Origin of the sequence: Streptomyces sp. 796.1 (genome assembly GCF_047525675.1) — a bacterium.
Lineage (GTDB): Bacteria > Actinomycetota > Actinomycetes > Streptomycetales > Streptomycetaceae > Streptomyces.
Window position 1 is genome coordinate 1 of sequence record NZ_JBLIWA010000038.1, and the last position, 57671, is coordinate 57671.

At 72.6% G+C, this 57671-nt stretch carries 39 protein-coding genes and 1 tRNA gene (1 of these 40 running past the window's edge); 24 read left to right on the forward strand and 16 right to left on the reverse strand.

What is annotated here, in order from left to right:
* Positions 1 to 89: 89 nt before the first annotated feature.
* Together ACMA1D_RS23510 and ACMA1D_RS23515 are read left to right on the forward strand one after the other, a co-directional pair.
* A complete protein-coding gene (locus tag ACMA1D_RS23510) occupies positions 90 to 788 on the forward strand; it encodes a DegT/DnrJ/EryC1/StrS family aminotransferase (protein WP_414725995.1) in 699 nt (232 codons plus the stop codon).
* Between the two features lie 92 nt (positions 789 to 880).
* Positions 881 to 956 (forward strand) — tRNA-Thr (locus tag ACMA1D_RS23515).
* 113 nt (positions 957 to 1069) lie between these two features.
* Here the strand turns inward: ACMA1D_RS23515 and ACMA1D_RS23520 are convergent.
* Entirely contained in the window at positions 1070 to 3706 is a 2637-nt protein-coding gene (locus ACMA1D_RS23520) for a SpoIIE family protein phosphatase (protein ID WP_414726071.1), read from the reverse strand.
* Between the two features lie 250 nt (positions 3707 to 3956).
* On the opposite strand from ACMA1D_RS23520, the gene ACMA1D_RS23525 reads away from it, so the two are divergent.
* The 9 genes from ACMA1D_RS23525 (at position 3957) to ACMA1D_RS23565 (ending at position 19512) form a co-directional block, all read left to right on the forward strand.
* The gene (locus ACMA1D_RS23525; RefSeq protein WP_414725996.1) at positions 3957 to 9512 is read left to right on the forward strand and encodes a HAMP domain-containing protein; all 5556 of its coding nucleotides are present in this window, start codon (positions 3957 to 3959) and stop codon (positions 9510 to 9512) included.
* Positions 9513 to 9797: 285 nt separating this feature from the next.
* A complete protein-coding gene (locus ACMA1D_RS23530; RefSeq protein ID WP_414725997.1) occupies positions 9798 to 10475 on the forward strand; it encodes a two-component system response regulator in 678 nt (225 codons plus the stop codon).
* Between the two features lie 506 nt (positions 10476 to 10981).
* Positions 10982 to 13798, forward strand: a complete 2817-nt coding sequence (locus ACMA1D_RS23535; protein ID WP_414725998.1) for a DNA translocase FtsK — start codon at positions 10982 to 10984, stop codon at positions 13796 to 13798.
* A 186-nt stretch (positions 13799 to 13984) separates the two neighbouring features.
* Positions 13985 to 14791, forward strand: a complete 807-nt coding sequence (locus ACMA1D_RS23540; protein ID WP_414726072.1) for a helix-turn-helix domain-containing protein — start codon at positions 13985 to 13987, stop codon at positions 14789 to 14791.
* A 123-nt stretch (positions 14792 to 14914) separates the two neighbouring features.
* Positions 14915 to 16414, forward strand: coding sequence for a 30S ribosomal protein S12 methylthiotransferase RimO (gene rimO, locus ACMA1D_RS23545; protein ID WP_414725999.1), 1500 nt, complete (start codon positions 14915 to 14917; stop codon positions 16412 to 16414).
* A complete protein-coding gene (gene pgsA, locus ACMA1D_RS23550) occupies positions 16411 to 17082 on the forward strand; it encodes a CDP-diacylglycerol--glycerol-3-phosphate 3-phosphatidyltransferase (RefSeq protein WP_414726000.1) in 672 nt (223 codons plus the stop codon). The genes rimO and pgsA overlap by 4 nt, the downstream gene beginning before the upstream one ends.
* A gap of 475 nt (positions 17083 to 17557) precedes the next feature.
* A complete protein-coding gene (locus tag ACMA1D_RS23555; RefSeq protein ID WP_414726073.1) occupies positions 17558 to 18076 on the forward strand; it encodes a CinA family protein in 519 nt (172 codons plus the stop codon).
* 109 nt (positions 18077 to 18185) lie between these two features.
* Positions 18186 to 18569 carry a helix-turn-helix domain-containing protein gene (locus ACMA1D_RS23560; RefSeq protein ID WP_414726001.1) on the forward strand — a complete coding sequence of 128 codons (384 nt, stop codon included), beginning with the start codon at positions 18186 to 18188 and terminating at the stop codon, positions 18567 to 18569.
* Positions 18570 to 19041: 472 nt separating this feature from the next.
* Entirely contained in the window at positions 19042 to 19512 is a 471-nt protein-coding gene (locus tag ACMA1D_RS23565; protein ID WP_414726002.1) for a Dps family protein, read from the forward strand.
* A 1416-nt stretch (positions 19513 to 20928) separates the two neighbouring features.
* Here the strand turns inward: ACMA1D_RS23565 and ACMA1D_RS23570 are convergent.
* Both ACMA1D_RS23570 and ACMA1D_RS23575 read right to left on the reverse strand, forming a co-directional pair.
* A complete protein-coding gene (locus tag ACMA1D_RS23570; RefSeq protein WP_414726003.1) occupies positions 20929 to 21801 on the reverse strand; it encodes a DNA-formamidopyrimidine glycosylase family protein in 873 nt (290 codons plus the stop codon).
* Positions 21802 to 22339: 538 nt separating this feature from the next.
* Positions 22340 to 27361 carry a DEAD/DEAH box helicase gene (locus tag ACMA1D_RS23575; RefSeq protein WP_414726004.1) on the reverse strand — a complete coding sequence of 1674 codons (5022 nt, stop codon included), beginning with the start codon at positions 27359 to 27361 and terminating at the stop codon, positions 22340 to 22342.
* Between the two features lie 118 nt (positions 27362 to 27479).
* Between ACMA1D_RS23575 and ACMA1D_RS23580 the strand changes: the two genes are divergently transcribed.
* The 3 genes from ACMA1D_RS23580 to ACMA1D_RS23590 all read left to right on the forward strand — a co-directional run bounded on the left by ACMA1D_RS23580 (position 27480) and on the right by ACMA1D_RS23590 (position 29904).
* The gene (locus ACMA1D_RS23580) at positions 27480 to 28316 is read left to right on the forward strand and encodes an AraC family transcriptional regulator (protein ID WP_414726005.1); all 837 of its coding nucleotides are present in this window, start codon (positions 27480 to 27482) and stop codon (positions 28314 to 28316) included.
* A gap of 503 nt (positions 28317 to 28819) precedes the next feature.
* Entirely contained in the window at positions 28820 to 29599 is a 780-nt protein-coding gene (locus tag ACMA1D_RS23585) for an AzlC family ABC transporter permease (RefSeq protein WP_414726006.1), read from the forward strand.
* Positions 29596 to 29904 (forward strand): AzlD domain-containing protein, encoded by a 309-nt coding sequence (locus ACMA1D_RS23590; protein WP_414726007.1) that lies wholly within the window; start codon positions 29596 to 29598, stop codon positions 29902 to 29904. The genes ACMA1D_RS23585 and ACMA1D_RS23590 overlap by 4 nt, the downstream gene beginning before the upstream one ends.
* Positions 29905 to 30267: 363 nt before the next feature.
* On the opposite strand, the gene ACMA1D_RS23595 is transcribed toward ACMA1D_RS23590, so the two are convergent.
* Positions 30268 to 31212 carry a hypothetical protein gene (locus ACMA1D_RS23595; protein ID WP_414726008.1) on the reverse strand — a complete coding sequence of 315 codons (945 nt, stop codon included), beginning with the start codon at positions 31210 to 31212 and terminating at the stop codon, positions 30268 to 30270.
* An 80-nt stretch (positions 31213 to 31292) separates the two neighbouring features.
* On the opposite strand from ACMA1D_RS23595, the gene ACMA1D_RS23600 reads away from it, so the two are divergent.
* Together ACMA1D_RS23600 and ACMA1D_RS23605 are read left to right on the forward strand one after the other, a co-directional pair.
* Complete coding sequence (locus ACMA1D_RS23600; RefSeq protein ID WP_349997514.1) at positions 31293 to 31487, forward strand: DUF3046 domain-containing protein; 195 nt, start codon at positions 31293 to 31295, stop codon at positions 31485 to 31487.
* A gap of 274 nt (positions 31488 to 31761) precedes the next feature.
* Positions 31762 to 33189 carry an AI-2E family transporter gene (locus ACMA1D_RS23605; RefSeq protein ID WP_414726074.1) on the forward strand — a complete coding sequence of 476 codons (1428 nt, stop codon included), beginning with the start codon at positions 31762 to 31764 and terminating at the stop codon, positions 33187 to 33189.
* Positions 33190 to 33287: 98 nt separating this feature from the next.
* Here ACMA1D_RS23605 and ACMA1D_RS23610 read toward each other — a convergent pair whose 3' ends face one another.
* Positions 33288 to 33878, reverse strand: a complete 591-nt coding sequence (locus ACMA1D_RS23610; protein WP_414726009.1) for a cupin domain-containing protein — start codon at positions 33876 to 33878, stop codon at positions 33288 to 33290.
* A gap of 118 nt (positions 33879 to 33996) precedes the next feature.
* Between ACMA1D_RS23610 and ACMA1D_RS23615 the strand changes: the two genes are divergently transcribed.
* From ACMA1D_RS23615 to recX, 4 genes are all read left to right on the forward strand, one after another.
* Positions 33997 to 34833 (forward strand): EamA family transporter, encoded by an 837-nt coding sequence (locus ACMA1D_RS23615; protein ID WP_414726010.1) that lies wholly within the window; start codon positions 33997 to 33999, stop codon positions 34831 to 34833.
* 308 nt (positions 34834 to 35141) lie between these two features.
* A complete protein-coding gene (locus ACMA1D_RS23620; RefSeq protein WP_414726011.1) occupies positions 35142 to 35849 on the forward strand; it encodes a B3/4 domain-containing protein in 708 nt (235 codons plus the stop codon).
* A gap of 336 nt (positions 35850 to 36185) precedes the next feature.
* On the forward strand, positions 36186 to 37328 hold the full coding sequence (gene recA / locus ACMA1D_RS23625) for a recombinase RecA (RefSeq protein WP_414726075.1): 1143 nt from the start codon (positions 36186 to 36188) through the stop codon (positions 37326 to 37328).
* A 3-nt stretch (positions 37329 to 37331) separates the two neighbouring features.
* Positions 37332 to 37961 carry a recombination regulator RecX gene (gene recX, locus ACMA1D_RS23630; RefSeq protein WP_414726012.1) on the forward strand — a complete coding sequence of 210 codons (630 nt, stop codon included), beginning with the start codon at positions 37332 to 37334 and terminating at the stop codon, positions 37959 to 37961.
* A gap of 149 nt (positions 37962 to 38110) precedes the next feature.
* On the opposite strand, the gene ACMA1D_RS23635 is transcribed toward recX, so the two are convergent.
* From ACMA1D_RS23635 to ACMA1D_RS23670, 8 genes are all read right to left on the reverse strand, one after another.
* Positions 38111 to 38542 (reverse strand): rhodanese-like domain-containing protein, encoded by a 432-nt coding sequence (locus tag ACMA1D_RS23635; RefSeq protein WP_414726013.1) that lies wholly within the window; start codon positions 38540 to 38542, stop codon positions 38111 to 38113.
* On the reverse strand, positions 38539 to 39093 hold the full coding sequence (locus ACMA1D_RS23640) for a cysteine dioxygenase (protein WP_414726076.1): 555 nt from the start codon (positions 39091 to 39093) through the stop codon (positions 38539 to 38541). The genes ACMA1D_RS23635 and ACMA1D_RS23640 overlap by 4 nt, the downstream gene beginning before the upstream one ends.
* 169 nt (positions 39094 to 39262) lie before the next feature.
* On the reverse strand, positions 39263 to 39349 hold the full coding sequence (locus ACMA1D_RS23645; protein WP_349997305.1) for a putative leader peptide: 87 nt from the start codon (positions 39347 to 39349) through the stop codon (positions 39263 to 39265).
* A 483-nt stretch (positions 39350 to 39832) separates the two neighbouring features.
* Entirely contained in the window at positions 39833 to 41596 is a 1764-nt protein-coding gene (locus tag ACMA1D_RS23650; RefSeq protein WP_414726014.1) for an FAD-dependent monooxygenase, read from the reverse strand.
* A gap of 585 nt (positions 41597 to 42181) precedes the next feature.
* Entirely contained in the window at positions 42182 to 43090 is a 909-nt protein-coding gene (locus ACMA1D_RS23655; protein ID WP_414726015.1) for an amino acid ABC transporter permease, read from the reverse strand.
* Complete coding sequence (locus ACMA1D_RS23660; RefSeq protein WP_414726016.1) at positions 43087 to 43737, reverse strand: amino acid ABC transporter permease; 651 nt, start codon at positions 43735 to 43737, stop codon at positions 43087 to 43089. The genes ACMA1D_RS23655 and ACMA1D_RS23660 overlap by 4 nt, the downstream gene beginning before the upstream one ends.
* A gap of 120 nt (positions 43738 to 43857) precedes the next feature.
* Positions 43858 to 44754 (reverse strand): glutamate ABC transporter substrate-binding protein, encoded by an 897-nt coding sequence (locus tag ACMA1D_RS23665; protein WP_414726017.1) that lies wholly within the window; start codon positions 44752 to 44754, stop codon positions 43858 to 43860.
* Between the two features lie 35 nt (positions 44755 to 44789).
* Complete coding sequence (locus ACMA1D_RS23670; protein ID WP_414726018.1) at positions 44790 to 45566, reverse strand: amino acid ABC transporter ATP-binding protein; 777 nt, start codon at positions 45564 to 45566, stop codon at positions 44790 to 44792.
* A 754-nt stretch (positions 45567 to 46320) separates the two neighbouring features.
* On the opposite strand from ACMA1D_RS23670, the gene ACMA1D_RS23675 reads away from it, so the two are divergent.
* Positions 46321 to 47025, forward strand: coding sequence for a response regulator transcription factor (locus tag ACMA1D_RS23675; protein WP_414726019.1), 705 nt, complete (start codon positions 46321 to 46323; stop codon positions 47023 to 47025).
* Between the two features lie 24 nt (positions 47026 to 47049).
* A complete protein-coding gene (locus ACMA1D_RS23680; protein WP_414726020.1) occupies positions 47050 to 48468 on the forward strand; it encodes an ATP-binding protein in 1419 nt (472 codons plus the stop codon).
* Positions 48469 to 48968: 500 nt separating this feature from the next.
* On the opposite strand, the gene ACMA1D_RS23685 is transcribed toward ACMA1D_RS23680, so the two are convergent.
* Entirely contained in the window at positions 48969 to 49577 is a 609-nt protein-coding gene (locus ACMA1D_RS23685; protein ID WP_414726021.1) for a TetR/AcrR family transcriptional regulator, read from the reverse strand.
* Between the two features lie 101 nt (positions 49578 to 49678).
* Here ACMA1D_RS23685 and ACMA1D_RS23690 point away from each other — a divergent pair, with 101 nt between their 5' ends.
* Positions 49679 to 50452 (forward strand): SDR family NAD(P)-dependent oxidoreductase, encoded by a 774-nt coding sequence (locus ACMA1D_RS23690; protein ID WP_414726022.1) that lies wholly within the window; start codon positions 49679 to 49681, stop codon positions 50450 to 50452.
* A gap of 629 nt (positions 50453 to 51081) precedes the next feature.
* On the opposite strand, the gene ACMA1D_RS23695 is transcribed toward ACMA1D_RS23690, so the two are convergent.
* The gene (locus ACMA1D_RS23695) at positions 51082 to 54117 is read right to left on the reverse strand and encodes an alpha-mannosidase (protein WP_414726023.1); all 3036 of its coding nucleotides are present in this window, start codon (positions 54115 to 54117) and stop codon (positions 51082 to 51084) included.
* 876 nt (positions 54118 to 54993) lie between these two features.
* Between ACMA1D_RS23695 and ACMA1D_RS23700 the strand changes: the two genes are divergently transcribed.
* Entirely contained in the window at positions 54994 to 56274 is a 1281-nt protein-coding gene (locus ACMA1D_RS23700) for an ROK family protein (protein WP_414726024.1), read from the forward strand.
* 400 nt (positions 56275 to 56674) lie between these two features.
* On the opposite strand, the gene ACMA1D_RS23705 is transcribed toward ACMA1D_RS23700, so the two are convergent.
* Positions 56675 to 57671, reverse strand: partial view of a TAXI family TRAP transporter solute-binding subunit gene (locus ACMA1D_RS23705; RefSeq protein WP_414726025.1) — the 3' portion only. It continues 65 nt past the right edge of the window; 997 of the gene's 1062 nt are visible here — the last part of the coding sequence; its start codon lies off the right edge, out of view; its stop codon occupies positions 56675 to 56677.

A 57671-nucleotide genomic window follows, 5' to 3' on the forward strand; every position in this document is an offset into this window, starting at 1 on the left:
GCCTTGTTGGGACCGTGGTCCCAACAAGGCTCTTCTGCGTTGTGCTGTAGGTCACTCGGCGTTCACGTTCCCTGGGCACTATCGCTCGTATGGTGACACCAGCGGATGAGCTGCGATGTGAGCTGGCGCGGGCGGGCGTACGGTCCGGTGATGAAGTGATCGTGCCCTCGTACGACGTGTGCGAGACGGCGCACGTGGTGCTGTCGGTCGGGGCCGAGCCGGTGTTCGCCGACATAGATCCCGTCACCTTCTGTCTGTCCGCGGCCTCGGTGGAGGGCGCGATGACCGAGCGGACCGCCGCAGTGGTGGCGGTCCACACCTTTGGGCATCCTGCGGACCTGGCCGCCCTCGGCGACGTCAGCCGTAGGCACCGCGTACCGGTACTCGGACACGGCCTGGAAGCCGAGCCGACCGCGGCCATCGCGCGCCGGCGCGCACACGCGCAGTACCTCACCGCCCGGCTCAAGGGCGTCCGCACGCCCTGTGCCCAGCGGGCGGCCGAGCACGGCTACCAGAAGTACGTGGTGCGGGTGCCGGGCAACGGGCGGCCGGACCGGGACGCGTTCGCCCGGGCGCTACGGGCCCGTGGAGTGGACTGCCGGGCACCCCTGCCCACCCCCGTGCACCGCAGCGCCGCGTTCCGGCGCGAACTCTGGCTCGCCGAGACCGAGCGCGCCTGTGACGAATCGTTGGAGCTGCCGCTGGCCGCCGAGATGACCCGGCGGGAGTTGCAGCGCGTCGTGTCCGCGTGCAACGCGCTCGGTGGTCTTCTGCAACCTGCTGGGTGAGGCGACCGAACCACGTCGGTCCTGCCGCCGGTTCGGGCAGCGGAGTGGTCAAAAGCGCTCGCGAGTTCGGGTAAGATTTTTCTCGTCGCTGCGCCCCAATAGCTCAGTCGGCAGAGCGTCTCCATGGTAAGGAGAAGGTCTACGGTTCGATTCCGTATTGGGGCTCCAAAGAAAGGCCCTCGCCCTCTGGGCGGGGGCCTTTTGCATGCCCGCCGGTGATATCCCCGTGCGGTTCTCGGGGGCCGTCCGCGGCTGGCCGATCAGCCAGCCGCACTGCCCGGCTAGCCGCTGTGGCCGGCGAGTTGGGGCTCGGGGACGCGCATCGCCAAGATGGCCATGTCGTCCGATGCGGGCTCCGCGGCGAAGCGTTCCACCGCGCGCAGCACCCGGGCGGCGACCGCGCCAGCCGTGAGGCCCGTACACGTGGTCAGCACGTCGATCAGGCCGTCGTCGCCGAGCATGCGGGTGCCCTCCCGGCGCTCGGTGACGCCGTCGGTGACGCACAGCAGTACGTCGCCGGGGTCCAGGGCCACCGTCTGCTCGTACAGCTCCAGGTCGTCCATGACGCCGAGCAGCGGCTGTGGTTCGGCCGCGGCTTCCACCTGGCCGCTCTGGCGCAGTCGCAGTGGCAGCGGGTGGCCGGCGCACACGATCTTCAGGACCGCGCTGCCGTCGTCCTGCGGCCACAACTCGCCGTACAGCAGGGTCAGGAAGCGGCTGCGGGCGCCCTCGTCGAGGATGGCCGCGTTCAGCCGCTCCAGGACGGCCGGGCCGCCGAAGCCCTCGCGGGCCAGCAGCCGCAGCGCGTGGCGGGCCAGGCCGGTCACGGCTGCGGCCTCCGGGCCCGTACCGCACACGTCGCCGATCGCGAAGCCGTACGCGCCGTCGCGGATCGGGAACAGGTCGTAGAAGTCGCCGCCCACCTCGTTGCCCTCGCCGGCCGCCCGGTAGATGACCTCCACCTCCACGCCCGGCACCTCGGGCAGTTCCGGGGGCAGCAGGCTGCGCTGGAGCGACTGGCTGATGGCGGTGCGCTCGGAGTACAGGCGGGCGTTGTCCAGGGCGAGGGCGGCGCGGCGGGAGAGGTCCTCGGCGAGTTCGAGGATCTCCTGGCGGAAGTGCTCGTCGGTGGGCTTGCCGAGGGTCAGCATGCCGATCACCCGGTTGCGGGCGAGCAGCGGCAGGACGACCGTCTCGCCGCCCACGGCGGACGCGGTCGCCAGCGACGTGCCGGGGCCGGTCGCTGGCCGTACGGAGTCGCCGAGGCCCAGGCTGCGCAGCGAGGTGCGGAGCGCGGCGGCGTGGGCGGCGGCCGACGGCGCCGTCCACACCCGGGCGCCAGGCGTGGTGACCGGCTCGGGCGGCTCGACCTTCGCCAGCAGGGCCTTGAGCCCGTCGATGCGGTCCTCGTCCTCGTGCAGCACGTACGACAACTCGGGCTCGGACGCCGGGTCGGCGATGGTGTACACGGCGCACCAACTGGCCAGTGTCGGCACCGTCATCTGGGCCATCAGGGCCAGCGTCTGGTCCCGGTCCAGGGTGCCGGCGAGCAGGTCGGACGCCTCGACGAGGAAGGAGAGCGAGCCGCGGCGCAGCCGTTCCAGTTCGGTCAGCCGGGCGGACTCGACGGCCAGCGCGATGCGGTCGGCGGCGAACTGGAGCCGCAGGGCCTCCTCGTTGCTGTACCGGCCGGGGGTTTCGGCGGCGACGCCGAGCGAACCCGTCAGCCGGCCCTCGACCTTGAGCGGGACCGTGACGACCGAGCGCATACCGGTGTTGCTGAGCAGCGGCACGGCGCCCGGCACGGCGCTGAGGTCCTCGTGGACGGCGGGCATCCGCGCCGATCCGTACCGCCCCGAGCCGGCCTCGACGGGCACCCGGGCGAAGCGCTGCCTGGAGGAGGGCAGGCCGGTGGAGGCGCGGACTTCGAGTTCGGTCTCGTCGTCGGTGGCCAGCAGCAGGTAGGCGCTGTCGCCGTCGAGCATGTCCCGGGCCCGCTCGACGGTGCGCTGGAGCAGCCCGTCGAGGTCGTCGGGGGCCGGTGAGCCGATGAAGACCTCGAAGGCGTCGTTGGCCGAGCCGCGCTCGATGGCCGAGGTGCTGTCGGCGGCTGAGCTGCGCGAGGGGGTCTGGAGCACGGCGCGCTCGTGGTCGCGGACGAGCAGGCAGACGGTGGAGGGATCGCCGTCCGCGTCCCGCACCCGCAGGTGGGAGGCGTAGACGGGGATGACGCGGCCGTCGGCGCCGCGGATGCCGTACGAGCCCTCCCAACGGGAGAGCTGGAGGGCCTCGGCGATGCCGGTGCTGGTGCCCGGGGTGTGCGGCCAGGCCGCGAAGTCGGTGAGGGGCTTGCCGGTGACCTGCTCGGGGCCGAAGCCGAAGAGCTCCTGCGCGTCCTCGTTCCAGGAGCTGATGGCGCCGGGGCCGTCGATCTGGATGACCGCGACCCGCACCCGCGCGTCGGTGACCGGCAGCGCCTCGGCGGGGAGCGCGGGGCCGGCCGAGCGGGTGCCGGCGGGACGGTCGGGGAGGTCGAGCTGGAACCAGACCTGCTTGTACGTGGCGGTGTACTCCACGCCCCAGCGGGAGGCGAGGGCGGCGCATAGCAGCAGTCCCCGGCCGCCTTCGCGGTCCGGGCTGCCGAAGTGCACTCCGGCGCTTTGCAGCGGGACCTCGCGCTCGGGGTAGCGGTCGGCGACCTCCACGCGCACGCCGTCCTCGGTGCGTAGGCAGGCGACATCGGCCGCGGTGCCCGCGTGCACCACCGCGTTGGTGACGAGTTCGCTGGTCAGGACCACTGCGTCGTCGACGACGTCGGTGAAGCCCCAGCCTTGCAGCGTGTCGCGGACGAAGGCGCGGGCGGCGGCGACGGAGCGGCCGACCGGGTCGAAGGTGGCGGCTGCCCGCGCGGTGATCACAGGTCTCCTCATGCGTGTCTCGGCGATCTGCTCACCCATGTCGCAGCGCCCCTCCGATGCCTAGCCGAATGCCAGGTTACTTACCTTCGCCGAGCGCGCGGATGCCAGTCCGCTGTGAATCCACCCCGAGCGCGTCCTCGGTGGTGTGCGATGCTGCCGAACTGTTATGGCCTGGTTGGGCCATGGTGAAACACTGGGAAGGCTCAAAAGAGAGCCCGACGAGCACGGTCGACCCTGCGGGAGGCATACGGTGGAGTCTGGCGCAGCCGCGCGGGGCACGAGCACGCGCGCAAAGAGCGGACGTACCCGTACGAACGGGACGACCGAGGTGGACACGGCGGCCTTGAACCGGCTGCTGACGGCGCTGACTGCCATGCGGGACGGCAATTTCCGGAAACGCCTGACGGTCTCGGGCGAGGGCGTCATGGCGGAGATCGCCGCCGTCTTCAACGAGGTCGCCGACCGCAATGTGCAGCTCACCGGGGAGCTGGCGCGGGTGCGGCGGGTCGTCGGGCGTGAGGGGAAGCTCACGGAGCGGCTGGAGACCGGCGCCTGCGAGGGGTCCTGGGCCGCGGCGATCGACGCGTCCAACGCGCTCGTCGACGATCTCGTACGGCCGGTGTCCGAGGTCGGACGGGTCCTTTCGGCCGTTGCCGAGGGCGACCTTGAGCAGCGGATGGACCTGCGCTCGCGCGGTGCGGACGGGGCGGCGCATCCGCTGCGCGGGGAGTTCCTGAAGGTCGGGCGCACCGTCAACGGCCTGGTGGACCAGCTCTCGGCGTTCACCGACGAGGTGACGCGCGTGGCGAGCGAGGTCGGTACGGAGGGCAAGCTCGGCGGCCAGGCCAAGGTGCGGGGCATGTCGGGGTCCTGGAAGGACCTCACCGACTCGGTCAACACGATGGCGTCCCGGCTGACGGCGCAGGTGCGCGACATCGCGCTGGTGACGACCGCGGTGGCCAAGGGCGACCTGTCGCGCAAGGTCACGGTGCACGTGGCCGGCGAGATGCTGGAGCTGAAGAACACCGTCAACACGATGGTCGACCAGCTCTCCTCGTTCGCGTCCGAGGTGACGCGGGTGGCCCGGGAGGTGGGCACCGAGGGCGAGCTCGGCGGTCAGGCGCAGGTGCCGGGCGTGGCCGGAGTCTGGAAGGACCTCACCGACTCGGTCAACCTGATGGCCGGCAACCTGACCGCGCAGGTGCGCGGCATCGCCCAGGTGACGACGGCGGTCGCCAACGGTGACCTGTCGCAGAAGGTCACGGTCAGTGCGCGCGGTGAGATCGCGCAGCTCGCGGACACCATCAACACCATGACCGAGACGTTGCGCACCTTCGCGGACGAGGTCACCCGGGTGGCCAGTGAGGTCGGGGCCGAGGGGCTGCTGGGCGGTCAGGCGCAGGTGCCGGGTGCCGCGGGCACCTGGAAGGACCTGACGGATTCGGTGAACACCGCGTTCCGTAACGTCACCACGCAGGTGCGGGACATCGCGCAGGTGACGACGGCGGTGGCCAACGGCGATCTCGGGCAGAAGGTCACCGTCGACGTCTACGGCGAGATGCTGGAGCTGAAGAACACCGTCAACACCATGGTGGACCAGCTCTCCTCGTTCGGCGCCGAGGTGACGCGGGTGGCCCGGGAGGTCGGCGTCGAGGGTGAGCTCGGCGGTCAGGCGCAGGTGCCGGGTGCCGCCGGTACCTGGAAGGACCTGACCGACTCGGTCAACACCGCATTCCGCAACCTCACCGGCCAGGTGCGCAACATCGCGCAGGTGACGACGGCGGTGGCCAACGGAGACCTGTCGCAGAAGGTCACCGTCGACGTGTCCGGTGAGATGCTCCAGCTCAAGAACACCGTGAACACGATGGTCGACCAGCTCTCCTCGTTCGCGGACCAGGTCACGCGGATGGCGCGGGACGTGGGCACCGAGGGGCGGCTCGGCGGTCAGGCCCAGGTGGACGGCGTGAGCGGCACCTGGAAGGAGCTGACGGACTCCGTCAACTTCATGGCCGGGAACCTGACGTCGCAGGTGCGGCAGATCGCGCAGGTGACGACGGCGGTGGCGCGTGGTGACCTGTCGCAGAAGATCGACGTGGACGCGCGCGGGGAGATCCTGGAGCTGAAGAACACCATCAACACGATGGTCGACCAGCTCTCGGCCTTCGCCGAGCAGGTGACGCGGGTGGCCCGCGAGGTGGGTACGGACGGCCGGCTCGGCGGCCAGGCGCAGGTGCCGGGCGTCGCCGGGGTCTGGCGTGACCTGACCGACTCGGTGAACGGGATGGCGGGGAACCTGACCGCCCAGGTCCGTAACATCGCGCAGGTCGCGACGGCGGTGGCGCGCGGTGACCTGTCGCAGAAGATCGACGTGGACGCGCGGGGCGAGATCCTGGAGCTGAAGAACACCCTCAACACGATGGTGGACCAGCTCTCCTCGTTCGCGGACGAGGTGACGCGGGTGGCGCGTGAGGTGGGCACCGAGGGCATGCTCGGTGGCCAGGCCGAGGTGCAGGGCGTCTCGGGCACCTGGAAGGACCTCACCCAGTCGGTGAACTTCATGGCGAACAACCTGACCTCGCAGGTCCGCAACATCGCCGAGGTCACCACCGCGGTCGCCAAGGGCGACCTGTCCAAGAAGGTCACGGTGGACGCCAAGGGCGAGATCCTCGCGCTGGTCACCACGGTCAACACGATGGTCGACCAGTTGTCGTCCTTCGCCGAGCAGGTCACCCGCGTCGCCCGCGAGGTGGGTACGGAAGGGCAGCTCGGCGGTCAGGCCCGGGTGCCGGGGGTGACCGGCATCTGGAAGGACCTGAGCGACAACGTCAACCTGATGGCCAACAACCTGACCATCCAGGTGCGCAACATCTCCGACGTGTCGTCCGCGGTCGCCAACGGCGACTTGACCAAGAAGGTCACCGTCGAGGCGCGCGGCGAGGTCGCCCAGCTCGCCGACACGGTGAACACCATGGTCACCACGTTGTCCTCGTTCGCCGACGAGGTGACGCGCGTGGCGCGCGAGGTGGGCACCGACGGCATCCTGGGCGGGCAGGCGCGGGTGCCGGGCGTGGCGGGCACGTGGAAGGACCTCACCGACTCGGTGAACGGCATGGCCTCCAACCTGACCGGCCAGGTCCGCAACATCGCGATGGTGACCACCGCCATCGCCAAGGGCGACCTCACCAAGAAGATCGACATCGATGCGCGGGGCGAGATCCTCGCGCTGAAGACGACCATCAACACGATGGTGGACCAGCTCTCCTCGTTCGCCGAGCAGGTCACCCGGGTGGCGCGGGAGGTGGGCACCGAGGGGCAGCTCGGTGGCCAGGCGCGGGTGCGGGACGTGGCCGGCACCTGGCAGGACCTGACCGAGTCGGTGAACGAGATGGCCGGCAACCTCACCCGGCAGGTGCGCGCCATCGCCGAGGTCGCCACCGCGGTGACCCGTGGCGACCTCAACCTCAAGATCAAGGCGGATGCGGCGGGCGAGATCCTGGAGCTCCAGGACAACATCAACACGATGATCGCCAACCTGCGCGAGACGACCCTGGCCAACAAGGAGCAGGACTGGCTCAAGGGCAATCTGGCGCGCATCTCGGGGCTGATGCAGGGCCGCCGGGACCTGGAGGACGTGGCGCGGCTCATCATGAGCGAGCTGACGCCGGTGGTCGCCGCCCAGCACGGCGCGTTCTTCCTGGCCACGCCCATCGGGGACGCCATCGACACCGGCCAGGACACCGGGGACGGGTCCGGCGCCGGCGCGTACGAGCTGCGCATGATCGGTGGGTACGGCTACTCCAAGCGCGACATGCCCACCACCTTCGAGCCCGGCGACGGGCTGATCGGCACGGCCGCCGAGGAGAAGCGCACCATCTTGGTGGAGAACGTGCCGGCCGGGTACCTCAAGATCGGCTCCGGGCTCGGTGAGGCGCCGCCGGCGCAGGTCATCGTGTTGCCGGTGCTCTTCGAGGGGCAGGTGCTCGGCGTGATCGAGCTGGCGTCCTTCCAGTGCTTCACACAGATCCAGAAGGACTTCCTCAACCAGATCGCCGAGATGATCGGCACCAGCGTCAACACCATCAGCGTCAACATCAAGACCGAGGTGCTGCTCAAGCAGTCGCAGGAGCTCACCGAGCAACTGCGCGAGCGGTCGGCCGAGTTGGAGAACCGGCAGAAGGCGCTCCAGGCGTCCAACGCGGAGTTGGAGGAGAAGTCGGACCGGCTCGCCCGGCAGAACCGCGATATCGAGGTCAAGAACACCGAGATCGAGGACGCCCGCCAGGGGCTGGAGGAGCGCGCCGAGCAACTCGCGGTGTCGATGCGCTACAAGTCAGAGTTCCTGGCCAACATGTCGCACGAGCTGCGCACCCCGCTCAACTCGCTGCTGATCCTGGCCAAGTTGCTGGCCGACAACGCGGACGGGAACCTCTCGCCCAAGCAGGTGGAGTTCGCCGAGACGATCCACGGAGCCGGTTCCGACCTGCTCCAGCTCATCAACGACATCCTGGACCTCTCCAAGGTCGAGGCGGGCAAGATGGACGTCAGCCTGACCCGGATCGCGGTGGTCCAGCTCGTGGACTACGTGGAGGCCACCTTCCGGCCGCTCACCGCGGAGAAGGGGCTCGACTTCTCCGTACGGGTCTCGCCCGAGCTGCCGGCCACGTTGCACACCGATGACCAGCGGCTCCTCCAGGTGCTGCGCAACCTGCTCTCCAACGCGGTGAAGTTCACCGACGTGGGCGCGGTGGAACTGGTCATCAGGCCGGCCGAGGCCGATGTGCCCGACGCCATCAGGGAGCAGCTCCTTGAGCACGGCGGGCTGCGCGACATGGACTCCAAGATCATCGCGTTCTCGGTCACCGACACCGGCATCGGCATCGCCGCCAGCAAGATGCGAGTGATCTTCGAGGCGTTCAAGCAGGCGGACGGCACGACCAGCCGCAAGTACGGCGGCACCGGGCTCGGGCTGTCCATCAGCCGGGAGATCGCCCGGCTGCTGGGTGGTGAGATCCACGCCGACAGCCAGCCGGGCCGCGGCTCCACCTTCACCCTCTACCTCCCGCTCAGGCCCGATGACCTGCCTGCGCCCGGCTACCCGGAGTTGTCCGCGGGCGGCGCCGGCACACCGGCCATCGAGGCGGCTGCGGCGGTACGGCCGGCGGAGGCGGGTGCGGACGAGGCGGGTACGGCGCCGGCGGCGGGCGTGGAGCCGGAGTCCGCGGCCGAGCTGAGGGCGCCATCGGCCGCGCGTGCGCCGCAGCCGGGAGCGAGTGCGCCAAGTGGGGCCGGGGAACAGGACGGGGCCAAGCGGAGCGCGCCGGCGCCGCGCGAGCGCCAGCCGGCCCGGCGGGCGGCTGGCGGCCAGCCGCCGGAGCCGTGGCTGCTCGCCGGCCAGGACCTGGTGGCCGAGCCGAACGGCGCGGGCGGGTTCGACGGCGAGAAGGTGCTCATCGTCGATGACGACATCCGCAATGTGTTCGCCCTGACCAGCGTGTTGGAGCGGCACGGGCTCCAGGTGCTGTACGCCGAGAACGGACGCGAGGGGATCGAGGTCCTGGAGCAGCACGACGACGTGGTGCTGGTGCTGATGGACATCATGATGCCCGAGATGGACGGCTACGCCACGACGGCGGCGATCCGCCGGATGCCGCAGTTCGCCGGCCTGCCCATCGTGGCGCTGACCGCCAAGGCGATGAAGGGCGACCGGGAGAAGAGCATCGAGGCCGGGGCGTCCGACTACGTCACGAAGCCGGTGGACACCGATCACCTGCTGACCGTGATGCGGCACTGGATGCGCGAAGGGTGACGGAGCGTACTGGACGGGGGGCGCCGCCCGGCGGATTTGTTGACGGACCGTGGCCACATGCGTGTGGGAACGTGGCATTCGGGGAACCTTCTCGTCCTCCACTGCGTTTTCTGTTACGTGCACAGTGACATCGCGGTGACAGGGTGTGGCGAACAGCGGGGTGCGGCTACCATGACCGGCACAAGGGCGGGCGGCGTAAGGGAGTCGTCCCCCGGGGCGGCGCCCGGTGCATCCCTCACCACTTCGAGCTGGGGGGACCCCATGCCGGGGCGAGGAGGACGAGGCATGGTGCAGAAGGCCAAGATCCTCCTGGTCGATGACCGGCCGGAGAATCTGCTGGCGTTGGAGGCCATTCTCTCCGCGCTGGACCAGACGCTGGTGCGGGCATCGTCAGGGGAGGAAGCGCTCAAGGCGCTGTTGACGGACGACTTCGCGGTCATCCTGCTGGACGTGCAGATGCCCGGCATGGACGGCTTCGAGACGGCCGCGCACATCAAGCGCAGGGAGCGGACCCGGGACATCCCGATCATCTTCCTCACCGCGATCAACCACGGCCCGCACCACACCTTCCGCGGGTACGCGGCGGGCGCCGTGGACTACATCTCCAAGCCGTTCGACCCGTGGGTGCTGCGCGCCAAGGTGTCGGTCTTCGTCGAGCTGTATACGAAGAACTGCCAACTGCGGGAGCAGGCCGCGCTGCTGCGGCTCCAGTTGGACGGCGGTCAGCAGCCGGTCGCGGAGGCCAAGGAGCCCGCGGGGCTGCTCGCCGAGCTGTCCGCGCGTCTGGCGGCCGTGGAGGAGCAGGCCGAGGCGCTGTCCAAGCAGCTCGACGAGTCGTCAGACGCCGCAGCCGTGGCCACCGCCGCCCACCTGGAGCGCAAGCTCACCGGGCTGCGCAGGGCGCTGGACGCGTTGGAGCCGGGGGCGGGGAGCGGCGCGAGCCCGCTGCCGTCGGCGAACTGACCCGCCACGCACGGGGGCGCCGCCGACACCCACCCGACCGGCGCGCCCCGGGACGCCGCCAGCCACCGACCGGTGTGCGAGGCGGCCGTTCTCTTTCCGGCACTTCTTGACCGTCCGTCCCGCACTGCTCTCTGACCCCGCACTGCTCTCCGCCCCCGTACCGCGCTTCGGCCGCGCGCCACCCGTGCCGCGTGCCGGTCGACGGCTCGGCCCCCGGCCCGTGGGGTTGCTGGCTGCTCCTCAGACCGGGTGCGGTGCCCGGGCCCTGACGCTGCCTCGTGCTCCGCGCGACTGGTGCGTCCTCGCCCGGCGGGGCCGGGGCGCCCGCTGTCGCCCGCGTCCCTCTCGGCCCGGCCGGCTCCCGGAGCGCGCCGCATGCCTCGTACTCCCCGCCCCTCGCATCCCTCGTGTCCGTGGTCTCCCCGCAGCCCGGGCGGCAGCAGGTGTCCCAGGAGAAAGCCCTGGGCGTGCGTGCCCCATACGGCCGTCCCGGGTAACCTCGGCGCATGGCTTCTCGTACGTCCGGCAAGGGTTCCCCGAGCGCGGCGGGCACCTCGAAGCAGTCCGCCGGAGGAGCTGCCAAGAAGGCTGCTGCGAAACCCGCGAAGAAGACGGCTGCCAAGAAGGCGCCCGCCAAGAAGTCGGCCGCACCCGCGAAGAAGGCGCCGGCGAAGAAGGCCGCGGCCAAACCCGCACCGTCCCCCACCGGCGGTCTGCTGCGCGCGGTGCGTGCGGTGTGGCGGGGGCTGGCGCGCGGTGTGGGAGCGATGTTCCGCGGGATCGGTCGCGGGGCGCGGGGCCTGGACCCGGCGCACCGCAAGGACGGGATGGCCCTGCTGCTGTTCGGGGTCGCGCTGGTGGTCGCCGGGGGCACCTGGTCCAATCTGGACGGCCCGGTCGGCGACCTGGTCGAAATGTTGGTGACCGCGACGTTCGGCCGGCTCGACCTGGTGGTGCCGATCCTGTTCGCCATCATGGCCATGCGGCTCTTCCGCCACCCGGAGAAGCCGGAAGCCAACGGCCGCATCGTGATCGGCCTCTCCGCCCTGGTGCTCGGCGTGTTGGGGCAGGTCCACATCGCCTGCGGGGCGCCGAGCCGCGAGGAGGGCACCGAGGCGATGCAGGACGCCGGCGGGCTGATCGGCTGGGGGGCGTCCCAACCGCTGATCACCACCGTCCGTGAGCCGCTGGCCGTCGCCCTGCTCGTGCTGCTGACCATCTTCGGCCTGCTCGTGGTGACCGCGACACCGGTCAACCGGATTCCGCAGCGGGCCCGCCAACTGCTGGTCAGGCTCGGCCTCATCGACGACGGCGAGCGCGCGGAGGAGGAAGTCGGCGGCGCCTACGACGACGAGGACGAGTACGCGGAGGAGTGGCGGCAGGCACCCGCCAAGCGCTCGCGGCGCAGGGCCGGCGCCGAGGACGCCGCCGGCTCCGACCCCGAGCGGGCCGAAGAGGCCGCGCTCAGCAAGCGGCGCAGGACCCGCAAGGCCGCACCCGTCGCGGACACCGGCGCCGTGGAACTGCCGCAGAGCCGGCCGATGGACGCGGTCGACGTGGCGGCGGCAGCAGCCGCCGCACTCGACGGCGCGGTGCTGCACGGCGTGCAGCCCTCGCCGCTGGTGGCCGGGCTCAGCAGCGGCATCAGCAGCGAAACCAGCACCGCCCCCGGCGCCCGCAGCACCGCGAACGGCGCGGGCCAGCGGCCGGAGCGCCCGGGCGCCGCGGCGGGCAAGGCCGTGGAGCAGGTGCCCGACCTGACCCGGCCCACGCCCGAACCCGGCGACCTGCCCGAGCGCCCCGGCGGCCTCCAGCCGCGCGCCGAGCAACTGCAACTCGCCGGGGACATCACCTACGCGCTGCCCTCGCTCGACCTGCTGGAGCGCGGCGGACCCGGCAAGACCCGCAGCGCCGCCAACGACGCCGTGGTGGCCTCGCTGACCAACGTGTTCACCGAGTTCAAGGTGGACGCGTCGGTCACCGGCTTCACCCGCGGCCCGACGGTCACCCGCTACGAGGTCGAGCTCGGCCCGGCCGTCAAGGTCGAGCGGATCACCGCGCTGACCAAGAACATCGCCTACGCCGTCGCCAGCCCCGACGTACGGATCATCAGCCCGATCCCCGGCAAGTCAGCGGTCGGCATCGAAATCCCCAACACCGACCGCGAGATGGTCAACGTCGGCGACGTACTGCGGCTGGCCGACTCGGCGGGCGACGAACACCCGATGCTGGTGGCGCTCGGCAAGGACGTCGAGGGCGGCTACGTGATGGCCAACCTGGCGAAGATGCCGCACGTACTGGTGGCGGGCGCGACCGGCTCCGGCAAGTCCTCCTGCATCAACTGCCTGATCACCTCGATCATGATGCGGGCCACGCCGGAGGACGTACGGATGGTCCTGGTGGACCCCAAGCGCGTCGAGCTGACCGCGTACGAGGGCATCCCGCACCTGATCACGCCGATCATCACCAATCCGAAGCGGGCCGCCGAGGCGTTGCAGTGGGTCGTGCGCGAGATGGACCTGCGCTACGACGACCTGGCCGCCTACGGCTTCCGGCACATCGACGACTTCAACGCCGCGGTGCGCGCCGGCAAGGTCAACCCGCCCGACGGCAGCGAGCGCGAGCTGACGCCGTACCCGTACCTGCTGGTCATCGTGGACGAGTTGGCCGACCTGATGATGGTGGCGCCGCGCGACGTGGAGGACGCGATCGTGCGCATCACCCAACTCGCCCGGGCCGCCGGCATCCACCTGGTGCTGGCGACGCAGCGGCCGTCGGTCGACGTGGTCACCGGGCTGATCAAGGCGAACGTCCCCTCCCGGCTCGCGTTCGCCACCTCCTCGCTCGCCGACAGCCGGGTGATCCTCGACCAGCCGGGGGCGGAGAAGCTCATCGGCAAGGGTGACGGCCTCTTCCTCCCGATGGGTGCGAACAAGCCGGTCCGGATGCAGGGCGCCTTCGTCACGGAGGAGGAGGTGGGCGCCGTGGTCCAGCACTGCAAGGACCAGATGGCGCCGGTCTTCCGGGACGACGTGACGGTGGGGACGGCGAAGAAGAAGGAGATCGACGAGGACATCGGCGACGACCTCGACCTGCTGTGCCAGGCCGCGGAGCTGGTGGTCTCCACCCAGTTCGGCTCCACGTCGATGTTGCAGCGCAAGCTGCGGGTGGGCTTCGCGAAGGCGGGCCGGCTGATGGACCTGATGGAGTCCCGGAACATCGTCGGGCCCAGCGAGGGCTCCAAGGCCCGAGACGTGCTCGTCAAGCCCGATGAGCTGGATGGAGTCCTCGCCGTGATCCGTGGTGAGGAAGACTCGTCATAAGGTTACGGGCAACCGTTTCCCCGGCTGATACGTCAAGTTGAAGGGGGCACCGGATACTGCCCGCAGTCGGGTCAGGTGCGGCCATTCTGATGGCGTACAAAGTCCGGCCTCCCGCTTGCCCGACCCTTTCGTACCACCCCTAGACTGAACATCCAGCAGGTGGCTACACGCTCGAAAGGCACCCTCGTGTCCATCGGCAACTCCTCCGCAGACGACCGCCCTTCCGTCGGTCGCGTCCTCCAGCAGGCCCGGATCGGTGCCGGACTGACCGTCGACGAGGTCAGTACCGCCACCCGGGTGCGCATCCCCATCGTGCACGGCATCGAACAGGATGACTTCTCCCGCTGCGGTGGCGACGTCTACGCGAGAGGCCACATCCGTTCGCTGGCCCGCGCCGTCGGGGTCGACCCGGCACCGCTGATCGCCCAGTTCGACGAGGAGCACGGCGGTCGCCCCGAGCCGACCGGCGCCGCGCCGCTCTTCGAGGCCGAACGCATCCGCTCCGAGCCGCGCCGCCCGAACTGGACCGCCGCGATGGTGGCCGCGATCGTGGCCGTCGTCGGCTTCGTCGGCTTCACGCTGGTCTCCGGCGGGGACGGCGGCGAGGCCAGCACCGCGGCCGACAGCACCGGCACGGCCAAGCCCTCCGACACGCCGGAGAAGGGCAAGCCGAGCAAGCCCGCCGACCCCAAGCCCGACCCGACCGAGAGCGCCATCGCCGCCGCACCGGCCAACAAGGTGACGGTCAAGCTCACCGCCGCCGACCGGCAGGCGTGGATCTCGGCCAAGGACCACAACGGGCGGCTGCTGCACGTCGGCGTGCTGGAGCGCGGCGTCTCCAAGACCTTCACCGACTCCCAGCGGATCGACCTGGTGCTCGGCGACGCGGGGGCCGTCAAGCTCTTCGTGAACGGCAAGGAGGTCCGCGAGGTCGGCGAGGACGGCCAGGTGCAGCGGCTGAGCTACACCAAGGGGGACCCGGAAGCCGGCTGACCAGGGGTTCGTATCGGGCATACCCGGAATCGGGGCGGCACGACCGGGCCCCGATGACACCGGGCAGGTGCCTCGTGCGCCCTTGGCGCCGGGGCGGGCGCCGGAACGAAGTAGTCTGAGCGTATGCCCGAACGCCGTACCGTCGCTCTCGTCACTCTTGGCTGCGCCCGTAACGAGGTGGACTCGGAGGAGCTCGCAGGCCGCTTGGCGGCGGATGGCTGGGAGCTCGTCGAGGAAGCCTCCGAAGCCGACGTCGCCGTCGTCAACACCTGTGGTTTCGTCGAGGCCGCCAAGAAGGACTCCGTCGACGCCCTGCTCGAAGCCAACGACCTCAAGGACCACGGCCGCACCCAGGCCGTGGTCGCGGTCGGTTGCATGGCCGAGAGATACGGGAAAGAGCTGGCCGACGCGTTGCCGGAGGCCGACGGCGTGCTCGGGTTCGACGACTACGCCGACATCTCCGACCGGCTGCGCACCATCCTCGCCGGCGGCGTCCACGCCTCCCACACCCCTCGCGACCGGCGCAAGCTGCTGCCGATCAGCCCCGCCGAGCGGCAGGGCGCCGAGGTGGCACTGCCCGGCCACGGGGAGGCCGCGGCCGAGCCCGACGCCGGGCCGCAGGCCGACCTCGCGGACCTGCCCGCCGGCGTGGCGCCCGCGTCCGGCCCGCGGGCCCCGCTCCGGCGGCGCCTGGGCACCAGCCCGGTCGCCTCGGTGAAGCTTGCCTCCGGCTGCGACCGACGCTGCTCCTTCTGCGCCATCCCCTCCTTCCGCGGCTCCTTCATCTCCCGCCGCCCCGCCGACGTGCTGAACGAGACGCGCTGGCTCGCCGAGCAGGGCGTGAAGGAGATCATGCTGGTCTCCGAGAACAACACCTCGTACGGCAAGGACCTCGGTGACCTGCGACTCCTGGAGACGCTGCTGCCGGAGCTGGCCGGGGTGGACGGCATCGAGCGGGTGCGGGTCAGCTACCTCCAGCCCGCCGAGCTGCGGCCCGGCCTGATCGACGTGCTCACCTCGACGGACAAGGTCGCGCCCTACTTCGACCTGTCCTTCCAGCACTCGGCGCCGGACGTGCTGCGCGCCATGCGCCGGTTCGGCGACACCGACCGCTTCCTGGAGTTGCTCGGCCAGATCCGGGCCAAGGACCCGCAGGCCGGCGCGCGCTCCAACTTCATCGTGGGCTTCCCCGGCGAGAGCGAGGCCGATCTCGCGGAGCTTGAGCGCTTCATCACCGAGGCCCGGCTGGATGCGATCGGCGTCTTCGGCTACTCCGACGAGGAGGGCACCGAGGCCGCCGGTTACGCGGACAAGCTCGCCCCCGAGGTGGTCGCCGAGCGCCTGGAGCGGGTCTCCCGGCTCGCCGAGGAACTCACCGCGCAGCGCGCCGAAGAGCGTCTGGGCGAGACCGTACGGGTACTGGTGGACCGTGTGGACGAGAGCGAAGGCACGATCGGCCGGGGCGCGCACCAGGCACCGGAGACCGACGGACAGACGACGTTGCGCACCGAGCGGGAGCTGGCGCCCGGCCGTATGGTCGAGGCGAAGGTGATCGCGACGGAGGGCGTGGACCTCATCGCGGAGCCGCTGACCGAAGTGTGTCCCGAGGGGGCGGGCAGATGACCGGAGTCCCGGCCTCCGCAGCGGGAGGCGCCCGTGCGGCGAGGGTGCCCGCCGCCCGCACCGTAGGGCTGTGGAACATCGCCAACATCCTCACCATGATGCGTCTGGTGCTGGTGCCCGGCTTCGTGCTGCTGATGCTGCACGGCGACGGTTACGACCCGGCCTGGCGCTCCTTCGCATGGGCCGCGTTCTCGGTGGCGATGATCACCGACCTCTTCGACGGCCATCTGGCCCGGCGGTACGACCTGGTCACCGACTTCGGCAAGATCGCCGATCCGATAGCGGACAAGGCGATCATGGGCGCGGCGCTGATCTGCCTGTCCGTCCTCGACGACCTGCCCTGGTGGGTCACCGGGGTGATCCTGTTCCGGGAGATCGGCATCACCCTGATGCGCTTCTGGGTGATCAAGCACGGGGTCATCCCGGCCAGCCGGGGCGGCAAGATGAAGACCCTGGCCCAGGGGACCGCGGTCGGCATGTACGTCCTCGCGCTGACCGGACCGCTGGCCACGCTCCGGTTCTGGGTGATGGGGCTGGCGGTCGTACTGACCGTGGCGACCGGCCTGGACTACGTGCGGCAGGCCGTCGTCCTGCGCCGCGCGGGCCTGGCGGCGGAGCGGGCGAGCGCGGGGGAGCGGTCCGGGGCGGACCGCGAATCGGTGCGGTAGCGGGTCGCTGACCCGTGCGGTGCCGGGCCGGGGGCCGGGACCGGAGCGGTGAGCCGAACGACGGGGAGATCAAGTGACCGAGGCAACCACCTCGGCGGATGAGGGTGAGGGCGGCGCGGTGCGTCACTCCTCGGTGAACGTGGGGAATGCGGAGCGCGCGGTACGCGCGGAGAGTGCGGTGCCCGTGGGAAGTGCGGGGCAGGCGAGGAACGCTGGGCATACGGGGGTCGGGGAGCGCGTGAGAGGTGTCGGGAGTGCGACGGACTCGGTGGGCCCGGGTTCGACGGGCTCTATCCCAGCCGGTTTGGGTTCGGTAGGCCCGGCTCCGGCCGGCCCCGGTCCGGTGGGTTCGGCCGCGGTGAATTCGGATGGGGTGCGGCCTGTCCCGGTGGGGCCGGTTTCGGCCGGTTCGGAATCGGTGGGCCAGGCCCCGGCGGCGGCTCGGCCGGCGGAGGGGGCCGAAGCGGGGCCGCACCTGCCCGGGGCGGCGCTGGCGGCCGAGGTGGCCGCAGCGCTGCGGGCGCGCGGTGAGACCGTGGCGGTGGCCGAATCGCTCACCGGCGGACTGCTGTCGGCGGTGCTCACCGATGCACCCGGTGCCTCGCGCTCCTTCCGCGGTGCGATCACCGCGTACGCCACCGACGTCAAGGCCAGCGCGCTCGGCGTCGACGCGGCGCTGCTCGCCGCACGGGGCGCGGTGGACGCCCAGGTCGCGGCCCAGATGGCGAGCGGCGTACGGAGCGCACTGGGGGCCGACTGGGGGGCCGCGACCACCGGCGTCGCCGGCCCGGACCCGCAGGACGGCCAGCCGGTGGGCACCGTCCACATCGCGGTCGTGGGCCCCGCCGGTGCGCCCGTCACGGTCGAACTGGCGCTGGCCGGAAGTCGCTCAGAAATCCGCGCACGCAGCGTCACATCCGTCCTCGAACTGATGCAGAGCGAATTGATCGAGAATGCGAGGGCACAGGATACGGAACAGGGCGGGCGGATTTGATGTTTGCAGCCCTGAGTGAACACGACATCGCCCCCCGCACGGGCGGAGCCCGAGGCGGTACGGTGGGGCGAGAAGGAACGGGATATGCGGTCCGAGGAGGGAGCCAGCGATGATTCTGCTCCGTCGCCTGCTGGGTGACGTGCTGCGCCGACAGCGTCAGCGCCAGGGCCGGACGCTGCGCGAGGTCTCCTCGTCCGCCCGGGTGTCTCTGGGCTATCTCTCAGAGGTCGAGCGAGGACAGAAGGAAGCGTCCTCCGAATTGCTCTCCGCCATCTGCGATGCCTTGGACGTACGCATGTCCCAGGTGATGCGCGAGGTCAGCGACGAACTGGCACTGGCCGAGCTGGCCCAGTCCGCCGCTGCGAGCGAGCCCGTGCCGGCGCCCATGAGACCCAGGTTGAACTCCGTGTCGGTGACTTCGGTGACGTCCGTCCCCGAGGAACGAGTGACGATCAAGGCGCCCACCGAGGCCGTCAACGTGGTGGCCGCCTGACGACCCGGAACCGGTTGCGCAGCAACCACCCACCAGGCTGTGCCGTAGGCCCCGTCCGCATAGTGGACGGGGCCTACGGGTTTTTTGTGGGCGTGAGGTGGGCGGAGGCGGGTTCTGGTGAGTGGGCTGGGGTGGGTGGGGCTTACGGGGGGTTACGGGTTCGCGTTGGGGGCGGGGTGGTTTGGCGGCCGGCTCGGGGCCCGTGCGGGTCATCGCCGGGTGTTGTCTTGACGGGGCGACGGGGCGACGGGGCGACGGGGCGACGGGGCGACGGGGCGACGGGGCGGTGTGGTGGGGGTGTGTGGGGCTGGGCTGTCGGGTGGTTGCGCGCGGTGGGCGTGGGGGCGGTGGGTCTGGGTAAGCGGGTGATCTACCGAGGGGGACGGCTTGCCTTGTCGTATGCCGCGTATGTCGGGGTACACGAGGTATGGCAGGGTGAGCTAAGGGACTTATTCGACAAAAGGAGAAATTGATGTCTGCTGTCAGGAGCCCGCTGCCCGAGCCGGACCGGAAGACGGTCGGCGACGCTCTCCAGGGCGCGCTGGTGGACTTGGTGGATCTGTCCCTGGTCGCCAAGCAGGTGCACTGGAACGTGGTCGGCCCGCGGTTCCGCTCCGTCCACCTCCAGCTCGACGAGGTGGTCGACACGGCGCGCACGCACACCGACACGGTCGCCGAGCGCGCCTCCGCGATCGGGGTGAGCCCCGACGGGCGGGCCGAGACCGTCGCCAAGACGAGCGGCATCGACACCGTCAAGGACGGGTGGATCCAGGACACCGAAGCCGTACGAATCCTGGTCGATGCGCTGAACGCGGTCATCGCGCGGATGCGTGAGCGGATCGCCGCGACGGACAAGCCCGACCCGGTCTCGCAGGACCTGCTGATCGGTCTGACCGCGGACCTTGAGAAGCACGCGTGGATGTTCCAGGCGGAGGCCGGCTGACCGGTCCGGCCGGCCCGCGTGGGCCGCTGGCCCGTAGGAGCATGTGCCCGCACGGGTAGGTGATGGCGTGCCGTGCGAGGCGCGGTCGGAGCAGACCGGCGCGGCGGGGGAGACCTCGGGATCGGGGCGCCCTCAGCGCCGTCACCGACCGCCGACGCCAGGGCGTGACCCGCCCGCACGAAGCCGGCCCCTCGAACCAGGGGCCGGCTTCGGCATGTGCGGGGCCGGTGACGCGGGCGGAGGGGCGAGGAACGTGCGGGGTGGGCGAGGTGGTGGGGGATGCGTGTGGGGTGGGTCGAGGTGAGAGGGGTGGGGTGGGCTCTGGATGCGGGTGGGGCGGGGGCGGGGGAGACTGGCACCGTACGCTCCGTGCGCGACGCACGACGGAACGCGGTGGCCGGAGCCGCGAGCGAAAGGTGCCCAGCCATGTGGGACGGACCGATACGCACCGGACCAGCAAGCACCGGACCGATACGCACCGGGCTGACACGGCCAGGACGCCCCGGCCGCAGTACGCATCGGTGCCGGTGGGGAGCGGGCGCCGGGAATCCGGTTGACGGGACGGGGCCGCCGGGGCGGTCGCGTACGGGCGGGGGCGCGGGGGAGCGGCGCTTGCGCAGAGGTGGCGGAGGGCCTCATGGGCCCGGGGAGCGGGCGACGGCCGGCGGTGCCTGAGCCCGTGCGATGGGCCGTCGCGCTGCTGCTGGGCGGCGTCTGGACCGGCGCCGTGATCTGGCTGGCCGCCGGGCCGACACCGCTCGGGCCGACCGCGGGGGTCCTGGTCGCGGGCGGTTGGGGGCTCAGCCTGCTGCCGGTGCATTGCGTACCGGGCGGGCGGGACGAGGGGAACTCCCCAGCCGGCGTCGAACACGACGCCGGAGCGCGTCCGGTCCACGACACGGGAGCGCGTCCGGCTCACGGCGTCGACACACATGCGGCTTACGGGGCCGAGACGCATCCGACTTGCGGCGAGGGGGCCTACCCGTCGGAGGTGAACGGGGCGGTCAGGGGCGACGGTGACGGCGGGGAGGTCGGCCCTGCGGGCGAGTCTGACGGCGAGGCGGGTGGAGCGTGCGGGCCCTACGGCGTGTGCCGTGCGTACGGCGCGCGCGGTGCGAACGACGCGTCTGACCCGTGTGACCCGTATGACCCGGCTGAGGAGCAGCGGGGCGCAGGTACGGGGCGGCGGCGCGGTGTGAGGCTGTGGTGGGGCCCGGTGGAGCGGTGAGCTTCGGGGCGGGGTGCCGTGTCGTGCCGTGCCTGCTGTGTCGGGGCGGGGCAGGTGGTCGTGTGCCCGTCGGTGACTGGGCGGGCGGGTGGTGGTCAGGATGCCCGTGGGCGGTTGGGCGGTTGGGCGGTGGGCGGTGGTGGGGCGTGGCTGTGGGGCGGTTCCGGGGCGGCGCTGCTGTGCGCAGGTCAGGCGGCGTCTGACGGGGCGGGGCCGGGTTGGCAGCGGGGGCACCAGTACGTGAGGCGGGCCGCGGAACCGTTCGGGTCATCCGGGTCGCCCTGTTCGGCCACGCGGATGCTCGTACCGCAGCGCCGGCACGGCTGGCCGGAGCGGCCGTAGACCCACAATCGGCGGTCGGGACGGTGCTCGGCCGTGGTGATCCGGGCGGCGCGGTCCTTGTTCACCTCCAGCAACCGTTTGGCGAGCGACAGCAGCCGGTCGCTCGTGGCCGGGCCGAGGTCGGCCATCGGGAGCCAGGGGCTGACGCGGAGGAGGAAACACAGTTCTGCCTTGTACACATTGCCGATGCCGGCGAGGTTGCGCTGGTCGAGCAGGGCCTCGCCGAGGGGGCGCCGGGGCGTGGCGAGCAGCCGACGCAGGGCTTCGGCCGCGTCCCAGTCGGGGCCCAGCAGGTCCGGGCCGAGGTGGCCGACGACGGTGTGTTCGTCGGCCGTGCGCAGCAGCGCGAGTACGGGCAGCCGGTAGCCGACGGCCGTCTGGTCGGCCACCCCGAGTACCGCCCTGACCTGGTGTCCCGGGCCGCCCCGCCAGCGCTCGTCGGCGCCGTAGACGTGCCAGGCGCCGTCCATCCGCAGGTGCGAGTGCAGCGACAGGCCGCCCTCGATGCGCGCGAGGAGGTGCTTGCCCCGTGGCAGGACCTCGTGCACCCGGCGGCCGGTGAGGTCGACGTCGGGGAGTGCGGGGCGCCGGCGACCCCGTGCGTCGGGGCGCAGGCTCGCCCCGCTGGGGGCGCGGAGCTCCCAACGCGTCAGCGGCTTGCCGGCCAGCGCGGCGTGCAGACGGTGCGCGGTGCGCCAGACGGTGTCTCCCTCGGGCATGGGCCCATCATGCCGTCAGCCGTTCGCCGGGGCGTGGGGCGCCCGGAGCAAGGTGGTGACGGGGGCGGTGTCGTGGTGCGGCGGCTCGTCGCCGCCGGATGCGGACGGCCTCTTCTTCCTCCCGATTCATCCTCCCGTCCTGCTTTCCGCGCTTGTTGTCCGCATCGGGGCGGCCTCCTCGGGCGTCGACGGGGGGACGGTGTGGAGGGCGAACCCTGTGTGGGTGTGGGCGTGGGGTGCCGGGGCGCGTGGGCTGGGCCGGCGCGGCCGGGGCGGTGTGCGGTGCCGGCGTACGGAGTGGGGTCGGGCCAGGTGGTGGCGTACGGAGCAGTGGCGGGGTCGGGCTGGCGGTGGCCCGTCTGCCCGGCTGCCGCCCCGTCCACTGCCGCGCGCCTGGCCGGTGCGTGGCCGTCCGCCCGGCGCCCCGGCCGCCGCGCCAGGCCGCTGGCCGTCCGCCCGGCGCCCCGGCTGCTCGCGCCCGCGCACCGTGGCGCGGCCAAATGCCTGGCGGACCTTCCTGGCCTCCCCGGTCCGCGTCCTAGCGGGCTGCGCGGACCCTGAGCCCACGCGGTGTGGCGTGGAAGCCGGCGGCCTCCAGAACCGCGCCGAACGGGGAGGACAACGCCGCCGCCCCGTTGATCCGCTCGACCGTGAGGGTGCCGAGCGCGCCTTCCTGGGCCGCCTTGGCCAACGCCTCGAACGCGGCCACCAACCGCGGATCATCGAGGGCCGGCCGTCCCGTGGACGGCGCGGACGCCGTGGGGAACGGCGCGGACCCGATGGGTATCGCGGTGCCGGTGCGCTCGGGGGACGCCGCCAGCTCCCCGGTCGTCGCGGGCCAGACCAGCAGCGTCTTGCCGCCGCGCTCCACGTAGAGCAGCAGGTCCCCGTCGACCAGCACCACCAGCGCACCCGCCTTGCGCCCCGGTTTGTGCGTGGCGCCCGGTGGCGGCTCGGGCCAACCGAGCGCGGCGCCGTAGGCGTTCGCGGGATCGGCCGCGGCCAGCACCATCGCCCGGGCGGCAGCCGTACGGGGCCGTGCGCCGTGTCCCGCTCCGTGCTGCTGGTCGTGCCCCGTGTCGTACTCCGCAGGCGGTGTGAACGGGTCGGCGGCGGACGGGGTGGCGAAGGCGGTGCCCTGCGCGCGCTCGCGCGCCGAACCGACCGCGCGCAGCCGGTCCACGGCCCCGTCCATCGCGAACTGCGCCGCACCGAGCCCCTCCACGACATAGCCGCGTCGGGCCTGGCCGCTCTCCTCGAAGGCGGCCAACACCCGGTACGCGGCGGCGAATCCGCCCTCCACGCCCTCGGCCGCCACCGCGCCGCGCGTCACCACGCCGTGCCGGTCGAGCAGCGTGCTGGCCAGCGCATGGGCCCGGTGCGTGGGATCGGTGACGCGCGCGGGCAGCAGCGACCAGCGGCCCGCCACGGTGGGCGGGCCGCCCAGGGAGGCGGAGGGACGCGCCACCCTGCCGTATCCGCGCGGGCCGGCCAGCGCCCCGTACCTGCCGCGGGGCACGGCGCGCTTGGCCCGGTGCGCGGTCGCCCCCGCCGTACGCCCCGAACCGAGCAGGGAGCGCAGCGGGGCGAGAGTGTCGTTGGTGATCCGGCCCGACCAGGCCAGCTCCCACACCGCGTCCACGATCTCGGCCTCCGCGCCGGGGGCCGCCTCCGTGAGCCCGGCCGCCCTGACCTGGTCCGCGATCTGTCGGAAGAACAGCCCGTACCCGCCGGCGAGCGCGGCGAGCACCGCCTCGTGCACCGGGGACAGCTCCAGCGGGCGGGGCTCGGGGAGCAGCAGCGGGGCGGCGTCCGCCAGATACAGCGTCACCCAGCCGTCCTTGCCGGGCAGCGCCCCCGCCCCCGCCCACACCACCTCGCCGGACACGGTCAACTCGTCCAACAGGGCCGGGGAGTACTGCGCCACCCGGGACGGCAGCACCAGCTTCTCCAGCGCGGAGGCGGGCACCGCCGCCCCCTGCAACTGCTCGACGGCCCGCACCAGGCCGTCCACGCCGCGCAACCCGGCGCCGCCCAACTGCTGCCACTGCGGCAAGAACGCCGCGAGCGCGGCCGGCGCCACCGGCTCCACCTCCTGCCGCAGTGCGGCCAGGGAACGCCGCCGCAACCTGCGCAGCACCGCCGTGTCACACCACTCCTGGCCCACGCCCGCGGGGTGGAACTCGCCCTGGACCACCCGGTTGTCGGCGGCGAGCCGGTGCAGCGCGCCGTCGGCCACGGCCGTGCCGAGACCGAAGCGGCCGGCGGCAGCCGCCGAGGTGAATGGGCCGTGCGTGCGCGCGTACCGCGCGAGGAGGTCGCCCAGCGGATCGCGCACCGGCTCGGTGAACGCCTCCGGGACGCCGACGGGCAGCGCCGTGCCCAGCGCGTCCCGCAGTCGCCCCGCGTCCTCCACGGCGGCCCAGTGGTCCCGCCCCGCGATCCGCACCCGAATGGCGCGCCTGGCTGCCTCCAACCGGCGCGGCCACTGGGGCTCCGCGCCCCGCTCCGACAACTCCTCGTCGGTGAGCGGGCCCAGCACCCGCAGCGCGTCGGCCACCGCCTCCACGTCCTTGACGCGACGGTCGTCGGTGCGCCAGGACAGCTCGCGCTCCAGCTCGGCCAGTACCTCCGCGTCCAGCAGTTCGCGCAACTCGGCCTGGCCGAGCAGTTCGGCCAACAGGCGCGAGTCCAACGAGAGCGCGGCGGCCCGGCGCTCGGCGAGCGGGGAGTCCCCCTCGTACAGGAACTGCGCCACATAGCCGAAGAGCAGTGAGCGCGCGAACGGCGACGGCTCCGGAGTCGTCACCTCCACCAGCCGCACCCGGCGCGCCTCGATGTCGCCCATCAGCTCGGTCAGCCCCGGTACGTCGAAGACGTCCTGGAGGCACTCGCGCACGGCCTCAAGGACGATCGGGAACGAGCCGAACTCGCTCGCCACCTGGAGCAGTTGGGAGGCGCGCTGGCGCTGCTGCCACAGGGGGGTGCGCTTGCCGGGGCTGCGCCGCGGCAGCAGCAGCGCACGGGCCGCGCACTCGCGGAAGCGGGCGGCGAACAGCGCCGACCCGCCCACCTCGTCGGTGACCAACTGGGCCACGTCGCCCTGGTCGAAGGTGACGTCGGCCGCGCCCACGGGCGCCTGCTCGGCGTCGAAGGCCGTGCCGTGGTCGGGCGCGGGGCGCGCACCCGGGGCCGGTGCGCCAGTGCCCGGGTCCGCCGGCCCGGGCACGTCGAGCAGGTCGAGGCCGAGGAGGTCGGCGTCCGGCAGCCGCAGCACGATGCCGTCGTCGGCGTGCATCACCTGGGCGTCCATCCCGTACCGCTCGGACAGCCGGGCACCGAGCGCCAGCGCCCACGGGGCGTGGACCTGGGCGCCGAACGGGGAGTGCACCACCACGCGCCAGTCGCCCAACTCGTCCCGGAACCGCTCGACGACGATCGTGCGGTCATCGGGGACGTGGCCGCAGGCCGCGCGCTGCTCCGCCAGGTAGGCCAGCACGTTGTCCGCCGCCCAGCCGTCCAGGCCGGCCGCGGTCAGCCGGGCGCGCGCGGCCTCCGGCTGCTGCGCGCCCACCTCGCGCAGGAAGGCCCCCAGCGCGCGGCCCAACTCCAGCGGGCGCCCCAACTGGTCGCCCTTCCAGAACGGCAGCCGCCCCGGCACCCCGGGCGCGGGCGTCACCAGCACCCGGTCGCGCGTGATGTCCTCGATCCGCCACGAGGTGGTGCCCAAGGTGAACACGTCGCCCACCCGCGACTCGTACACCATCTCCTCGTCCAACTCGCCGACCCGGCGCCCACCGGACCGACCGCCCGCCCCACCGGAGGACTCGGAGCCGGCCAGGAACACGCCGAACAGGCCGCGGTCGGGGATCGTGCCGCCCGAGGTGACGGCCAGCCGCTGCGCCCCGGGGCGGCCGGTGACGGTGCCGGCGATCCGGTCCCACACCAGACGGGGCCGCAACTCGGCGAACGCGTCCGACGGATAGCGCCCGGCGAGCATGTCCAGCACCCCGGTGTACGCCGACTCGGGCAGCGTGGCGAACGGGGCGGCCCGACGCACCACGGCCAGCAACTCGTCCACGTCCCAGGTGTCCATCGCCGCCATGGCCACCACCTGCTGGGCCAGCACGTCCAACGGGTTGGCCGGCACGCGCAACGCCTCGATGGCGCCCGCGCGCATGCGCTCGGTGACCACCGCCGACTGGACCAGGTCGCCGCGGTACTTGGGGAAGACCACACCGGTGGAGACGGCCCCCACCTGGTGCCCGGCCCGGCCCACCCGCTGAAGGCCGGAGGCTACCGAGGGGGGCGACTCGACCTGCACCACCAGGTCGACCGCGCCCATGTCGATGCCGAGCTCCAGGCTTGAGGTCGCCACCACCGCCGGCAGCCGGCCCGCCTTCAGGTCCTCCTCGACCAGCGCCCGCTGCTCCTTGGAGACCGAGCCGTGGTGCGCCCGGGCCAGCACCGGCGGCGCGCCCTTGGCCGCCCCCGCCTCGGCCATCACCTCCGCCGGCGCGTGGTGCTCGGGGAGCGCGGCCCCGGTGGCACGTTCGTACGCGATCTCGTTGAGCCGGTTGCACAGGCGCTCGGCCAGCCGGCGGGAGTTGGCGAACACGATGGTCGAACGGTGCGCCTGCACCAGGTCGACGATCCGCTCCTCCACGTGTGGCCAGATGGACGGCCGCTCGCCCGCCTGCCCAGGCCCCTCGCTCACCGGCGACCCGCCCAACTCGCCCAGGTCCTCCACCGGGACGACCACCGACAGGTCGAACTCCTTGCCGGACGGCGGCTGGACGATCTCCACCCGCCGGCCGGGCGAGAGGTAGCGGGCCACTTCCTCCACCGGGCGCACCGTCGCGGACAGCCCGATCCGGCGGGCCGGCCTGACCCGGCCCGCGCCGGCGCCCCGCACGGCGTCGAGCCGCTCCAGGGTGAGCGCCAGATGCGCCCCGCGCTTGGTCCCGGCCACCGCGTGCACCTCGTCGAGGATCACCGTCTCGACGCCGGTCAGCGCTTCGCGCGCGGCGGAGGTCAGCATCAGGAACAGCGACTCGGGCGTGGTGATCAAGATGTCCGGCGGCCGGGTGACCAGCGCACGGCGCTCGGCCGCCGGCGTGTCCCCGGACCGGATGCCCACCCGCACCTCCGGCTCGGGCAGACCGCGCCGCACCGCCTCCTGCCGGATGCCGGTCAGCGGGCTCCGCAGGTTGCGCTCCACGTCCACGGCGAGCGCCTTCAGCGGCGACACGTACAGCACCCGGCAGCGCTTCTTCGGCTCGGCTGGCGGGGGCGTGCTGGTCAGCTCGTCGATCGCGGCGAGGAAGGCGGCGAGCGTCTTGCCGGAGCCGGTCGGGGCGACCACCAGCACGTCCGAGCCCTCGCCGATGGCGCGCCAGGCACCGGACTGAGCCGCCGTCGGCGCCGTGAACGCCCCCGTGAACCAGCCGCGGGTGGCCGCCGAGAAGCCCTCAAGGCCGGTGGCAGGGGCCGGGCTGCCGCTCGGGGGACCGCCTCCCGTCGACTGATCGCTTCGCTGGTTCGTCGCCATGCCCCCCATCGTGCACCGCACCACTGACAATGGGCCGAAGAACCAGGTCAGCGGGGATCTGGGGTGGTCTGTGCGGTGTGGTGGCCGGCAGCGCGGGGCGGGTTCGCGCGCCTTGCACAATGGGATCATGGGCGAACGGGAGCAGGCGCGGCACTGGCGATACGCGGAGTTGCCCGGCGTCGACCTGCTCCGGGCCCGCTACATCCGGCACGCCTTCCCCCAGCACACCCATGACGGCTTCGTCCTGGGCGCGATCACCGGTGGGATCGAGGAGGTCCGACTGCCCGGCGGGCTGGTGCGGGTCGGCCCCGGCGGCGTCGTCATGATCAACCCCGACGTGGCGCACACGGCGCGCGCCGGCACGCCCGAGGGCTGGGCGTACCACGTGCTCTACGCGGACGCCGCCATGGTGGCCGACATCGCCGCCGAGACTCCTGGGACGCGCGGGGCGGCCTGGTTCCGCGAATCGGTCGTCGACGACCGGGAGGCGGCGCGGCTCATCCTGGCGGTGCACCGGGCGGCCGAACGGGGCAACGCGCTGGCCGCCGACACGATGCTGCGCGCGACCGTCACCCGGCTGCTGCGCGGGTACGGCGGGGCGCACCCGCGCCGTACGGAGCACGGGGCCGGGGCCAGGACCGCCGCCAGGGCCCGGGAGGTCCTGGAGTCCCGGATGGCCGCCCCGCCGACCCTCACGAGCCTCGCCGCCGAACTCGGCACCAGTCCCTTCGCCCTGCTGCGCGCCTTCCGCGCGGCGTACGGGATGCCCCCGCACGCGTGGCTGACCGATGCCCGGGTACGGTGCGCCCGCACCCTCCTGGAGGACGGCACGCCACCGGCCGAAACCGCCGCCCTGGTCGGCTTCACGGACCAGCCGCACCTGGGTCGGCACTTCACCCGCATCGTCGGTGTCCCACCGGGCGCCTACCGCAGGGAGCGCTCGACGGCGCGCGGACGCACCTGACCGGAGCCGCAAGAACGTACAAGACCGGGCGGACCGGCTGCCCGTACGTTGCCGCCGTGGTCGAACGAACGGACGCCGGACGAGCGGCAGACGAAGAGCAGCGGTGCCCCACGGGGCACGCGGAACAACCGGGCGCCGTGACGCGCGCCCCGGAGCGGTCGGGAGGGGAGGACGACCAACGGGAAGGCGGCGGCGCTGACGGGCGCCGGCCCCTGCCGGACGGGGCGCGAGGCGGGGCGGACCTGGGAGACAGGCCCCGGTGCTCGCCGCACGGAGCACGGAGCGCGGTGGACGGGGCCGGGCGCACCCCGGCACCCCGAGCACCGGAACGGGCATCGGAGGGAGAGAGGCCGGCCCCGCCGGACGGGGCGACGGAGCGGGCGGACGCGGAGGCGGGGCACGCGCGCGCGGGCACGAGGCCACGGTGGACATGGCGCCTCCTGCTTCCTCAGGCGGTGCCCGCGCGCGCGGGCACGGGGCGGGCAGACCCGGGGACGGAGCGAGTGGCGGACGCGGACACGCGGCTTCGGGCGGACCGCTCCGGTGCCGGGGCGGGGCGCGCGGCCGTGGTGCGTGACGCACTCGGGGTGGGCGTCGCGGTCGGGCTGTCCGGGTTCGCCTTCGGCGTCACCTCGGCGGGCTCCGGGCTCAGCCTGTTGCAGACGTGTGCGCTGAGCCTGTTGGTGTTCACCGGGGCCTCCCAGTTCGCCCTGGTCGGGGCGCTCGCCGCGGGCGGGAACCCGCTCACCGCGGCGGCCGGAGCCTTCTTCCTCGGGGTGCGCAACGCCTTCTACGGGCTACGGCTGTCGGAACTGTTGCGACTGCCCCGTGCCGTGCGTCCGCTGGCGGCGCATTGGGTCATCGACGAAACCTCCGTCGTCGCACTCGCCCAGCGCGACCGGGCTGCGGCCCGACTGGGCTTCGCCGTGACCGGGACCGCCCTGTTCGTCCTGTGGAACCTGACGACCCTGATCGGGGCGCTCGGCGCCTCCGCACTGGGCGACCCCGACGACTGGGGCCTGGACGCGGCGGGGCCCGCCGTCTTCCTCGCGCTGCTCGCCCCGATGCTGCGGGCCGCAGTGGAACGCGTGGTGGCCGCCCTCGGCGTCGTCCTGGTGCTGGCCTGCATACCCGTGCTGCCCGCCGGTGTGCCGGTCCTCGTGGCCGCGCTCGCGGCGCCCCTCGTGCTGGTCGTGGCGGGCCGACGCCCCGCGTGGTTCCCGCCACCGGCCGGGGCCGGTTCCGCGGCGCCGACCGAGCACGGTGCGGGGGAGGGCCGGTGAGTACGTGGATCGCCATCGCCCTCACGGCCGCCGGCTGCTACCTGGTGAAACTGCTCGGACTCTCGGTCCCGGCGGGCGTCCTGGAGCGGCCGGCCGTCAAACGGCTCGCCGCCCTGCTCCCGGTCGCCCTGTTGGCCGCGCTGATCGCGCAACAGACGTTCAGCACGGGGCACACCCTGGCCCTCGACGCCCGTACGCTCGGGCTCGCCGCCGCGGCGCTCGCCCTGCTGCTGCGTGCCCCGTTCCTGGTCGTGGTCGCATCGGCCGTGGCCGTGACGGCGCTGGTGCGCGCCGTGGGCGGCTGAAGGCGTCGCTACGGAGCAGGCTCCGGCTCCGTACGGGGCGGCGGGCGTTGCCGCGGTACGCGGGGGTCGTTGCCGCCCGGAGGCGAGCCCTGCGACAGCCGAGGCCCAGCCACACGGATGCTCCACGGAGCACCCGCACCTGCGCTCCCGCCCCGTCGTTGCTCCGTGCTCCGTGCTCCGTGTGGCGGGTGCGTGACGCCCCGTGCCCCGTTGCGCCTCGCGCGGGCGCGCGTGCGCGCGGGCGACGCAGGCGGGTCGTCGCCCCGCCGTCTCGCGGTGCTGCGGTGCCGTGGAGCTGTGGTCCCGTGGCGTTGGGCCCACGGCGTGACGGGACCGGGTCGGCGCCGGCCGGGCCCGAGGTGGTCAGTGCAGCGGGCGACCGTACGCGCGGAGGGTCAGCAGGGCGTCGATGGTCACCATGGGGCGGCACTCCAGCGCGGTGCCGGGCGCCCACTGGCGCCAGATGAGCGGCCAGCCGCCGTCGTCCTGCTGCGCCGCCGCCAGGTGGTCGAGCGAGGCCGTCAGCTCCGCGTCGGAGAACCAGGAACGGGCGACGGAGTCCGGACGGGGCGCGAAGTCGTGCGCGAAGTGGTGCTCTCCCGGGGCGTACCCATCGGGCACCGGATGGTTGGCCGCCGCGTGTGGGTCGAGCACGACCAGCCCCTGCCCGCGCACGCGCGCGCCCAGCCGCTGCGCGACCGTGCTGGCGCGGCTGCGGTCCGGCACCCAGTTCAGGAAGGTGAGGGCGGCGATGACCTCGTACGGGTGCGTGGGGGCGCCGTCGGCCAGTTCCTCCACGGCCGACCAACAGAAGTCCGTGGCCCGGAACAGCCAGGCGTGCCAGACGCCGCCCCGGTGCAGCAGCCCCGTGACGGGACCGGTGGCGAGCAGGTCGCTCGGCGGGTCGTCGGTTACCGGCAGCCACGGCGCGGCGGGGTACCCGCGCAGCGAGGGGTGGAGCGCCGGCAGCGCCCCGTCGGGCGTGGAGATTCCGGTCAGATACCGGCAGACCTGTTCCATGCCCGGTCCGCCGCACCGGTCGATCTCGTCGAGCACCCGGAGCGCGTGTGCGGTGTGCAGCGGCTGGCTGACGGGGCCGCGCAGGTCGGGCTCCAGGGCGTGCCCGTAACCGCCGTCGTCGTTCAGGTAGGCGGCCAGCGCCCGCTCCACCGCATCGGCGGCGCGTTCCCGATCGCCTTCGCGCGAGGGCAGGAAGTGGTAGCCGAACCTGCGTTGCTCCAGCACACGGGCGGTGAGCCAGATGAAGTGCTCGGCACGGGCGAGGGGGGAGGTCGGTGCGGGTTTCATCCCCTGACCGTAGGACCGGAGGCGGGGGCCGGACGCCGGTTGCGAGCGGGCTGCACTCTCAGGGGCGGGATACTGGGCCCATGCGGTTGACGGTCTTCTGGCAGCGAATGGCGGATCACTTCGGCGAGGCGTACGCGGACTCCTTCGCGCGCGATCACGTGATGTCCGAGCTGGGCGGACGGACGGTGCACGAGGCACTGGCCGCCGGCTGGAGCGCCAAGGACGTGTGGCGCGGGGTGTGCGTGGCCGTCGACGTCCCGTACGAGAAGCGCTGACACCCGCGACCGGTACCCCTCCCGGAGGGTTGACGCCCGCAGCGTCCCCCCCGGCACCCTCCCGCCGGGAGCCACGGAGCCACGGAGCCACGGAGCCACGGAGCCACGGAGCCACGGAGCCACGGAGCCACGGAGCCACGGAGCCACGGAGCCACGGAGCCACGGAGCCACGGAGCCACGGAGCCACGGAGCCACGGAGCCACGGAGCCAGCGGGTGGCGCCGTAGCTAGTGGTGGGGGACATGACATTGGCCGTGCAGGGCGACGTCACCCACATGCGCCACACTTGCTCCGTGGTAACGACAGAAGACACCGTTCCAGAAGACGCCGCTGCAAGGCCGCGCCAGCCGGCGGGCCCGCGCGATGTGGCGGGCGCGCGGATGCCCCGTTGGCTACCGCGGGCCATGGTGCTGGCACTCGCCCTGGTGGCCGGCTTCCAGTTCGCCAGTTGGGCGTTCCACGAGCTGACGTCGTTGCTGCTCAACATCCTGATCGCGTTCTTCCTCGCGCTGGCCATCGAGCCCGCGGTGGACTGGATGGCGGCCCGCGGGGTGCGGCGCGGGCTCGCCACCGGCCTGGTCTTCCTCGGCATCCTGATCGCCGTCGCCGGCTTCTTCACCCTGCTCGGTTCGATGCTGGCCGACCAGATCGTGACCATGGTCGAGGACTTCCCGAAGTACCTGGACAAGGTCATCAGCTGGGTGAACTCGACGTTCCACACGGAGCTGTCCCGGGTGGAGATCCAGGACAGCCTGTTGCACTCGGACTGGTTGCAGAAGTACGTCCAGGACAGCGCCAACAACGTGCTGGACGTGTCGGCGCAGGTGCTCGGCGGACTGTTCAAGATGCTGACGATCACGCTCTTCGCGTTCTACTTCGCGGCCGACGGCCCCCGGCTGCGCCGCTCGCTGTGCTCCGTGTTGCCGCCGCACCGCCAGTCCGAGGTGTTGCGCGCCTGGGAGATCGCGGTCGCCAAGACCGGCGGCTACCTGTACTCGCGTGGCCTGATGGCACTGATCTCGGGCATCGCCCACTACGTACTGCTGGAGATCCTTGGCGTTCCCTACGCCCCCGCGCTGGCCGTGTGGGTGGGCCTGATCTCGCAGTTCATCCCCACCATCGGCACCTATCTGGCCGGTGGGCTGCCGATGCTGATCGCGTTCACCGTGGACCCCTGGTACGCGGTGTGGGTGCTCGGCTTCGTCGTGGTCTACCAGCAATTCGAGAACTACCTGTTGCAGCCCCGGATCACCGCCAAGACGGTCGACATCCACCCGGCCGTCGCCTTCGGCTCCGTGATCGCCGGGACCGCCCTGCTCGGCGCGGTCGGCGCGCTCATCGCGATCCCGGCAACCGCGACGTTGCAGGCGTTCCTCGGCACGTACATCAAGCGGTACGAGGTGACGGACGACCCGCGGGTGTACGGCGGCCGGCGCAGGCCGCGGGGCGAGTCGCGGTTCGCCCGCGCGCGGCGCGCGTTGGGCTGGGGCGGGGCGGGACCCGCCGCCCCAGTGGCCGCGGGGGACGGGGCGGCGGCCGGCGCTCCGTCGACGGTGGCTGCGGATGCCGCGGCGGCGACCACGAAGGTGGCCGCCCCCGATGCGACGGGGGCCGGGCGGGCCGAGCCGACGGGGGCCGGGGCACCGGCGCCGGACGCCGGGTCGACGCGGCCGGCGGCGGGGGAGCCGGCCCCCGAGGGCTGACAACCGGCCGGTACGCGGCCCCGCTCGATCCCGGGCTCCGCCCCGTGTGCCGCCGTGTTCGCCGGGACTGCCTCGACCTGCGGGAGCGGAATCATGGTCTATGCGGGCAGCCTCTGAGGAGGGCCGGGTGGGATGTGGACGGTCATGATCAGATGGCAGGTGCCCGTGCCCGTGCCGCGGTAGGTGTGGGGGACGTCCCCGTCGAACGTGGCGGTCTGCCCGACCCCCACGGGATGCTCGACGCCGTCGACGACGAGGACCAGACGCCCGGCGGTGACGCTGAGGGTTTCTACGACGCCGGCCTGGTGGGGGTGGCTCGGGTACTCCTCGCCCGGCTCCAGTTTCCAGCGCCAGACCTCGACCGGGGCCGGCCCCGAGGTGGTCAGCATCAGCCGCGCCTCGCCGCCCTTCTCACCGGCCCACAGAGGCGTGACCGCGCCGCAGGACACGACCCGGACCCGGCCCTCGGCCGGCGCCTCCACCAGCGCGGACACCGAGATGCCGAGGGTGTCGGCGAGACGGACCAGGGTGGCGAAGTTCGGGTTGCCCTGAGCCTTCTCCAGGGCAACGAGGGCTCCCTTGCTGACCTTGGCCCGGCGGCTGAGTTCGTCTAGGGACAGCCCGGCGCGGGTGCGGGCGGAGCGGACGTTGTGCGCGAGCGTCCGCAGCGCGCCGTCGGTCTCGGTCATCGCTGGCAACCCTCCAGGCCGGTCATTGCACTATTCCGTGCGGTCATTCGGTTGACGACCTGCGGTCGGTGCGTTGTACCGTGTGGTCGTTCCACTGATGGTAAGGGATGTACTACCTGTGCTCGCTCTGCTGCTGGCCCTGGGCAGCTCTCTGGCCTACGGATGCGCCGACTTTCTCGGCGGCGTGGGGGCCCGCAAAGCCCATGTGCTGCGCACCGTGATGATCGCCGCTCCGGCCTCGCTCACCGTCGAGCTGCTGCTGTGGCCCGTGCTCGGTGCCTGCTTCGCGCCGGCGACGCTGGCCTGGGGCGCCGCCTCCGGCGTCGCGTCGGCTGCCGCGTTCGCCCTGCTCTACAGGACCCTGGCGATAGGTCCCATGAACGTGCTGTCCCCGGTCACCGCGCTGGTGTCCGCGATGCTGCCGGTCGGCGTGGGGCTGGCGCAGGGTGAGCGCCTGGGGCCGGCCGGGCTGTTCGGCCTGCCGCTGGCGCTGGTGGCCGTGGTGCTGATCAGTGCCGGACACGGCGTGAAGTCGGCCCGCCCCTCGCGTACTGCGCTGCTGCTGGCCTTCGGTGCCGGCGCCGCGATCGCGCTCCAGTTGGTCTTCCTGCATCAGGCGCCCTCGGACAGCGGAGTGGGCCCGCTGATCGTCGGCCGCGCCGTGTCCTCCGCGGTTACCCTGGCCGCCGCCGGGGTGATGTTCCGGCGGCTGGGCGCGGAGAAGCCCGCGTACGGGATCTCCGCCGCGGCCGGTGCGCTCGACTCGGTCGCCAACCTGCTGTTCCTGCTCGCCGCCCGCAGCGGCGACCTGGCCGCCGTTGCCGTGATCACCGCCCTGTACCCGGCCGGCACCGTCCTGCTCGCCCGTAGCGTCCTGGCCGAACGCATCCACCGCGGCCAGCTCGTGGGGCTCGGCACCGCCGCTGTCGCTGTCGGCCTCCTCGCCCTCACCTGAACCACCAACCTCCACGCAAGGAGCCTGGCATGTTCCCCCAGCCCTGGGACGCAGCCCTCGACGACGCCGAGCCGCAGCCCCGGATCCCGGGCGGCCACGGCTTCGGCATCCTCAGCGTCACCGGCCTGCCCGGGAACGCGCCCATCGTCGTACCCCCGCCCCCACTGCACCGCCCGCCGGCTCACCGAACGCGGCGCCGCCCTGGACGTACCCACCGCCGACCAGCAACTCCGCCGCCTGGACCACATCAGCGCCCGGAAGCCCTGACCGCCACCCCTGCCCGTCACCCCGGAACGGAGCCTCGCACCATGACCACTTTCCGCATCGGCCCCGCCGTCGCCGACGCCTTTCCCGGCGCGTTGATCGCCGTCGTCACCGCTACCGGCCTCAACGGCCGTGAGCCCTGGCCCCGCACCACCACCATCGTGGAGGGCCTGGAGCAGGATCTGGCCGCCGGCACCTGGGCCCCCGCTGACGAGAGCGACCCGCGCATCGAGGCATGGCACACCGCCTACCGGACCTTCGGCACCAACCCCCGCCGCATCCGGCCCAGCATCGACGCCCTGGGGCGCCGCATGGCGAAGAAGGGCACCCTGCCCCGGATCAACCCGGCCGTCGACTCCTACAACGCCGTCTCCGTCCGTCACGGTCTGCCCGCCGGAGCCTTCGACCTCGACCGCGTCACCGGCGACGTCGAGATCCGCCACGCAGAGGGCACCGAGACCTTCACCCCGCTCGGCGAACCCGACGCCGTCGAGGACCCCAAGCCCGGCGAGGTCATCTACGCCGACACCACCGGCGTCCTCACCCGCCACTGGAACCACCGCGACGCCCACCGCACCCGCGTCACCGAAGACTCCACCCACGTCGCCTTCGTCCTCGAAACCCTGAACGCCAACCGCGACGGACGCCTCCTCGAAGCAGCCGCCGAAGAACTGCACAGCCTGCTCCGGCCTCACGCCGAAGCGACCGCAGTCCACTACCTCACCCGGCAGCGGCCACAAGTCGCCATCTGAGACCACGCCACGCCTCCGGTCCGAGCACGGCGGTGAGGCAAGCGGGGGGCGGTGCCCTGAACCAGCCTGGGCCTCCACTGCCCAGGGTCCGTCACGAGAGGTCGGCCAAACGTCGATGGCGCGCGCTCAAGGTAGAACGGCGCAGGACGGTAGCCGCCGGGCATGGCGCCGCGCGGCGTGGAGGTCGCTTGACAGTAAAATCGAACATCTATTCTCATGGTGATGCTGGCCGACGGTTCCGCCCCGGTTATCCACAGGCGGAGAGGGTGTCCGGGCCGATTGTCAGTGGCAGGCGTTAGCGTCGTGGACGTGAAGCGATCGACTCAAGCAAACCGGGTGGAGCCCATGGCGGCAGGAACCGACCGCGAGAAGGCGCTGGACGCCGCGCTCGCACAGATTGAACGGCAATTCGGCAAGGGCGCCGTGATGCGCATGGGCGACCGGCCCCACGAGCGCATCGAGGTCATCTCGACCGGGTCGACCGCCCTCGACGTGGCGCTGGGCGTCGGCGGTCTGCCGCGCGGCCGAGTGGTGGAGGTGTACGGACCGGAGTCCTCCGGTAAGACCACCCTCACCCTGCACGCGGTGGCCAACGCCCAGCGCGCGGGCGGCACCGTCGCCTTCGTGGACGCCGAGCACGCGCTCGACCCCGTGTACGCCCAGAAGCTCGGCGTGGACACGGACTCCCTGATCCTGTCCCAGCCGGACAACGGCGAGCAGGCGCTGGAGATCGTGGACATGCTGGTCCGCTCCGGCGCCCTCGACCTCATCGTGATCGACTCCGTGGCCGCGCTGGTCCCGCGTGCGGAGATCGAGGGCGAGATGGGCGACTCGCACGTCGGCCTCCAGGCCCGACTGATGAGCCAGGCGCTCCGTAAGATCACCAGCGCGCTGAACCAGTCCAAGACCACGGCGATCTTCATCAACCAGCTCCGCGAGAAGATCGGTGTGATGTTCGGCTCGCCGGAGACCACGACCGGTGGCCGTGCGCTGAAGTTCTACGCATCGGTGCGCATCGACATCCGCCGGATCGAGACCCTCAAGGACGGCACCGAGGCGGTGGGCAACCGCACCCGCTGCAAGGTCGTGAAGAACAAGGTGGCGCCGCCCTTCAAGCAGGCGGAGTTCGACATCCTGTACGGCCAGGGCATCAGCCGCGAGGGCGGGCTGATCGACATGGGCGTGGAGCACGGCTTCGTCCGCAAGTCCGGCGCCTGGTACACGTACGAGGGGGACCAGCTCGGGCAGGGCAAGGAGAACGCCCGCAACTTCCTCAAGGACAACCCCGACCTCGCCGACGAGATCGAGAAGAAGATCATGGGCAAGCTCGGCATCGGGGTGGACCCGACCGCGCCGTCCCCGGAGGCCGGTGCGGCGGATGCGGCTGCCGAGCCCGCGACCACGACCGCGGCCAAGTCGGTCCCGACTCCGGCGGCCAAGACCACCAAGGCCACGAAGGCCACCGCGGCCAAGAGCTAGCCCATGACCCGGCGAAGCGACTGGCCGGACAGTGGCGACACGGGGCAACTGGACAGCGGCGACCTCAGCCCGTCGAGGGCCGGGCAGGGGATGTCGCGTGGGGGGCGCGGAGCGACCCCCGGCACCATGGAGCCCGGTGAGCAGGCGCGGGCGATCTGCCTCCGCCTGCTCACCGGGACGCCCCGGACCCGCAAGCAACTCGCCCAGGCCCTGCACCGCCGTGGCATTCCGGACGAGGTCGCGGAGGAGGTGCTGTCCCGCTTCGAGGACGTCGGCCTCATCAACGACGCGGCGTTCGCGGACGCCTGGGTGGAGTCCCGGCACCACAGCAGGGGGCTGGCCCGGCGGGCCCTGGCACGGGAGCTGCGGACCAAGGGCGTGGATTCCGCGCTCATCGACGATGCCGTCGGCCAGGTCGACGGAGAACAGGAGGAGCGAACGGCCCGTGCACTGGTGGAGCGCAAACTGCGCGCCACCCGGGGGCTCGACCGCGACAAGCGCATCCGGCGCCTGGCGGGGATGCTGGCCCGCAAGGGCTATTCCGAAGGCGTGGCGCTGCGAGCCGTCCGACGGGCGCTGGAGGAAGAGGGCGAGGACCCGGAGCTGCTGGAGCACGATCTGCCCGAGGAGTGAGGGCGGGCGGACAGCGGAGGCGTATCCGCGTGCCATGGACGGCAGCGCGGTACCGGGCGGGCGTTGAGCTGCCCGCCGGATGAGGGTGTCACGACGGGCCCATGCCTGAGCATCAGCGGACCGCAGGCGACGGATGTACGGGGGACGGTTCAGCCCGCGATGGACCGGGCGGGGACGGAGACGCCGGTGGGGCGTTCCACCGGGAGTCCCGCCGCCCGCCACGCCTGGAAGCCGCCGACCACATCGGTGGCGCGAGCCAGACCGAGCTGGTGCAGCGAGAGCGCGGCGAGGCTGGACGCGTACCCCTCGTTGCAGATGATCACGGCATGCAGGTCATGCCCCGTGACCTCGGGCAACCGGTGGTCGCCGGCGGGATCGAGCCGCCACTCCAGCTCGTTGCGTTCGACGATGTGGGCCCCGGGGATCAGCCCGTCACGGTCGCGCAGCGCGCCGTAGCGGATATCGATCAGTACGGCGCCTCGCTCGGCCGCAGCGGCGGCATCCTGCGGAGCGAGCCGGTCCAGGTGGGTGCGGGCCCGGTCGAGAAGGGTGTCCACGCTGGTCGGCGGGTGCCCGGTCATGCCCACTCCCCGGGGTGTTCGACCTGCTCAAGGCGGAGTACGGGCCCCGTTCGGCTGTAGCGGCGCATCAGCGGCAGCGGGGGGTAGTAGGCGTGGACGGAGATCGCGTGTTGCTCCGCGGAGAGGTTCAGCACCTGATGCACGTGGTGTGAGCCGAAGGCTCGACCGTTCCCCCGGGCCAGTGTGCGTTCACGGTCCACGCCCTCGGCCAGTTCGAGCGTCTTCCAGCCCTCCGTGGGGAGTTGCACGGCCAGCGACTGTTCGACGAGTTCGCCGTGTGCGGTGCTGAAGGCGCCGTACGAGCCGCCGTGATCATGCCAGCCGGTGCCGGTGCCGGGCGGCCAGCCGATCAGCCATGCCTCACTGCCTCCGGGCCCGTCCAGCCGGGACCAGGTGCGTCCCTGCGGGTCCAGCGGCAGGGTGGCGATCAGGTCGGCGTCGGCTGCGGTGCGGCGGACGAAGTCGAGGAGTTCGGGCAGCGAGACGCCACCTGCCCGGGTGGTGGGGGCGCTCTGCGGGGCCGTGGGGAGTGGCGACGTGCCGGGGGCCAGCGCGGCGGTGAGGGCCGGCGCGGCAGACGCGAGGTTCGCCGTCGCGGGAGCGGCGTCGAGGGAGGTGGGATGCGTGGCAGGGGTGACTGAGCTGGGTGTCACGGAGACCGTCCTGAGGGCTCGCGAGGGCGCACGACAGCAGGCCGCGCGTAAAAGGGGGAAAGGCGCATCAACAGGACGGTCGACACACGCAGCCTGCGTAGCGGACGAGGTCCATGTGGACCCTCCGCCAAAGCCGCAGACCTGTGTCAGACATGATTCGGAGTAGACCATTTCTCTTGCGGCATGGTCAACAGCGAGCCGGTGTGCGACCGCGCACGATCGGGGCCGGGCCGGTGCCGGAGTAAGTGCGCTCCGGGGCGGTCGCCGCGGCGCACGGCAGCCCGCGAGGGAGCTCGCTGATGCGCCACACACCACCGCGCGCAGCAGCGCCGCCCCGCCCGGCAGGGCCCCGCGCGCATCCTGCGGAACACCCCGCGCGCGTGCCCCGTACGCAGCCACGTTGCCCGGCGTGCAGGACCACGGGTGGCGGCGCCGCACGCACCGGTACCCACCACGTACGCCGTGTCTCCTCGGCCGGACGGCAGGGGCACGTACGCGGTCGGTGCCGGACCGGCGACCGCCGGCGGGGCGAGGCGCGCCGTAGCGTTCGCAACGGGCCCGGCGCCACCGTCGCCGTACGCCGCCCCCGCAGGGCCCAGGCAGGGGTGTGCCACAGAGGCGGGTGGGGCGTGCGTCGTCAGGTGGGGCTGGGCGCCGGCGCCTGGCGTAGCCCGCCCCGTGCGGCGTCGGCGCACGCGTACAACTCGGCCGGGCGGACCCCGGCCAGCGAAGCCACCAGGTGGCCGTCGGGCCGGATCAGCAGCACGGTGTGCGCGGGGGCACCCGGATAGCTCTCGGTCACCAGGATCTCGGTCCGTACCGGCAGCGCGGCCACCGCCGTGGCCAGTCGAGGCATCAGGCCGGCGCCCACCCAGTGCCGGCGCTCCCACACGCCGGTGCCGGGGGCGACCAGCAGAGCGAGGAATGCGCCGCCGAGTCGGTCCCGCAGCCGTGCCGCCGAACCGTCGGGCGCCGTGACCGGCACGTCGGTCACCGGCGCGCCGGGCGCCGTGCCCACCGGCTGGGTGCCGTCCGGGGGCGTGTCGGGGAGCAGCGGACTGAGCTGGTAGGCCGGGGGAGCGCCGAGTTGGCCGAGGCCCGCGTGGCCGTCGGTGAGCAGGGCGTCGTGCCCGCGTACGGTGCCAGGCAGGACGGAGCGGCGCATCGCGGGCCAACCGCCGGTGCCGCGCACCTGCGACACCAGTTGGTCGGCCGTCCGCAGCCGGCTGCCGACGGCGCCGCGCCGCTCCGCCTGGTAGCTGTCGAGCAGTCCGTCGGCGGCGGTGTGGTGCCAGGCCAGGGCCAGCTTCCAGGCGAGGTTGTCGACGTCGCGCAGCCCCTCGTCCAGCCCCTGCGTGCCGAGCGCGCCGATCAGATGCGCGGCGTCCCCGGCGAGGAAGGCCCGCCCGACCCGCCAGCGCCTGGCGAGCCGATGGTGGGCCAGATGGACGCCGGTGTCCAGGAGTTCGTACGGGGGCAGCGAGCCGCACCAGCCGGTCAGGGTGTCCCGGACCCGGCTGAGCAGTGCGTCGGGGGTCACCAGGTCGTGGCTCGGGGGGAGTAGCCAGTCGATCCGCCAGGCCCCACCGGGCAGCGGACGTGCCGTCACCTCGGCGTCGGCGCCGCGCCACGGTGGCGAACGGTGCAACAGGCCCTCGCCGGGGCAGGGCAGATCGGCCCGGAGCGCGGCCACCGCGTGCCGTTCCACCGCGGTCCGCCCGGGGAAGCGCACCCGGAGCAGCTTGCGCACCGTGGAGCGCGGCCCGTCGCAGCCGATCAGATAGCTGCCGCGCCACCAGACGCCCCTGCGGTCCGCCCCGCCGTCGTCGTCGGGCGCCTCGGGGCCGGCCCCGTCTGCCTCGTCGGCCCCCTCGGTGTCGGGCACCTGCCGGGTGTGGACGCTGATGCCGCCCTCGTCCTGCTCCATGGCGTCCAGCCGGTGGCCGGTGGCTATGTGGACCAGGCCGTTGCCGGTCTGCTTGCCGTACGGGGCCAGCGCGGCGCGCAGCGAGCGGGTGAGTACGTGCTGCGGCAGGTGCAGCGGTGAGGCGATGCCGGGTGCTTCGACGGCGGCGCCGCCGGCCAGCGGTGCGCCGCCACCGGCCCCGTTCCGCGCGGCCCGTGGACCGTCGAAGGCCACCTGACGCACCGTCTGCCGCCGGCGTACGGTGCGCCAGCCGGTCCAGCGCGCCCCGTCGTCGGTGGCGACGGCGCAGCCCAAGAGGCTCAACATGTGGGCGGTGTCCGGTCGGAGCACGGCGGTGCGCGCGGGGCGTTGTTCGTCTATGCGGGGGCGCCCCGGTCCCTCGTCGAGCAGGATGACGGGTACGTCGCGCCGGGCGAGGGCGAGCGCCAGGGCGAGCCCGACGGGCCCCGCCCCCGCGATGATCACCGGGTCCACGGCGCGGCTCCCCCATCCCTGCGGCAGGTATGGGAACTGTCTAGAGGAGCCCGGTACGCGATCACAGAACGTATGCAACCCATTGCTGCTGCCATCGTCAAGTGACGGCCGGGAGCACGCGGAAGCACGTACGCCCATGACCTGGCCGAGGATATACGCCCAGTACAGGGCCGGATACGCCAGCGTGGCGACCGGGCCGCACCCGTGTGCGGAACCGTTCTACGGATCGACCGCGTCGCGACCGTAACCGTCGCCCCGCACCGACGTTGCCTCCGTGCTCCGTGCTCCGTGCTCCGTGCTCCGTGCTCCGTGCTCCGTGCTCCGTGCTCCGCACCACGCGCGCGAGGAGCCGCCGCTCCGTGCTTCACCCGGCGCCGGCCGGTGCGGCCCGGCTGGGGTTCCGCCCCGGGGATCGCCTGCGCCGGCCCCGTGCCCCGTGCCCCGTGCCCCGTACTCGTACTCGTACTCGTACTCGTACGAATCCGCCCCGCCCCGCGTCCGTGGGCGCCGAAACGCCCCGTGCCCCGTGTCGTCGGGCGACACGGGGCACGGGGCGCAGGCCGGTGGTCGTGGCCTGTTGGCGGGTCAGTCGGCCTTCGGGGGCTCGGGGGGTGAGGCGTCACCCCGGGTGCTGTCGGGACCGGGGGCCGCCGCGGTGGCGGCCCCGCGCGCGGGTGCCGCGGAGCGCTTGCGGCTGCGCTGGGTGCTCCGTTCGATCCAGGTGGCCAGCCCGGACAGCGCCAGGCAGAGCAGGATGTAGATGGAGCCGAAGACGATGACCATCGGGATGAAGGCGTAGACGCCGTTCTCCGGCGGGGTCCGCTCGGCGAACGCCTTGCCGACGTACAGCAACTCCTCGTAGAGGATGATGAAGCCGAGCGAGGTGTCCTTCAGCGTGACCACGAGTTGGCTGATGATGGACGGCAGCATGGAGCGCACGGCCTGCGGTACCAGGACGTTCGTCATGACCTGGGTCTTGCGCAGGCCGACCGCGTACGCGGCCTCGCCCTGCCCCTTGGGCACCGCGTTGATGCCCGCGCGGAAGATCTCCGACTGAACCGACCCGTTGTACAGCGCGAGCCCGATGACCAGCGCCCACATGGGCTGGGTGTCGAAGTACGCGTAGTACAGCAGGAAGATCATGATCAGCAGCGGCATCGCGCGGAAGAACTCCACGACCACCGCCGTCGGCCAGCGCACCCACCGGTGGTCGGAGAGCCGCCCGGCGGCCAGTGCCACACCCAGGACCAGCGAGAACGCGCCGGCGAGGGCGAACGTCTTCAGGGTCGTCAGCAGGCCCTCGACGATGCGGTCCTGGGTGTTCGCGTACTGGTAGTCGTCCCACAGGCCGGCCTGGAACTGCCCCGTCTCGTCCAGCCGGTAGATGATGAAGGCGATCAGGCCGAGGAACGCCAGCGCGGAGACGGCGCTGTAGAGGCGGTTGCGCCGGCGGGCCTTGGGGCCCGGGACGTCGTAGAGGACACTGGCGCTCATCGAGCCACCGCCAACCGGTTCTCCAGCAGCCGGAACAGGCCGCTGAGGGTGAGCGTGATGATCAGGTAGCAGACGGCGATCCAGAGGAAGACCACCAGGATGTTGTAGCCCGCATCGGCGTTGAGCTTCTTCTGGAGCTCCCCGAGTTCCATCACGTCGAAGCCGGAGGCGATGGCGGAGTTCTTGGTGAGGGCGATGATGAGGCTGCCGACCGGCGGTATCGCGGTGCGGGCGGCCTGCGGCAGCACGATCTGGGCGAGCGTCTGCGAGAAGGTCAGGCCGATGCTGCGGGCGGCCTCGGCCTGCCCGACCGGCACCGTGTTGATGCCGGACCGCACGGCCTCGCAGATGAAGGCCGACGTGTAACAGCCCAGCGCCATCACCGCGAGCCAGAAGGAGTCCCAACCCTTGAGGCCGAGCGCGGGCAGGCCGAGGGTGACGACGAGGAACAGGAGCACCAGGGGCGTGTTGCGCAGCAGCGTCACCCACAGGAAGCCGAAGACCCGCAGCGCGGGCACCGGAGACACCCGGAACGCCGCGATCAGGATGCCGAGCACCAGGGCCAACAGGCTGCTGAAGGCCGTCAGTTCGACGGTTTTGATGAAGCCGTCGCGGAACGCCGCGAAATTGTCCGTCAGTACGTTCAAGTCATGTCTCCGGAGGATGAGCACGGCGGCCCGGGGCGCCCGCGGCGGAGTGGACCGGTGGAAGTACCGGGCCGGCCGCGGGCGCCCGGCCGCTCAGGCGTCAGCCGTCGTGGCGGCGGCTCAGTAGCGGTCGACCTGCGGCGGCGTGGGCGCCCCGAGGCCGGACTTGCCGAGGGTGGCGTCGTACGCCTTCTTCCAGTCGCCGTTCTTCTGGTGTGCCTCGATCGCGTCGTTGACCGCGTCGCGCAGCGCCTTGTCGCCCTTCTTGAGACCGACGCCGTACGGCTCCTCGGAGAACGGCTTGCCCAGCACCTTCAGGCCGTCGTTCTGCGCCGCGTAGCCCTTGAGGATCGAGTCGTCCGTGGTGACCGCGTCGACCTGCCCGTTGTTCAGGTCCTGCACGCACAACTGGTAGCCCTGCTGGGACTTGGCCTTGGCGACCCCGTACTTCTTCTCCTTGATCCGCTTCAGCGGCGTGGAGCCGGCGGCCGAGCAGACCTTCTTGCCCTTGAGGTCCTCCGGGCCCTTGATGTCGCTGTCCTTCTTGACCAGCAGGTCCTGGCCGGCGAGGTAGTACGGGCCGCCGAAGTCGACCTGCTTCTTCCGCTCGTCGTTGATCGTGTACGTACCGACGTAGAAGTCGACGCCACCGCTGGAGATCTGCGTCTCGCGGGCCTCGGACGGCACCGTCTTCCAGTCGATGTGCTCCTCGTCGAAGCCGAGGTCGGCGGCGATCATCCGGGCGATCTCGACGTCGAAGCCGGAGCGCTTCTCCGTGCCCGGGTCCTCGTAGCCCAGTCCGGGCTGGTCCGCCTTGGTGCCGATCTTGATCGTGCCGCCCTTGACCTTGGACCAGACCGGCGAGTCCTTCACGTCCGCCGCGGAGTTGACCTTGTAGGAGAGCTTGGGGCCCTTGTCCTTGTCGTCGTCCGGGCTGCCCTCCTTGCCACACGCCGTCGCCGTCACGGCCAGGGCCAGAACGACGGTCGCCGCCGCGGCGGTCCTGCGGAGCTTCATGGTGAACATCCTTTACGTCGTCGAGCGGTGGGCGGTCAGTGGTGGAGGATCTTCGACAGGAAGTCCTTGGCCCGGTCGCTGCGGGGGTTGCTGAAGAACTGGTCCGGCGTCGCCTGCTCGACGATGCGGCCGTCGGCCATGAAGACCACGCGGTTGGCGGCGGAACGCGCGAAGCCCATCTCGTGCGTGACGACGACCATCGTCATGCCGTCCCTGGCGAGCTGCTGCATGACTTCCAGCACCTCGTTGATCATCTCCGGGTCGAGCGCGGAGGTCGGCTCGTCGAAGAGCATCACCTTGGGGCCCATGGCCAGTGCGCGGGCGATGGCCACGCGCTGCTGCTGTCCGCCGGAGAGCTGGGCCGGGTACTTCTCGGCCTGGGCGCCGACGCCGACCCGGTCGAGCAGCTCCCGGGCCTTGGCCTCGGCGGCCTTCCGCTCGATCTTGCGGACCTTGACCTGGCCCAGCGTCACGTTGTCCAACACCGTTTTGTGGGCGAAGAGGTTGAACGACTGGAACACCATGCCGACGTCCGAACGCAGCCGGGCGAGTTCCTTGCCCTCCTGCGGCAGCGGCTTTCCGTCGATGGTGATGCTGCCGGAGTCGATGGTCTCCAGCCGGTTGATGGCGCGGCACAGCGTGGACTTTCCGGACCCGGACGGCCCGATGACGACGACGACTTCGCCTCGGGCGATGGTCAGGTCGATGTCCTGGAGCACGTGTAGCGCGCCGAAGTGTTTGTTGACTCCTGTCAGCGCGACCAGGTCGTCCGCCACCGCTGCGGCGTCCTTGGCCACCGATACTTCGCTCATCGGCGTCTCGCTCCGTCCTCCTCGGTTGGGAGGACCCTAATGAGCCGTCACGACCAGCGTCATTACATCTGAGCTGAAATTGAGCATAACGATCCGGCCGCAAAGCGACACTCTGCGTGAACGGGGCGCGGAGCATGATCGCCGTACGGCTCGGGAAACAATGCGATGCCCATACCGGCTACGTAACGGAAACAATTGGGTGGCCACATTCCCTTGACGCGCCCCGCCGGCATCGGCGTTTATGCCGTGTGGCCGCGGTGTGCGCGGTCCGCGGAAGACACGGTGAAGGCACGGTGGGGCGTGGGGGCGCCCGCAGGGGAGACGGTCCTGGTGTCGCCGTACTTGGGCCGCTCGTCGTCGCCGTCCCGGCGCCCAGTGGCCCGCCGCGGCGCGCGCGGGAGTGCGGGGCGCGGGCGCGGGGGAGATGCCGCGCGTCGGCACGCACGGAACTGACCGCGCGCGGCGGGTACGGGGCGGAGCACGGGGCGGCAGGTGCCCGACAAGGGGCGCGTACGGAGCGGACGGGGCCGTACACGGGTAGGCGGAGCGTACGGAGCGAGGTGCGGTGCAGATCAGGCGCGGTAGCGCGGAGCGAGGGAACGGTGCACTACGGGGCGTGGCGGCGGTGGACGGCGGCGATGCCGTCGGCACCCGGCGCGCCACCGGGCTCGCGGCGGGAGCGCACGCGCCGCGCGTCAGGCCCGCGGCCGAGCCGGGGCATCCGACCGGGAACCACCAGAGGAGGGCTGGGCCGATGAGGCTGCTGTTGGTGGAGGACGACAACCACGTGGCCGCCGCGCTGTCGGCGGTGCTGGCCCGGCACGGCTTCCTCGTCACCCACGCCCGCAACGGCGAGGAAGCGCTGCGGGCGCTGCTGCCCGGGCAGAGCGAGCCGTTCGGCGTCGTCCTGCTCGACCTCGGCCTGCCCGACCAGGACGGCTTCGAGGTCTGCGGCCGGATCCGCAAGCTCACCAGCACGCCCGTGATCATGGTGACGGCGCGCGCCGACGTGCGCTCCCGGATACACGGCCTGAACCTGGGCGCCGACGACTACGTGGTCAAGCCGTACGACCCGATGGAACTGCTCGCCCGCATCCATGCCGTCAGCCGGCGCACCGTACCCGCCGACGGGGCGGTGGAGGAGCACCCGGACGAGCCCGTGGGGCCGCTGCTCCTCGGCCCCGTCAGCATCGAACTGTCCACCCGGCAGGTGCGGGTGCACGGCAGCACCGTCTCGCTCACCCGCAAGGAGTTCGACCTGCTGGCGCTGTTGGCCAAGCGGCCCGGCGTGGTCTTCCGCCGGGAGCAGATCATCAGCGACGTGTGGCGGACGAGTTGGGAGGGGACCGGCCGTACGCTGGAAGTGCACGTGGCCTCGCTCCGCTCCAAGCTGCGGATGCCCGCGCTGATCGAGACGGTGCGCGGCGTCGGCTACCGCCTCGTCGCCCCGGCCGCCTGAGCACCCGACCTCACCCGGAGCACCGTGCGCACTCGACTCCTCCCGCTGCTGATCGTCCTGATGGCGGGCGTGCTGCTGGCCCTCGGCTTCCCGCTCGGCGCGAGCCTGGCGGCGGCGGAGCAGCAGCGGGTGGTGGTGGACCGCATCGACGATACGGCCCGGTTCGCCGCGTTGGCGCAGTACGTCACGGTCCGGCCGGGGACGCACCAGGCGCGCGCCGGCGCCCGGGACGAACGGCAGGCCACGCTCCAGGTGGAGTTGGGCCGCTACCACGAGCTGTACGGCATCCAGGTCGGCGTCTTCTACCGGGACCGCAAGCCCATGGGCGAGGCGCCCGGCGGCTGGGCCCAGCTGACGGAAGGGGAGTCCAAGCGGGCCTTCGAAGAGGCGCTGGCCGGGCGTCGCAGCCACGACCCGGACCAGGTCTGGCCCTGGCAACGGGGCCGGCTCACGGTCGCGTCGCCCGTGGTGCGGGACGGCGACGTGGTGGCGGTGGTGGTCACCGACTCGCCCACCGACCAGATGCGGTCGCGCATCTGGCGCGGCTGGGCGCTGATCGCTGCCGGAGAGGTAGCGGCGATGCTGCTCGCGGTCGCGGCGGCGGAGCGGCTGACGGGCTGGGTGCTGCGCCCCGTACGGGTCCTCGACGCCGCCACGCACGACATCGCCACGGGGCGGCTGGCCTCGCGCGTCGCGGCCTCGGGCGGGCCGCCCGAACTGCGCCGGCTGGCCCGCTCGTTCAACGAGATGGCCGACCACGTGGAGGACGTGCTCGAACAGCAGCGTGCCTTCGTCGCCGACGCCTCGCACCAACTCCGCAACCCGCTCTCCGCGCTGCTGCTGCGCATCGAACTGCTCGCCCTGGAACTGCCCGAGGGCAACGAGGAGATCGCCTCCGTACGCACCGAGGGCAAGCGGCTCGCTCAGGTCCTCGACGACCTGCTCGACCTGGCGCTGGCGGAACACGCCGCGGCCGACCTCCGCCTCACCGACATCGGCGAGCTGACGGCGGAACGGGTCGGCGCCTGGCGCCCCGTCGCCGACCGCGCTGGCGTGACGCTCGACTACGCGGGCCCCAGCGGGGCGAGCGCCTGGGCCGATCCGGTCGCGCTCTCCAGCGCCCTGGACGCCGTCATCGACAACGCGCTCAAGTTCACGCCGGAAGGCGAACGGGTCGTCGTCGACGTGCAGACCAACGGCGCGACGGTACGGATCACCGTCGCGGACGACGGCCCCGGGCTCACGGCGGAGGAGTTGGAACGCGTCGGCGACCGCTTCTGGCGCAGCAACCGCCACCAGAACGTCTCGGGCTCCGGCCTCGGCCTCTCCATCACCCGCGCCCTGCTGTCCGCCGGCGGAGCCACCATCGCTTACGCCCCCCACGAGCCACACGGCCTCCTGGTCACCATCGCCGTCCCCCGCACGGCGCCGCAGGAGGGTTGATCGGGGGCGCGCGCGAGTCGGGTCCGCGACCCGCCGCGGTTGTCGGCGCGTGCACAGGGCGGCTGTTGCGGAGCGCGGAGCCAGTCCCATCCTCGCCGGGGGGCACGGGGCACGGGGCACGGGGCACGGGGCACGGGGCACGGGGCGGCGAAGCCTCGCGCGCGGGGTGCGGGGCGGTGGCGTTCTGTAGCACGGAGCACGGAGCACGGAGCACGGAGCACGGAGCACGGAGCACGGAGCACGGAGCGGAGTCTTGGGTACGGGGCACGGCGCGGGGCGGCCCGGGGGCCGGTGTCGCTCCGTACGGTGCGCCGGGGCGGGATGCTGACACGGGGCGAGCCCGTCGGCGCGGCGGGGCCGTGGGACTGCGGTACGGGGCGCGCGCCCGCGGCCCGGAGCCGCGGCACGGGAGCGCGGGGCGGGGCGGCGCCCTCGCGCGCGTTGTTGCGTGTTCCGTGGCCTACGGGGCCGGGCGGGGGTGGCCCGCTGGCCGGGTGGGCCTATCCCGGGGCGGCGTAGGCCCGTTGGCTGGTGCGCAGATGGGTGACGAGGAGGTCGAGGGTGGCTTCGAGATGGGTGGTGTCGCCGGTCGAGCGGAGCACGGTGACGCCACCCTGGATGCCCGCGACGAACGCCGCGGCGGTCCGGTCGGCGTCCAGGTGCCGGCTCACCTCGCCCTGTTCCTGCATGGTGGCGATTCCACGCCTGAGGTGTTCCTGCCACTGTCGGAGCAGCGTGGTGGTGACCTCGGAGGCCCCGGGCACGCTGCTCACCTGGCTCATCAGCGAGGCCAGGGGGCACTGCGCGCCCTGGGCGCGGTACCGGGCGATGACCGCCCCGCGCCATCGCTCCCAGGCGTCCCAGGAGGTCAGCGCGCCGAGATGAGGTTGCTGGTCGGCCAGTACCCGGTCGGATTCGAAGCGGGCGACGGCGAGTAGGAGTTCTTCCTTGCCGCCGGGAAAGTAGTGGAAGATCTGGCTCTTGCTGGTCCGCGTGGCGGCTCGGATGACGTCCAGCGTGACCTCGCCCGGCTCGTCACTGCGGAGGTGGGTCGCCGCTCCCTCGATGATCCGCTGCCGGGTGGCCAGCCCCTTCGCCGTGAACGTCATGCGCGCAGCGTAGAACCCACTGGACCGTGTGGTCCACAAGCCTCGTGGGGTGCTCCACTTTGGACTTGCGGGTCCAGAATCCGCGTTCTACGTTCGGCGCCATGACCAAGCGACTGGCCGGAAAGACGGCTCTCATCACCGGTTCGACCAGCAATATCGGGCGCTCCGTCGCCCGCCTGTTCGCCGCGGAAGGCGCCCATGTGATCGTTTCGGGGCGCGCCGAGGCCCGTGGGGAGGAGGTGGCGGCCGACATCCGCGCCGCCGGCGGTCGGGCCGACTTCATACGCGCCGACCTCGACGGCACGTCCCGGGCCAGCACCGCACTCGCCGGGGCGGCGTTCGACGCACTCGGTGGCCGGATCGACGTCCTGGTGAACAACGCCGGCATCTACCCGGCTAACACCACCCTGACCGCCGACGAGGAGACTTTCGACCGCGTCTACGCGGTCAATGTGAAGGCCCCGTTCTTCCTCACCCGGGCCGTGGTCCCGGCGATGGCCGAGAACGGCGGCGGGGCGATCGTCAACCTGGGGAGCTGGGTGGCCCGGATGGGGCTGCCGGTCGGTGCGCTCTACAGCTCGACCAAGGGCGCGTTGGAAACCTTGACGCGCTCCTGGTCGGCGGAGTTCGCCCCGCTGGGGATTCGGGTGAACGCGGTCTCGCCCGGCGTCATCCGCCCGCCGGACCTGGCGCCGGACGCCGAGTTCGCGGGGGAGTCCCTGATGGCCGGCACCCCGGCCGGCCGGGCCGGCCACCCGGACGCGATCGCGTCGGCGGCGCTGTACCTGGCCTCTGACGAGGCCGAGTTCATCCACGGCACCGTCCTCGACGTCGACGGCGGCCGGATGGCGGTCGCCGCGACCGCCATAGGGTGACCACGGTCCCGTATCCCGCCCGGCGCCTCCGCCCCGTGCCCCCGCGTCTGACCAGCGAATGGGGTACTGGGACGCGATGTTCGGACGCCAACCGCCGCCGTTGCGCGGCAGGTTGAGCCGGATGTCTCGTAGGTAGCCCCGTGGGCGGTGGCGCTGTGCTCCATTGGTGCGTCCTCGCGCGCGAGGGGCGGCCCTGGGAACGGCGACCGTAGCCAGCCGTCTGCGGGGTCCGGCTCCGCGCGCGAGGCCCGACGGTTCGTACGGGGCGCACGACGCCGAAAGTGGCCGGCGCGTCCTCGCGCGCGAGGGGCGGCGATGGCTCCGTACCTCCGGCGACGTTCCCCGCCCGACCACACCCCCGCTCCATGTCCCACGCCCCACGCCCCGTGCCCCGTGCCCCGTGCTCCGTACGGCGGGTGCTGCGCACTGTGCTCCGCGCCTTCCGTGCGCCCCGCCCCCGAAGGCACGGGGCGGGGCGCTGCGAGTCGGTTACGGGGAAGCACGGTGCCCGGGGCGGACGGAGCCGGGTTGGGGCCCAGGTGAGGGACTTCGAGCGGGAGCCACGAGGGCGGGGCGGGGCCTCGCCCCGCCTCGCCTCGCGCCGGCTCAGCCGCCGTATCGGCCACGGATCAGCCGCGGGGGCGTAGCCGCAGGGTGAGGATCTGGAACGGTCGTAGGGTCAGTTCCAGTGCGCCGTCGGGGGTGAAGGCGTGGGACGGGGCGCCGTCCAACGGGCGTTCCAGGAGGTCGGTTTCGGCCACGGAGGCGAACGGCACGGAGCCGGTGAGCGTCGTGGTGGCCCGGCCGCCGGCGCACTCGTACAGCCGTACCACCACGTCCCCGCTGCGGTCCTCGGCGAGCTTGACCGCTTCGACGACGACCTGGTCGCCTGCGGTCGTGACCAGCGGCGCGGTGGCCCGCCCGCCGGTGACGGAGCGCTCGGGCAGGTTGATCCGGTGCCCCTCGCGCACCGCGTCGGTCACGGTCGCGCCGGGCGCCAGGGCGTACCGAAGCCGGTGGGTGCCGTGGTCGGTCTCCGGGTCGGGGTAGCGCGGGGCACGGAGCAGCGAGAGCCGCACCGTGGTGGTCTGTCCGCCGTCCGGCCGCACGGTGCGGGTGACGTCGTGCCCGTAGGTCGAGTCGTTGGTGATTGCGGCGCCCCAGCCGGGTTCCTCGACCTGGATCCACCGGTGAGCGCAGATCTCGAACTTGGCCGCCTCCCAAGACGTGTTGGTGTGCGTGGCGCGGTACACGTGACCGAACTGGGTCTCGGCCGCAGACCGATCGGCCTTCACGTCCAGCGGGAAGGCGGCCTTGAGGAACTTCTCCGTCTCCCGCCAGGCAACCTCCGTGTCGATGTCGAGCACCTTCGCGCCGGCACGGAGCGCGATCCGCTGCACGACGGTGGAGCCCGCGTCGCCGAAGGTGCGCGAGACGGTGAGCACCGCGCGCTCGTCGGTGGCCTCGGCCACGGTGACCTCGTCGACGTCGAGCAGGTCGGTCACGTTGTGCCGGTAGAAGTGATCGACGTCCCAGGCGTCCCACATGTTGGGGAAGTCCGGGTGGAGTTGGAGGAGGTTGCCCGCGAGACCGGGCGCGATGGCCTCCCGCCCGGCCGCCAGGTCGTACGCCGAGACGACCAGGCCGCGGTCGTCCACCTCGATCCGCAACAGGCCGTTGGCGAGGACGTGGCCGCCGCCCGGACGCTCGGCCAGCGTCACCGGGGCGCCGGGCGGTGCAGTCCGCACCACGGAGCCGCCCGCGGGCACGCCCCGGCGGGCGTGCGGGGCGGCGTTGAAGACGACGACCTGTTCGCCGGGCCCGGCCAGTGCCGTCTGCGCCGTCCGCACCAACTCGGTCAGCTCCGCGTGCACGCGCGCGTAGGTCTCCCGTGCCTCGCGGTGCACCCAGGCGATGGATGAGCCCGGCAGGATGTCGTGGAACTGGTGCAGCAGCACCGTCTTCCAGAGCCGCTCCAGGTCCTCGTACGGGTAGCGGAAGCCGGGCACCGTACGGGCCGCGGTGGCCGCCCACAGTTCGGCCTCCCGCAGCAGCGACTCGCTGTGCCGGTTGCCCTGCTTCGTCTTGGCCTGCGAGGTGTACGTGCCGCGGTGCAGCTCCAGGTACAGCTCGCCCACCCACACCGGAGCGTCCGGGTACTCCGCCTGCGCCGCGGCGAAGAAGGCCGCGGGCCGCTCGATCGTCACCCGGGGCGAGCCCTCCAGGTCGGCCACCCGGCGTGCCCTGGCGAGCATGTCGCGGGTGGGCCCGCCCCCGCCGTCGCCGTGGCCGAACGGGGCCAGCGAGCGGGTTCCACGGCCCTTCTCCTGGTAGTTGCGCACCGCGTGCGCGAGCTCCGCGCCGCCCAGGTCCGAGTTGTAGGTGTCGATCGGGGGGAAGTGCGTGAAGACGCGGGTGCCGTCGATGCCCTCCCACCAGAACGTGTGGTGCGGGAACTTGTTGGACTGGCTCCAGGAGATCTTCTGCGTCAGGAACCAGTCGGCCCCCGAGAGCTTCACCAACTGGGGCATCGCCGCCGTGTAGCCGAACGAGTCCGGCAGCCACACTTCCTTGGTCTCGATGCCGAACTCGTCCAGGAAGAAGCGCTTGCCGTAGAGGAACTGGCGGGCCATCGCCTCACCGCCCACCATGTTGGTGTCGGATTCCACCCACATGCCGCCGACCGGTACGAACTGGCCGCTCGCCACCTTCTCCTGCACCCGGGCGAAGACCTCGGGCCGGTGCTCCTTGATCCACGCGAGCTGTTGGGCCTGCGACATGGCGAACACGAACTCGGGGTGCTCGTCCATCAGGTGGACCACGTTGGACGCCGTACGGGCCACCTTGCGGACCGTCTCGCGCAGCGGCCACAGCCACGCCGAGTCGATGTGTGCGTGCCCGACGGCGCTGATGCGGTGCGCGGAGGCGTTCGCCGGGGCGGCGAGCACGCCGGCGAGCGCGTCCCGGGCGCTGGTGGCGGTGCCGGAGACGTCGCCCAGGTCGAGCGCGTCGAGACAGCGCTCGACGGCGCGCAGCAACTCGAAACGGCGCGGGTCGCCGGTGGAGAGCTGCGTCATCAGGCTGCCGACCACCTCCAGGTCTTGGACGAGTTCCCACACCTCGGTGTCGAAGACGGCCAGATTGACCCGGGTCAGCCGGTACAGCGGTTCGTCGCTCGCGGTGCGGCGGTCACCCTCGTACGTCGGCCGCTGGTCGACCAGGATCGGGTTGGCCGCGGCCTCCACGTACAGCTCGACCTCCTCGCCACCGGCGACCGGGGCGCCGATGCGGACCCAGTCGTTGTGCGGGTTGAGCGCCTTCACGGCGGCCCCGTCGGCGCGGTAGACCAGCCCCTCGCACTGAAACCCGGGCAGTTGGCGGTCGAAGCCCAGGTCGAGCACGGCTTCCACGGTGCGCCCCTCCCACGCCTCGGGAACCCGGCCGGTCACCTTCCACCACGTGGTGCCCCACGCGGGCCCCCACCGGTCGCCGACGGCTGCCGGCCGGTACGCCGCGGCCAGCCCGTCGGCGACCGGCACCGGTTCGCCTGGCGCGTCCCAGCGCGCGACGGCCAGCGGCTCCGCGGCCCCGTGGACGGCGGGACGGATGCGCTCGGCGAGGACGCGGCGCAGGCGGGCTTCGACGATGGTCCGGTCGTCATGCATGGCGGCGACTCCGATGGTCGATGGGCTGCTGGTGTGGGGGCACGGTGCGGCACGGGGCCGGTGCGCGGTGCTGTGGTCGGGCGGGGCGGGTAGGCGGTGGCGGGCTGGGGAGCGGGCGGACAGTGCGGCTGTACGGGGCGCTGCGCGGGGCGCCCCGGGGCCGGTTGCCGGAGCGGCTCCACGGGGCGCGTGACGCTCAGGTGGCATTACCACTGCCAGGTGAAGGAAACCGGCCCGGCACCGCCGAACGTCGCAGCTTCGCGCGTGCGCGCCCGCGCGAGGCCGACCTGTCGCGGGCTCCGCACCGCCCCGTGCCAAGGGCCGAGGGGCGCGCCGGGCGCCGGCTCCGTACCCGCACACAGCGCCCCGTGCCCCGTGCCCCGTGGGGCAGCGTGCTCCGTAGCGACGGGGCAGGTTCCCCGTGCCGAACGGCGTGCTCCGTCAGGGCGGCCTCGTGTACGTGCTCCGTTGCCCTGCACCCCGCGCGACCTGGGAAGAACAAGCAGCCTCGCCCTCTGCCCCAGCCCCTAGCGCACACCGTTGCGTACCGCTCCCTCCGCGGGCCCCTGATGCTGGGGCGGGGCTCCATCGGCTGAACCCCCGTAGGACCGGAACCGGGCGACGGGGCGCGTGCGCCGTATCCCCGTGGCGGCGTGGTCCGTTCCGTAAGCGGTCCCTGATGCGGGCGCCCGTGTCGCCCGTCGCGCAACGTTCACCCGACGTAGCCGTCCACATCCGTGCCACTGCCACGGCCCGTGGCAGTGGCACGGATGGCGGTACGTGTCGGGTGGCCGCTCCGTCGTCCCCTGCCGTCGCCCGATACGTGTCAAAGGGCCCACCCGTTCCTCCGCCCCACCGAGTGAAAGGCCGACCGACATGACCGCAGCCGATGCACCGACGTCCCAGCGAACCACTCCGGCGGGAGCGCCGACCGCAGCCGCGAGCAGCGGTGCGACGGCCCTGGCCGACGGGTGCGCGGAGCTGGCCGTCGCCCTAGACATCGGGGGTACGAAGATCGCCGGGGCGCTGGTGGACCGGCGCGGCACGCTCCGCGCCAGAGCACGCCGCCCCACGCCACCGAACACGCCCGCCCCCCGCTCCGCCACCAGGCCCGCCCCGCCCCGTACGGGTCCCGTCTCCTCCGGCCCGGAGCGGGAAGCGGCGCTCCGTACGGGGCACGGGGCGCCGCACCCGGGCATGGAACCGCAGCCGAGGACGGGGCCGGAGTTGGAGCCGGATCAGGGACGAGAACCGGCACCGGGTCCCCTGCGAGATGCCGCCCCAGGCCTGGACGCGGCCGGCGACGAGCACGCCGCCGAGACGGTGATGGCGGCGGTGACCGAGGTGATCGCCGAACTCGCGCGGGCACCCGAGTGGGCCCGTGTGACCCGCTGCGGGATCGGCAGTGCGGGCCCGGTGGACGCCGGGCACGGCACCGTCAGCCCGGTGAACATCGCCGCCTGGCGGGACTTCCCCTTGCACGCCCGTACGGAGGCCGAGCTCGTGCGCCACGGGGCGCCAGTGCCCGCCGTCCTGGTGGGGGACGGGGTGGCGATGACCGCGGCCGAACACCGGCTCGGAGCCGCCCGCGGCTGCCGCAACGCGCTGTGCATGGTGGTCTCCACGGGCGTCGGCGGCGGCCTCATCGTGGACGGCCGACTCCACCCTGGCCCCACGGGTAACGCCGGCCACATCGGACACATCAGCGTGGCCGTCGACGGGGCGCCGTGCGTCTGCGGGGCGCGAGGTTGCGTCGAGGCCATCGCCTCCGGCACGGCCATCGCCGGCTGGGCCGCCGGCGCGGGCTGGCGGGCCCCCACCGAGGACCGCTCGGCGGCGCAGGTCGCCGCCGCGGCGCGTGCGGGGGACCGAGTGGCCCTGGCCGCGTTCGACCGGGCGGGACGGGCCCTGGCCGCGGCCATCGCCGGGACGGCCACCCTGCTGGAGGTCGAACGGGCCGTGATCGGCGGCGGCGTTGCGGCGGCCGGAGACGTCCTGTTCGGGCCCGTACGGCGGCACCTGGAGACCTACGCGGCGCTGTCGTTCGTACGGGGGCTCACCGTGGTGCCGGCGGCTCTGGGCGCCGATGCCGGGCTCGTCGGGGCGGCTGCGGCGGCCTTCGAGCTCCTGCCCGACGGGGCCGACCACGCCCCGTGAAGCCCCCGAGGCCCCCTGTGAGTCCCGATGGCCTGAGGTCGTGCTTCGGGTGCCACAGTGCCGGCCCCGGCGGTCCCATGCAGCCTGTGGCCCCGCTCTGCCCTCCGTACGGGCCGCACCTGCCCCGCCCGCTGACGGGCTCCGCTCCTTGCGCAGGGGCAGGACGGGGCGCGGGGCCACGAACAACACGGGGCACGGGGCGTACGGCGCTTACGGGGCGCAGGCCGTACCGATCACGGAGCACGGAGCACGGAGCACGGAGCACGGAGCACGGAGCGTACCGATCAAAGCGCACGGAGCGCGGAGCCTGACGGTGCACAGCGCCACGCAGCGGGCAGCCACGTGTCCCGGCGGGTGGCGAGCGCCGACCAGTGGGCAGGGAAGGGCCCGGCCCGTGGCGTCAGGGCTTGACTGACCGGTAGTAGCGCATGGAGCCCTGGTGGAGCTTGAGGGGATCGGTGAAGATCGCGGTGCGGAGGTCGACGCGTTGCGCCGCGTGCACCTGCTCCGCGATGTAGTCACGGTTGTGGATCACCGTGCGGGTGACGGCCTCGGTCAGGTCGCTGTCCGTCTTGGCGGTGGTCACCAGCAGGTTCGCCACCGCGATGGTCTTGACCGGTTGGGTGTTGTGGGCGTGTTCGTAGGCGTCGGTGGGCATCACGGCCGCCCGGTAGTAGTGCCGGGAACCGCTCTCGTGGATGCGGTCCATCAGGTCGCCCAGGGGGACGAGGCGAATGGAGTAGCTCCTGGAGAGCTGCACGACGGCGGAGGTGGGCAGACCGCCGGACCAGAAGAACGCGTCGATCTTGCCCTCTCGCAGCATCGCGGTCATCTTGTTGATCCCCACCTGCACCGGCACCACGTCCTTCGCCGGGTCGAGCCCCGCAGCCCGCAGCAGCCGCTCCGCGATCAACCGGACGCCGGATCCCGGCTGGCCGATCGCCACGCGTTTGCCGGCCAGGTCGCGCGCCCGGCGCACCGTTGACCCGGTGGGCACGACCAGTTGCGCGTAGTCGTCGTACAGACGCGCGCACGCGCGCAACTGCTTCGCGCCCGGGCCGCCACTGTCCAGGTAGGTCGCCACCGCATCGGCGGTGGCGATGGTGAACGACGCCTTCCCCTCGACCAGCCGACGGATGTTGTGCAGCGACCCCTCGCTCGGGAGGAGTTCCACGTCCAGTTTCGGCTCGTCCTTGTGCAGCCGCTCCTTGAGCAGTTCGCCGTACCGTGCGTACACGCCCGTGCGCACCCCGGTCGTGATCTTCACGTTCCCCCCGGGGCTGGCCGCGCTGTCGAACGGCGACAGCCACCACAGCAGCAGGCCGAACGTCACGGTGCCGGCGACGGCCAGCCGCCACAGGCGGCGCGCCCGCTGGGCACGCCGGGAACCCGGGCCG

What these genes read in the sequence shown, in the direction of transcription:
- ACMA1D_RS23580 (WP_414726005.1), top strand. Translation starts at nt 27,480, where the DNA reads ATGGGCGAACGGGAGCAGGCGCGGCACTGGCGATACGCGGAGTTGCCC.
- ACMA1D_RS23570 (WP_414726003.1), bottom strand. Translation starts at nt 21,801, where the DNA reads ATGCCCGAGGGAGACACCGTCTGGCGCACCGCGCACCGTCTGCACGCC.
- rimO (WP_414725999.1), top strand. Translation starts at nt 14,915, where the DNA reads ATGCCCGAACGCCGTACCGTCGCTCTCGTCACTCTTGGCTGCGCCCGT.
- ACMA1D_RS23665 (WP_414726017.1), bottom strand. Translation starts at nt 44,754, where the DNA reads ATGAAGCTCCGCAGGACCGCCGCGGCGGCGACCGTCGTTCTGGCCCTG.
- ACMA1D_RS23695 (WP_414726023.1), bottom strand. Translation starts at nt 54,117, where the DNA reads ATGCATGACGACCGGACCATCGTCGAAGCCCGCCTGCGCCGCGTCCTC.
- ACMA1D_RS23670 (WP_414726018.1), bottom strand. Translation starts at nt 45,566, where the DNA reads ATGAGCGAAGTATCGGTGGCCAAGGACGCCGCAGCGGTGGCGGACGAC.
- ACMA1D_RS23565 (WP_414726002.1), top strand. Translation starts at nt 19,042, where the DNA reads ATGTCTGCTGTCAGGAGCCCGCTGCCCGAGCCGGACCGGAAGACGGTC.
- ACMA1D_RS23605 (WP_414726074.1), top strand. Translation starts at nt 31,762, where the DNA reads ATGCGCCACACTTGCTCCGTGGTAACGACAGAAGACACCGTTCCAGAA.
- recX (WP_414726012.1), top strand. Translation starts at nt 37,332, where the DNA reads ATGACCCGGCGAAGCGACTGGCCGGACAGTGGCGACACGGGGCAACTG.
- ACMA1D_RS23560 (WP_414726001.1), top strand. Translation starts at nt 18,186, where the DNA reads ATGATTCTGCTCCGTCGCCTGCTGGGTGACGTGCTGCGCCGACAGCGT.
- pgsA (WP_414726000.1), top strand. Translation starts at nt 16,411, where the DNA reads ATGACCGGAGTCCCGGCCTCCGCAGCGGGAGGCGCCCGTGCGGCGAGG.
- ACMA1D_RS23675 (WP_414726019.1), top strand. Translation starts at nt 46,321, where the DNA reads ATGAGGCTGCTGTTGGTGGAGGACGACAACCACGTGGCCGCCGCGCTG.
- ACMA1D_RS23610 (WP_414726009.1), bottom strand. Translation starts at nt 33,878, where the DNA reads ATGACCGAGACCGACGGCGCGCTGCGGACGCTCGCGCACAACGTCCGC.
- ACMA1D_RS23635 (WP_414726013.1), bottom strand. Translation starts at nt 38,542, where the DNA reads ATGACCGGGCACCCGCCGACCAGCGTGGACACCCTTCTCGACCGGGCC.
- ACMA1D_RS23620 (WP_414726011.1), top strand. Translation starts at nt 35,142, where the DNA reads ATGACCACTTTCCGCATCGGCCCCGCCGTCGCCGACGCCTTTCCCGGC.
- ACMA1D_RS23700 (WP_414726024.1), top strand. Translation starts at nt 54,994, where the DNA reads ATGACCGCAGCCGATGCACCGACGTCCCAGCGAACCACTCCGGCGGGA.
- ACMA1D_RS23595 (WP_414726008.1), bottom strand. Translation starts at nt 31,212, where the DNA reads ATGAAACCCGCACCGACCTCCCCCCTCGCCCGTGCCGAGCACTTCATC.
- ACMA1D_RS23510 (WP_414725995.1), top strand. Translation starts at nt 90, where the DNA reads ATGGTGACACCAGCGGATGAGCTGCGATGTGAGCTGGCGCGGGCGGGC.
- ACMA1D_RS23645 (WP_349997305.1), bottom strand. Translation starts at nt 39,349, where the DNA reads ATGTCTGACACAGGTCTGCGGCTTTGGCGGAGGGTCCACATGGACCTC.
- ACMA1D_RS23535 (WP_414725998.1), top strand. Translation starts at nt 10,982, where the DNA reads ATGGCTTCTCGTACGTCCGGCAAGGGTTCCCCGAGCGCGGCGGGCACC.
- ACMA1D_RS23600 (WP_349997514.1), top strand. Translation starts at nt 31,293, where the DNA reads ATGCGGTTGACGGTCTTCTGGCAGCGAATGGCGGATCACTTCGGCGAG.
- ACMA1D_RS23690 (WP_414726022.1), top strand. Translation starts at nt 49,679, where the DNA reads ATGACCAAGCGACTGGCCGGAAAGACGGCTCTCATCACCGGTTCGACC.
- ACMA1D_RS23655 (WP_414726015.1), bottom strand. Translation starts at nt 43,090, where the DNA reads ATGAGCGCCAGTGTCCTCTACGACGTCCCGGGCCCCAAGGCCCGCCGG.
- ACMA1D_RS23575 (WP_414726004.1), bottom strand. Translation starts at nt 27,361, where the DNA reads ATGGGGGGCATGGCGACGAACCAGCGAAGCGATCAGTCGACGGGAGGC.
- ACMA1D_RS23530 (WP_414725997.1), top strand. Translation starts at nt 9,798, where the DNA reads ATGGTGCAGAAGGCCAAGATCCTCCTGGTCGATGACCGGCCGGAGAAT.
- ACMA1D_RS23685 (WP_414726021.1), bottom strand. Translation starts at nt 49,577, where the DNA reads ATGACGTTCACGGCGAAGGGGCTGGCCACCCGGCAGCGGATCATCGAG.